Origin of the sequence: Rhodanobacter sp. Root561, assembly GCF_001427365.1 — a bacterium.
Classification (GTDB): domain Bacteria; phylum Pseudomonadota; class Gammaproteobacteria; order Xanthomonadales; family Rhodanobacteraceae; genus Rhodanobacter.
Map to the genome: position 1 here is coordinate 684881 of NZ_LMGH01000001.1, position 55396 is coordinate 740276.

General features: G+C 67.0%; 52 protein-coding genes and 1 pseudogene (2 of these 53 cut by a window edge). 34 read left to right on the forward strand and 19 right to left on the reverse strand.

Annotated elements, in window-relative coordinates:
• Positions 1 to 720, forward strand: partial view of a twin-arginine translocase subunit TatC gene (gene tatC, locus ASD55_RS02850; RefSeq protein WP_056717091.1) — the 3' portion only. The gene continues 39 nt to the left of window position 1, outside the view; only the last 720 of its 759 coding nucleotides appear in the window; its start codon lies beyond the left edge, outside the window; it ends in the stop codon at positions 718 to 720.
• 16 nt (positions 721 to 736) lie between these two features.
• Here tatC and ASD55_RS02855 read toward each other — a convergent pair whose 3' ends face one another.
• The gene (locus tag ASD55_RS02855) at positions 737 to 2911 is read right to left on the reverse strand and encodes a primosomal protein N' (protein WP_056763582.1); all 2175 of its coding nucleotides are present in this window, start codon (positions 2909 to 2911) and stop codon (positions 737 to 739) included.
• 387 nt (positions 2912 to 3298) lie between these two features.
• A complete protein-coding gene (locus ASD55_RS02860; protein WP_056763584.1) occupies positions 3299 to 4501 on the reverse strand; it encodes a DUF3667 domain-containing protein in 1203 nt (400 codons plus the stop codon).
• 107 nt (positions 4502 to 4608) lie between these two features.
• Here ASD55_RS02860 and ASD55_RS02865 point away from each other — a divergent pair, with 107 nt between their 5' ends.
• Positions 4609 to 5994: an MATE family efflux transporter gene (locus ASD55_RS02865; RefSeq protein WP_007809983.1), complete on the forward strand. Its 1386-nt coding sequence runs from the start codon at positions 4609 to 4611 to the stop codon at positions 5992 to 5994.
• Between the two features lie 46 nt (positions 5995 to 6040).
• On the forward strand, positions 6041 to 7900 hold the full coding sequence (sppA, locus tag ASD55_RS02870; protein ID WP_056763585.1) for a signal peptide peptidase SppA: 1860 nt from the start codon (positions 6041 to 6043) through the stop codon (positions 7898 to 7900).
• A gap of 17 nt (positions 7901 to 7917) precedes the next feature.
• On the opposite strand, the gene ASD55_RS02875 is transcribed toward sppA, so the two are convergent.
• Entirely contained in the window at positions 7918 to 8121 is a 204-nt protein-coding gene (locus ASD55_RS02875) for a hypothetical protein (protein ID WP_056763587.1), read from the reverse strand.
• A gap of 102 nt (positions 8122 to 8223) precedes the next feature.
• Between ASD55_RS02875 and ASD55_RS02880 the strand changes: the two genes are divergently transcribed.
• Positions 8224 to 9006, forward strand: a complete 783-nt coding sequence (locus tag ASD55_RS02880; protein WP_056763589.1) for an SDR family oxidoreductase — start codon at positions 8224 to 8226, stop codon at positions 9004 to 9006.
• A gap of 28 nt (positions 9007 to 9034) precedes the next feature.
• Here the strand turns inward: ASD55_RS02880 and ASD55_RS02885 are convergent, their stop codons facing one another.
• Positions 9035 to 9979: a DegV family protein gene (locus tag ASD55_RS02885; protein WP_200946052.1), complete on the reverse strand. Its 945-nt coding sequence runs from the start codon at positions 9977 to 9979 to the stop codon at positions 9035 to 9037.
• 194 nt (positions 9980 to 10173) lie between these two features.
• On the opposite strand from ASD55_RS02885, the gene ASD55_RS02890 reads away from it, so the two are divergent.
• Complete coding sequence (locus ASD55_RS02890; protein ID WP_056763591.1) at positions 10174 to 10965, forward strand: AMP nucleosidase; 792 nt, start codon at positions 10174 to 10176, stop codon at positions 10963 to 10965.
• Between the two features lie 80 nt (positions 10966 to 11045).
• On the opposite strand, the pseudogene grxD reads toward ASD55_RS02890, so the two are convergent.
• Positions 11046 to 11648 (reverse strand): annotated as a pseudogene (gene grxD / locus ASD55_RS02895) (Grx4 family monothiol glutaredoxin); the annotation flags it as partial.
• A gap of 113 nt (positions 11649 to 11761) precedes the next feature.
• Here grxD and ASD55_RS02900 point away from each other — a divergent pair.
• Entirely contained in the window at positions 11762 to 12460 is a 699-nt protein-coding gene (locus ASD55_RS02900) for a TetR family transcriptional regulator (protein WP_235577706.1), read from the forward strand.
• The gene (locus ASD55_RS02905) at positions 12444 to 13229 is read left to right on the forward strand and encodes an SDR family oxidoreductase (RefSeq protein ID WP_056763593.1); all 786 of its coding nucleotides are present in this window, start codon (positions 12444 to 12446) and stop codon (positions 13227 to 13229) included. Before ASD55_RS02900 ends, ASD55_RS02905 begins: the two co-directional genes overlap by 17 nt.
• Positions 13230 to 13245: 16 nt before the next feature.
• On the opposite strand, the gene ASD55_RS02910 is transcribed toward ASD55_RS02905, so the two are convergent.
• Together ASD55_RS02910 and ASD55_RS02915 are read right to left on the reverse strand one after the other, a co-directional pair.
• Entirely contained in the window at positions 13246 to 13854 is a 609-nt protein-coding gene (locus ASD55_RS02910; RefSeq protein ID WP_056763595.1) for an SGNH/GDSL hydrolase family protein, read from the reverse strand.
• Between the two features lie 5 nt (positions 13855 to 13859).
• Positions 13860 to 15101 carry an aminotransferase class I/II-fold pyridoxal phosphate-dependent enzyme gene (locus ASD55_RS02915; protein ID WP_056763597.1) on the reverse strand — a complete coding sequence of 414 codons (1242 nt, stop codon included), beginning with the start codon at positions 15099 to 15101 and terminating at the stop codon, positions 13860 to 13862.
• Positions 15102 to 15272: 171 nt separating this feature from the next.
• Here ASD55_RS02915 and rsgA point away from each other — a divergent pair, with 171 nt between their 5' ends.
• The 5 genes from rsgA (at position 15273) to ASD55_RS02940 (ending at position 24076) form a co-directional block, all read left to right on the forward strand.
• Positions 15273 to 16328, forward strand: a complete 1056-nt coding sequence (gene rsgA / locus ASD55_RS02920) for a ribosome small subunit-dependent GTPase A (RefSeq protein ID WP_056763598.1) — start codon at positions 15273 to 15275, stop codon at positions 16326 to 16328.
• A gap of 161 nt (positions 16329 to 16489) precedes the next feature.
• Positions 16490 to 17779, forward strand: a complete 1290-nt coding sequence (locus tag ASD55_RS02925) for a flavohemoglobin expression-modulating QEGLA motif protein (protein ID WP_056763600.1) — start codon at positions 16490 to 16492, stop codon at positions 17777 to 17779.
• A gap of 104 nt (positions 17780 to 17883) precedes the next feature.
• The gene (locus ASD55_RS02930) at positions 17884 to 20175 is read left to right on the forward strand and encodes an NADP-dependent malic enzyme (protein WP_056763601.1); all 2292 of its coding nucleotides are present in this window, start codon (positions 17884 to 17886) and stop codon (positions 20173 to 20175) included.
• 156 nt (positions 20176 to 20331) lie between these two features.
• On the forward strand, positions 20332 to 23031 hold the full coding sequence (aceE, locus tag ASD55_RS02935) for a pyruvate dehydrogenase (acetyl-transferring), homodimeric type (RefSeq protein ID WP_056763603.1): 2700 nt from the start codon (positions 20332 to 20334) through the stop codon (positions 23029 to 23031).
• Between the two features lie 202 nt (positions 23032 to 23233).
• Positions 23234 to 24076 carry an OmpA family protein gene (locus tag ASD55_RS02940; protein WP_056763605.1) on the forward strand — a complete coding sequence of 281 codons (843 nt, stop codon included), beginning with the start codon at positions 23234 to 23236 and terminating at the stop codon, positions 24074 to 24076.
• 110 nt (positions 24077 to 24186) lie between these two features.
• Here ASD55_RS02940 and ASD55_RS02945 read toward each other — a convergent pair whose 3' ends face one another.
• The 4 genes from ASD55_RS02945 to ASD55_RS02960 all read right to left on the reverse strand — a co-directional run bounded on the left by ASD55_RS02945 (position 24187) and on the right by ASD55_RS02960 (position 27551).
• Positions 24187 to 24516 carry a hypothetical protein gene (locus ASD55_RS02945; RefSeq protein ID WP_056714192.1) on the reverse strand — a complete coding sequence of 110 codons (330 nt, stop codon included), beginning with the start codon at positions 24514 to 24516 and terminating at the stop codon, positions 24187 to 24189.
• Between the two features lie 87 nt (positions 24517 to 24603).
• Complete coding sequence (locus ASD55_RS02950) at positions 24604 to 25272, reverse strand: glutathione S-transferase (protein WP_056763607.1); 669 nt, start codon at positions 25270 to 25272, stop codon at positions 24604 to 24606.
• 69 nt (positions 25273 to 25341) lie between these two features.
• Positions 25342 to 26259: an arginine deiminase-related protein gene (locus ASD55_RS02955; protein ID WP_056763608.1), complete on the reverse strand. Its 918-nt coding sequence runs from the start codon at positions 26257 to 26259 to the stop codon at positions 25342 to 25344.
• Positions 26260 to 26285: 26 nt separating this feature from the next.
• Complete coding sequence (locus ASD55_RS02960) at positions 26286 to 27551, reverse strand: MFS transporter (RefSeq protein ID WP_056763610.1); 1266 nt, start codon at positions 27549 to 27551, stop codon at positions 26286 to 26288.
• Positions 27552 to 27697: 146 nt separating this feature from the next.
• Between ASD55_RS02960 and ASD55_RS02965 the strand changes: the two genes are divergently transcribed.
• Positions 27698 to 28000, forward strand: coding sequence for a DUF3247 family protein (locus ASD55_RS02965; RefSeq protein ID WP_056714204.1), 303 nt, complete (start codon positions 27698 to 27700; stop codon positions 27998 to 28000).
• A gap of 3 nt (positions 28001 to 28003) precedes the next feature.
• On the opposite strand, the gene ASD55_RS02970 is transcribed toward ASD55_RS02965, so the two are convergent.
• The gene (locus ASD55_RS02970; protein ID WP_056763612.1) at positions 28004 to 29203 is read right to left on the reverse strand and encodes an acyltransferase family protein; all 1200 of its coding nucleotides are present in this window, start codon (positions 29201 to 29203) and stop codon (positions 28004 to 28006) included.
• A 144-nt stretch (positions 29204 to 29347) separates the two neighbouring features.
• Here ASD55_RS02970 and ASD55_RS02975 point away from each other — a divergent pair, with 144 nt between their 5' ends.
• The 3 genes from ASD55_RS02975 (at position 29348) to ASD55_RS02985 (ending at position 31562) form a co-directional block, all read left to right on the forward strand.
• A complete protein-coding gene (locus ASD55_RS02975) occupies positions 29348 to 30214 on the forward strand; it encodes a LytTR family DNA-binding domain-containing protein (protein ID WP_056763614.1) in 867 nt (288 codons plus the stop codon).
• Between the two features lie 81 nt (positions 30215 to 30295).
• Entirely contained in the window at positions 30296 to 31033 is a 738-nt protein-coding gene (locus ASD55_RS02980) for a hypothetical protein (RefSeq protein ID WP_056764452.1), read from the forward strand.
• A 70-nt stretch (positions 31034 to 31103) separates the two neighbouring features.
• Positions 31104 to 31562, forward strand: a complete 459-nt coding sequence (locus ASD55_RS02985; protein ID WP_056763616.1) for a DUF6491 family protein — start codon at positions 31104 to 31106, stop codon at positions 31560 to 31562.
• Between the two features lie 22 nt (positions 31563 to 31584).
• On the opposite strand, the gene ASD55_RS02990 is transcribed toward ASD55_RS02985, so the two are convergent.
• Positions 31585 to 32001, reverse strand: coding sequence for a universal stress protein (locus ASD55_RS02990; protein ID WP_056714247.1), 417 nt, complete (start codon positions 31999 to 32001; stop codon positions 31585 to 31587).
• A 268-nt stretch (positions 32002 to 32269) separates the two neighbouring features.
• Between ASD55_RS02990 and ASD55_RS02995 the strand changes: the two genes are divergently transcribed.
• From ASD55_RS02995 to ASD55_RS03040, 10 genes are all read left to right on the forward strand, one after another.
• Positions 32270 to 32728, forward strand: coding sequence for a hypothetical protein (locus ASD55_RS02995; protein WP_056714215.1), 459 nt, complete (start codon positions 32270 to 32272; stop codon positions 32726 to 32728).
• A gap of 115 nt (positions 32729 to 32843) precedes the next feature.
• Positions 32844 to 33374 (forward strand): peroxiredoxin, encoded by a 531-nt coding sequence (locus ASD55_RS03000; RefSeq protein ID WP_056763618.1) that lies wholly within the window; start codon positions 32844 to 32846, stop codon positions 33372 to 33374.
• A complete protein-coding gene (locus tag ASD55_RS03005; RefSeq protein ID WP_056763620.1) occupies positions 33374 to 33847 on the forward strand; it encodes a hypothetical protein in 474 nt (157 codons plus the stop codon). Before ASD55_RS03000 ends, ASD55_RS03005 begins: the two co-directional genes overlap by 1 nt.
• A 53-nt stretch (positions 33848 to 33900) precedes the next feature.
• Positions 33901 to 34755: an energy transducer TonB gene (locus ASD55_RS03010; protein WP_056763621.1), complete on the forward strand. Its 855-nt coding sequence runs from the start codon at positions 33901 to 33903 to the stop codon at positions 34753 to 34755.
• Between the two features lie 92 nt (positions 34756 to 34847).
• Entirely contained in the window at positions 34848 to 35690 is an 843-nt protein-coding gene (locus ASD55_RS03015; protein WP_056763623.1) for an energy transducer TonB, read from the forward strand.
• Between the two features lie 143 nt (positions 35691 to 35833).
• Positions 35834 to 36571, forward strand: coding sequence for a DUF2884 family protein (locus tag ASD55_RS03020; RefSeq protein WP_157598763.1), 738 nt, complete (start codon positions 35834 to 35836; stop codon positions 36569 to 36571).
• A gap of 84 nt (positions 36572 to 36655) precedes the next feature.
• On the forward strand, positions 36656 to 37231 hold the full coding sequence (locus ASD55_RS03025; RefSeq protein ID WP_056763627.1) for a DUF924 family protein: 576 nt from the start codon (positions 36656 to 36658) through the stop codon (positions 37229 to 37231).
• A 28-nt stretch (positions 37232 to 37259) separates the two neighbouring features.
• Complete coding sequence (locus tag ASD55_RS03030; protein WP_056764454.1) at positions 37260 to 37532, forward strand: DUF2845 domain-containing protein; 273 nt, start codon at positions 37260 to 37262, stop codon at positions 37530 to 37532.
• A gap of 38 nt (positions 37533 to 37570) precedes the next feature.
• Positions 37571 to 37879 (forward strand): DUF2845 domain-containing protein, encoded by a 309-nt coding sequence (locus ASD55_RS03035; protein WP_056763634.1) that lies wholly within the window; start codon positions 37571 to 37573, stop codon positions 37877 to 37879.
• Positions 37880 to 37992: 113 nt separating this feature from the next.
• Positions 37993 to 38844 (forward strand): mechanosensitive ion channel domain-containing protein, encoded by an 852-nt coding sequence (locus ASD55_RS03040; RefSeq protein ID WP_056763636.1) that lies wholly within the window; start codon positions 37993 to 37995, stop codon positions 38842 to 38844.
• A gap of 30 nt (positions 38845 to 38874) precedes the next feature.
• Here ASD55_RS03040 and ASD55_RS03045 read toward each other — a convergent pair whose 3' ends face one another.
• Positions 38875 to 42462 carry a M1 family aminopeptidase gene (locus ASD55_RS03045; protein ID WP_056763638.1) on the reverse strand — a complete coding sequence of 1196 codons (3588 nt, stop codon included), beginning with the start codon at positions 42460 to 42462 and terminating at the stop codon, positions 38875 to 38877.
• 99 nt (positions 42463 to 42561) lie between these two features.
• Positions 42562 to 43446: an ABC transporter ATP-binding protein gene (locus ASD55_RS03050; RefSeq protein WP_056763640.1), complete on the reverse strand. Its 885-nt coding sequence runs from the start codon at positions 43444 to 43446 to the stop codon at positions 42562 to 42564.
• A gap of 226 nt (positions 43447 to 43672) precedes the next feature.
• Here ASD55_RS03050 and aceF point away from each other — a divergent pair, with 226 nt between their 5' ends.
• The 3 genes from aceF (at position 43673) to ASD55_RS03065 (ending at position 47718) form a co-directional block, all read left to right on the forward strand.
• On the forward strand, positions 43673 to 45094 hold the full coding sequence (aceF, locus tag ASD55_RS03055; protein ID WP_056763642.1) for a dihydrolipoyllysine-residue acetyltransferase: 1422 nt from the start codon (positions 43673 to 43675) through the stop codon (positions 45092 to 45094).
• Positions 45095 to 45109: 15 nt separating this feature from the next.
• Positions 45110 to 46960, forward strand: a complete 1851-nt coding sequence (lpdA, locus tag ASD55_RS03060) for a dihydrolipoyl dehydrogenase (RefSeq protein WP_056764455.1) — start codon at positions 45110 to 45112, stop codon at positions 46958 to 46960.
• A 128-nt stretch (positions 46961 to 47088) separates the two neighbouring features.
• A complete protein-coding gene (locus ASD55_RS03065; RefSeq protein ID WP_157598765.1) occupies positions 47089 to 47718 on the forward strand; it encodes a DUF6624 domain-containing protein in 630 nt (209 codons plus the stop codon).
• Positions 47719 to 47798: 80 nt separating this feature from the next.
• On the opposite strand, the gene ASD55_RS03070 is transcribed toward ASD55_RS03065, so the two are convergent.
• Positions 47799 to 48302: a Spy/CpxP family protein refolding chaperone gene (locus ASD55_RS03070; protein ID WP_056763646.1), complete on the reverse strand. Its 504-nt coding sequence runs from the start codon at positions 48300 to 48302 to the stop codon at positions 47799 to 47801.
• A 131-nt stretch (positions 48303 to 48433) separates the two neighbouring features.
• Here ASD55_RS03070 and ASD55_RS03075 point away from each other — a divergent pair, with 131 nt between their 5' ends.
• The 4 genes from ASD55_RS03075 (at position 48434) to ASD55_RS03085 (ending at position 52528) form a co-directional block, all read left to right on the forward strand.
• The gene (locus ASD55_RS03075; RefSeq protein WP_056763648.1) at positions 48434 to 49135 is read left to right on the forward strand and encodes a response regulator transcription factor; all 702 of its coding nucleotides are present in this window, start codon (positions 48434 to 48436) and stop codon (positions 49133 to 49135) included.
• Positions 49132 to 50484, forward strand: coding sequence for a HAMP domain-containing sensor histidine kinase (locus tag ASD55_RS03080; protein ID WP_056763650.1), 1353 nt, complete (start codon positions 49132 to 49134; stop codon positions 50482 to 50484). The genes ASD55_RS03075 and ASD55_RS03080 overlap by 4 nt, the downstream gene beginning before the upstream one ends.
• A gap of 606 nt (positions 50485 to 51090) precedes the next feature.
• Entirely contained in the window at positions 51091 to 51720 is a 630-nt protein-coding gene (locus ASD55_RS18295; protein WP_157598767.1) for a hypothetical protein, read from the forward strand.
• Between the two features lie 97 nt (positions 51721 to 51817).
• Positions 51818 to 52528 carry a hypothetical protein gene (locus ASD55_RS03085; protein ID WP_157598769.1) on the forward strand — a complete coding sequence of 237 codons (711 nt, stop codon included), beginning with the start codon at positions 51818 to 51820 and terminating at the stop codon, positions 52526 to 52528.
• Between the two features lie 232 nt (positions 52529 to 52760).
• On the opposite strand, the gene ASD55_RS03090 is transcribed toward ASD55_RS03085, so the two are convergent.
• Together ASD55_RS03090 and ASD55_RS03095 are read right to left on the reverse strand one after the other, a co-directional pair.
• Positions 52761 to 53648, reverse strand: coding sequence for a hypothetical protein (locus ASD55_RS03090; RefSeq protein WP_056763654.1), 888 nt, complete (start codon positions 53646 to 53648; stop codon positions 52761 to 52763).
• Positions 53649 to 53709: 61 nt separating this feature from the next.
• Entirely contained in the window at positions 53710 to 54282 is a 573-nt protein-coding gene (locus ASD55_RS03095; RefSeq protein WP_056763656.1) for a LemA family protein, read from the reverse strand.
• 233 nt (positions 54283 to 54515) lie between these two features.
• Here ASD55_RS03095 and dapB point away from each other — a divergent pair, with 233 nt between their 5' ends.
• Positions 54516 to 55316 carry a 4-hydroxy-tetrahydrodipicolinate reductase gene (dapB, locus tag ASD55_RS03100; RefSeq protein WP_056763658.1) on the forward strand — a complete coding sequence of 267 codons (801 nt, stop codon included), beginning with the start codon at positions 54516 to 54518 and terminating at the stop codon, positions 55314 to 55316.
• 49 nt (positions 55317 to 55365) lie between these two features.
• Here the strand turns inward: dapB and ASD55_RS03105 are convergent, their stop codons facing one another.
• A protein-coding gene (locus tag ASD55_RS03105) for a hypothetical protein (RefSeq protein WP_056763659.1) crosses the window boundary here: on the reverse strand, positions 55366 to 55396 show its 3' portion. It continues 446 nt past the right edge of the window; 31 of the gene's 477 nt are visible here — the last part of the coding sequence; its start codon lies off the right edge, out of view — the gene reads right to left on this strand; its stop codon occupies positions 55366 to 55368.

Sequence of the window (55396 nt, forward strand, 5' to 3'; positions counted from 1 at the left end):
CTGTTCTCGCACCTGCTGGAGCTGCGCACGCGCCTGCTCAAGGCCTGCGCCACGGTGCTGCTGGTGCTGCTGGCGCTGGTGCCGTTCGCCAACCGCCTGTACACCGAACTGGCCGCGCCGCTGGTGGCGCGCCTGCCGCAGGGCGCGCACCTGATCGCCACCGAGGTGGCCAGCCCGTTCGTGACGCCGCTGAAGCTGGCGTTCTACGCGTCGCTGTTCATCAGCATGCCGATGATCCTGTACCAGCTGTGGGCCTTCGTCAGCCCCGGGCTGTACAAGCACGAGAAACGCCTGGCCCGCCCGCTGCTGGCCGCGGCGCTGGTGCTGTTCTACGTCGGCTGCGCGTTCGCCTATTTCCTGGTGCTGCCGGCGGCGTTCCGCTTCCTCACCGCGGTGACTCCGCAGGGCGTGGAGATGATGACCGACATCACCCACTACCTCGACTTCGTGATGCTGATGTTCTTCGCCTTCGGACTGTGCTTCGAAGTGCCGGTGGCCGTGGTGGTGCTGGCCGCGGTGGGCATCGTGGACGTGGACAAGCTGCGCAGCGGTCGTCGCTACGCGATCGTGGGCGCGTTCGCGATCGCCGCCTTCATCACCCCGCCGGACATCACCTCGATGATCATGCTGGCGGTGCCGATGTGCCTGCTCTACGAGCTGGGTGTGCTGGCGGTGCGCTGGCTGGTCAAGCCGGTGAAGCCGACTCCGGCCGGCAGCTGATCGCGCGCCAACGACGTCAGTACAAATCGATCGGATCGACATCCAGCGACCAGCGCAGCTTGCGCGCCAGCGGAAGTTTGGCCAGCGCCAGCTGCCACGAGCGCAGCATGCCGTGCAGGCTGCGCCGGCTGGCGGCTTCCAGCAGTAGTTGGGCGCGATGACGGCCGGCGCGCAGCGGCATCGGCGCGGGCATCGGGCCGGCGATCTGCAGCGAGTCGTCCTGCGGCAAGGCCGCACGTGCGGCGGCGAGGAAGCCGTCCACGTCCTCGCGCCGCACCGACTCGGCACGCAGCAGCACCTGGTGGCTGTATGGCGGCAACTGGATCAGCCGGCGTTCGGCCAGCAGCTCGCGCGCCGCCGCCGCATAGCCTTGCGCCAGCAGGCTGCGCAGCAGCGGGTGTGCCGGCTGGTGGGTCTGCAACACCACGCGGCCGGGCTTGCTGGCGCGGCCGGCGCGGCCGGCTACCTGCACCACCAACTGGGCCAGCCGTTCGCCCGCGCGGAAGTCGATGCTGTGCAGGCCTTCGTCGACACCGACGATGGCGACCAGGGTGAGGTTGGGCAGGTCGTGGCCCTTGGCCAGCATCTGGGTGCCGACCAGGATCGCCGGCTGGTCGTCGGCCAGCGTTTCCAGCAATTGCTCGAAGGCGTCCCGGCGCCGGGTGGTCTCGCGATCGACGCGCAGCACCGGCACCTGCGGAAACAGCGTGACCAGCGCCTCCTCCAGCCGCTCGGTGCCCTGGCCCTGCGGCTTGAGATCGCCGGCGCCGCAGGTGGGACAGGCGGCGGGCAGGCGCTGGCGATAATCGCAGTGGTGGCAGATCAACTGGCGCCGACCCGCGTGCAGGGTCAGCGGCCGCTCGCAGCGGGGACAGTCGGCGTGCCAGCCGCAGGCGTGGCACAACAACACCGGCGCGTAGCCGCGGCGGTTGCGGAACACCAGCGCCTGTTCGCCGCGCGCCACCGTGTCCGCCACCGCGGCCAGCAGGGCGGGCGACATGCCGTGCTCCAGCCGCTGCGCCCGCATGTCGATGATCTGCACCTGGGGCGGCCGTATCGCGCCGGGGCGTGCACGCAGGTGCAGGGTGCGATAGCGACCGGCCTCGGCGTTGGCCAGCGATTCCAGCGACGGCGTGCCCGAGCCCAGCAGCACCGGCACGCCCAGCGCCCGGGCGCGCACCACGGCCAGGTCGCGGGCGTGGTAGCGGAAGCCGTCCTGCTGCTTGTAGGAGCCGTCGTGTTCCTCGTCGACGATGATCAGCCCGGCCTGCGGCAGCGGGGTGAAGATCGCCGAGCGGGTGCCCAGGATCACCCGCGCCGTGCCGGCGCGTGCACGCAGCCAGGCGCGGGCGCGATCGCCCTCGGACAGGTTCGAATGCAGCACCTCGATCAGCACGCCGAGCCGCTGGCGCAGGCGCCGCACGGTCTGCGGCGCCAGGCCGATTTCCGGCACCAGCAGCAGGGCCTGCTTGCCCTGTGCCAGCACCTGTTCGATCAGCGCCAGGTAGACCTCGGTCTTGCCGCTGCCGGTGACGCCGTCGAGCAGGAAGGGCTGGAAGCTGCCGAGGCTGGCGCCCACCGTGGCCACCGCCTGCTGCTGCTCCTCGTTGAGTTGCGGTGCCGGCGATGCTGGCGGACGGTGATCTGCTGGCGGCCGTTCGCTGCGTTCGAGCAGGCCGGCCGCGGCCAGCCGCCGGGCCGCTTCGCGCCAGCCGGGCAGGCGTTCGGTCAGTTCCTGCGCGCTCAACGCTCCCGTGGCGAGCAGGGCCAGCAAGGCCTTGCTGCCGCCGCGCCGGTTGCCGGTATCGTGCGCGCTGCGCCCGCTTGCGGTGGTCGACCAGTACTCGTCGCCGATCGGCGGCAACGGCTTCGCTTCGCGCAAAGCCAGCGGCAAGGCGTTCGCGTATGCCTCGCCCGGCGCGCCGAGCCAGTAGTCGGCGGCCCAGGCCAGGGTCTGCATCAGTTCGGCGTCGAGCAGGGGCTCGTCGTCCAGCAGACGGGTCACCTGCTTCAGCCGGCCGCCCTCGACCGCGGCGGCGGCCTCGATCGCCACCACGACGCCGACGCGCTTGCCGCGGCCGAACGGCACCAGCACCCGACTGCCCACGCCAGCCTCTCCCGCGACCGGTGGCAGGTAATCGAACAGGGTAGGCAGGGGCACCGGCAGGGCGATGCGCAGGACGGCGGGCATGGGCAACCTCATGGGCGGGTCAGTGTAACCGCCGGCTCCGTCCGGCTCGCCGCGCCGTGTGCGGCCGCTCGCCCGGAGTTGCGTGAACTTGCTCCCCGTCTATCGAGGAGTCGGGGGTAAGTGGCTATCCCGGGGAAGGTTTTACGCTTATCCACAGCGACTGTGGATAAGTCTGTGGATGCAACGGGGAGGGCAGGCCGCAAAGGGCGTGGTGGCGCCCTTCATGACGGCTTGACGACGTTTTGGTCACGTAGAAAAATTGTTTTCAATCAAACACATGCAAAATGCGTTCGGGCATGGTTCACACAATTGACAAACCCGCGAGCAGTGCCTTGACAGTCAGTTGACGCTGTGCAAAACCGCTGGCGGAGCCACCGAAAAACGGCTCTAGTGAGCCATGCCCAGCAGCGCGGCGATCGTCAGCGCGAAGATCAGCAACCAGAAGTAGAACCAGCCGATGAACCAGAATTTCAGCACGGTCATCGGCCAGCCCTGGTGGTAGATCCGTTTCTGCATGATCAGCAGACAGGTCGGGATCCACAGGATCAGCAGGGTCTGCACCCAGCCCAGCACCTCGCCGGTCCAGGCCGCATGTGGATGCAGCCAGCTCGACAGCATGCCGACGAGGGTGATCAGCAGCAGGCTCATGAACATGAAGGCGTGGCTGTGCAGGGCCACGATCAGGTGTTCCATGTACAGCCGTCGGCGGAATATGTAGAACAGCTTGAGCAGGCCGGCGAACACCGGGATCAGCACGAACATGGTCATCGGCAACGCGCCGAAGACGCCATTGATCATGCGTTGCTTGGCTTCGGCGCGGGTGGCGGGATCACCGTCCTTGTAGGCCCGTACGTTGTCGCGGAAGCGCTGGCCCAGCGTGGTCAGGCGGGCGTTGACCACGTCCGGCAGCCAGCTGACGTGGATCGGTTCGGAGGCTTCCCTGGCCCTGCCGGAGCGGACTTTCGCCGGCTTGGCGCTGTCGGCGCTCCGTGCCGGTGCCGGCTCCGGCGATGCGGCGACGGAGCTGGCCGGCATCGGCGCGGCGCCCAGCGCAATCAGGCGTCGGTTGGCCTTCTGGCGAAGTTCATGGTCGGCGGCCTGGATGCGTTCCAGTGCCTTGGGCGGCAGCACGCCGGTTTCCCGCGCGCTCTGCAGGCCGTCAAGTTCCTCCTTCAGTGCCTTGCGCACGTCAGCCGGAGTGGCGGCGCCTTCGATCTCCGAACTGTCCACCTTCACCAGCGGCAGTCCGGTTGCGGGGAGCTTGTCGGCAAACTGGTCGATCGCCAGGTGAAACACGAAGAACGACAACAGGCACAGCACGAACATCAGCCGGAACGGCGCGATGTAGCGCACCCGCCGGCCGCCGAAATATTCCAGCGTGAGGAAACCGGGCTTCAGCAGCAGTGGCGGCAGCGTATGCACGATGCGACCGTCGATGTGCAGCACCGTCTCCACGGTCTCCTCGAACATGTGGTGCATCGGCTTGAGCACGCTGTGGATCGACTGCCCGCACTCGTGGCAGAACTCGCCCTGCATCGGGGCGCCGCAGTTGGCGCAATGCAGTCCTTCGTAGCTGGTGAGCTGCTTCATGGCAGTCCGTAGTTCGTCGCAGCGGGGAATAGTCGCACAGGTTGCCCGGGCGGCGGCCGTGACGAATGGCTCAGGTAGAATGGCCGGCTCTGGAGTCTGCTGTGTCGATGAAACCCTTCCGTCCCGAACGTGCCCGTCTGCAGCACGAGGTGCGCGCCACGGTGCGTCTTGCGCTGCCGTTGATCGCTGCCCAGCTGGCGGCGATCGGCAGCAACGTGATCGACACGGTGCTGGCCGGCCACGTCAATGAACACGTGCTGGGCGCGGTGGCGGTGGGCGCGAACATCTGGTCGCTGGCGATCGTCAGCGGCATCGGCATGATGATGGCGGTGCCGCCGTCGGTCGCCCAGCTCGATGGCGCCGGGCGCCGGCCGGAGGTGGGCGCGGTGTTCCACCAGGCGCTGTGGATGGCGCTGGGCATGGGCGTGCTGCTGTGGTTCGCGGTGCGCCACGCGGAGCCGCTGATCGATTTCATCGGGGTGACGCCGAGCCTGCGCCACGACGTGCAGCGTTTCCTGCTGGCGATCAGCTGGGGCGCGCCGGCGCTGACCTGTTACTTCGCGCTGCGCGGCCTGTCCGAAGGACTGTCGCTGACCCGGCCGTCGATGTATTTCAGCCTCGGCGGGCTGGTCCTGCTGATCCCGCTGGGCTACGTGCTGATGTTCGGCAAGCTGGGCATCCCGCCGCAGGGCGCGCACGGCTGCGGCGTGGCCACCGCGATCGTGCTGTGGCTGGAGATGCTGGCGTTCGGCATCTATGTGGTCTTCCGCCGCAACTACCGCGGGCTGGGACTGTTCGAGCGTTTCGAATGGCCGGACCTGCGCCGGATCGGCCAACTGCTGCACATCGGCCTGCCGATGACGGTGACCCTGCTGGCCGAGGCCGGGCTGTTCGTGGCCACCGCGCTGATCATCGCCACGCTGGGCGAGTCGGTGATCGCCAGCCATCAGATCGCGATCAACATCGCCTCGTTCTTCTTCATGATCCCGCTGGGGCTGGCGATGGCGATCACCGTGCGGGTGGGCAACGCGGTGGGGCGCGGCGACGAGCAGGGCGTGCGTTACGCGGGTTTCTGCGGGATCGGCCTGACCCTGGTGACCCAGCTGGTTTCGGCCGGTTTCATGCTGGGCCTGCCCCATTTCATCGCCACGCTGTACACGCGCGATCCGAAGGTGATCATGCTGGCCGCGCAACTGATCATGCTGGCCGGCGTGTTCCAGTTTTCCGACGGCATCCAGGTGGCCGCCAATGGCGCGCTGCGCGGCCTCAAGGACACCCGCGTGCCGATGGCGATCACCCTGTTCGCGTACTGGGTGGTCGGCATGCCGGTGGGCTGGTGGCTGGCGTTCCACCACGGCATGGGCGCGCGGGGCATGTGGATCGGCCTGATCGCCGGCTTGTCGGTGGCCGCGGTGATGCTGTTCACCCGCTTCTGGCGCAGCGCCTGGAAACAGCGCTGGCGCCGCCACCTGTCGATCACGGCAGCGGCCTGACCCTCGACCCGCTACGCTGGCCCATCAAACACGGACTACCCATCGCATGACCTCACCGCCACCGCTCCGCCGCAACGGCTTCTGGGCCTTTCTCTGCGCCGTGGGGCGTTTCATCAACGGCTGTCGGCTGATCATCATCAACGTGGTGTTCTTCGGCCTGCTGTTCGTCCTGCTGCTGGTGCTCGGCGCCGACGTGGATCGCACGGTGCAGTCCGACAGCGTGCTGGTGATCAAGCCGCGGGGGCAACTGGTCGAGCAGTCCAGCATCGATCCGCTGCAGCGCGCACTGGACGGCCTGTCCGGCGAAGAGCCCCGGCAGGTGCAACTGCGCGACCTGACCGGCGCGATCGATGCCGCGGCGAAGGATCCGCGGATCAGCCGCATCCTGCTGCTGCCCGACGAATTGCAGGGCGGCGGCTTTGCCGCGTTGCGCGAAGTCGGCGCGGCGCTGGACCGGTTCCGGGCGGCGGGCAAGCCGGTGATCGCCTGGGGCGTGAACCTGGACCAGGGCCAGTATTACCTGGCGGCCCACGCCGACCGGCTGCTGGTCGATCCGCAGGGCGGCGTGATGCTCACCGGCCTGGCCAATTACCGGCTGTTCTACAAGGACCTGCTGGACAAGCTCGGCGTGGACGTCCACCTGTTCCGGGTCGGCGAGTTCAAGAGCGCGGCCGAGCCGTACATCCTCGACCACGCCTCGACCGAGGCGAAGCAGGCCGACAGCTACTGGATGGGTGGCCTGTGGACGGGCTACCTGGCCGAGGTGGCGCAACTGCGCAAGCTGGACCCCGCCACGTTGCGCGACGACGTCGACAACCTGCCCGAGCATATCGCCAGCACCCAGGGCAACCTCGCCGAGCTGGCGCTGAACCAGCACCTGGTCGATGGGCTGGCCACGCGGGCCGACCTGATCGCGATGATGCGCAAGGAAGGCGTGCCGGCCGACCGCAAGGGCCACAACTTCCGCCAGATCGCGCTGGACCGCTATGCCTCCGCGGTGTCGAGCGATGGCGATCTGCCCGCCGCGGGCGTGGCGATCGTGGTGGCCGAGGGCGAGATTGCCGGCGGCAAGCGCGGTCCCGGTTCGATCGGTGGCGAATCGACGGCGGCGCTGATCCGCAGCGCCCGCGAGGATCGCAAGACCAGGGCGCTGGTGCTGCGGGTCAATTCGCCCGGCGGCGAGGTGTATGCCGCCGAGCAGATCCGCCGCGAGGTCGAGCTGACCCGCACGGCCGGCATTCCCGTGGTGGTCTCGATGGGTGACGTGGCGGCCAGCGGCGGCTACTGGATCTCGATGAATGCGAACCGCATCTTCGCCGAGCCCAACACGATCACCGGATCGATCGGCATCTTCGGCCTGTATTACACGGTGCCCGGCACGCTGGCCAGGCTCGGCGTGCAGAGCGACGGCGTCAGCACCGGGCCGATGGCCGGCGCGTTCGACATCACCCGCCCGCTCGATCCGAAGGTCGGCACGGTGATCCAGGCGATCATCGACAAGGGCTATCGCGATTTCGTGGGCAGCGTGGCCAAGGCCCGGGGCAAGAGCTACCAGGCGATCGACGCCATCGCGCAGGGACGGGTGTGGACCGGCGAGCAGGCGCTGCAGCGTGGCCTGGTCGACCAGCTCGGCGGGCTGGACGCGGCGGTGGCCGAGGCGGGTCGTCTGGCCCGGCTGGGCAAGGGCTATCCGGTGCGCTACGTGGAACCGCCGCAAGGCGGCTTCGAGCGCTTCCTGATGGGCCTCAGCCAGAGCGCCAGCGTGCATGTGCTGCAATCGTTCGGCGTGCGCCTGCCGGACTGGGTCGCCCAGCTGCCGGCGAAAGCCCCCGAACTGCAGTTGCTGCGCAATGCGAAGGCGGGCACGCCGAACATCTACGCTGACTGCCTGTGCCGTCCGCGTTGAGCTGAGGCCGCCAGCGGCTACTGCTCCGCGGCCTCGATCTGCTTGTCCTGCTCGGCGGATTTTTTCTCCAGCGCCTTGCTCACGTCCTTCGCGCGCTGCTCGTCGGCGCGCATCGCGTCGAACGGCGTGCTCACCGCGGCCGGTTTCGCCTGCGGTTCGGGCGGCTTGCGCGAGCATGCGCCCAGCGCGGCAAGGCAGAGCAGGAGCGGCAGCAGCTTCATGGCGATGTCCGTGCGTGATGGATGCGGCGAGTGTCCCGCCAGTGGCGGGCGCCAGGCAAGGAACGCGTTGGCAGCCTGCGTATGAGGCTTTAAGCTGACCGGATGAACAGCCGCCTCGATGCCTGGCAACTGCAAGGCCACAACGCCCTGATCACCGGCGCCAGCAAGGGCATCGGCCACGCCACGGCGCGCGAGCTGGCCGGGCTGGGCGCCAACCTGCTGCTGGTGGCGCGCGATGCGGACCACCTGGAGCAGGTCAGGGTCGAGCTGGCCGACGATTTCCCCGCCAGCGAGGTGATGGCGTTCGCGGCCGACGTCAGCGAAGCGGAGGACCGGCTGGCCGTGTTCGACTGGATCGCCGACCTGGGCACGCCGCTGTCGCTGCTGGTCAACAACGCCGGCGGCAACCAGCCCGGCGCCACGCTCGACTATCGCGTGGACGACTGGCGCCGGATCTTCGAGCAGAACCTTTTCAGCGCGTTCGAGATGTGCCGGCTGGCGCATCCGCAGCTGGTGCAGCACGCGCATGCGGCGATCGTCAACGTGGGCTCGGTATCCGGGATGACCCACGTGCGCACCGGTTCGCCCTACGGGATGAGCAAGGCCGCACTGCACCAGCTCACCCGCAACCTGGCCGCCGAATGGGCGGTGGACGGCATCCGGGTCAACGCCGTGGCGCCGTGGTACATCCGCACCCAGCGCTCCGAACCGGCGCTGGCCGATGCCGACTACCTCGACGAGGTGCTCGATCGCACGCCGCTGGACCGGATCGGCGAACCGGAGGAAGTCGCCGCGGCGATCGCCTTCCTGTGCCTGCCCGCAGCCAGCTACATCACCGGCCAGGTGCTGGCGGTGGATGGCGGCTTCCTGAACTACGGCTTCTGAGCCTTGCGCGCGCCGGCGCGCCGCGGCGTCAGAACTCGGCCACGTGATCCTCGGCGGCAAAGCCGATGGTGACCGCGCCTTCGCCGACGTTGACCATGCCGGTGATGCTCATCGGCGCTTCCATCAGCTCGACGCCGCATTCCTCGCAGGCCTGGCGCAGCTCGAGATAGCCGGGCAGGTGCTCCAGCACGGCAAGGTCGCCGCCGTAGCTGGCGCACACCATGGGCACGATCAGGCCGGCGCGGACCCGTTTGGTCACGTAGCCGAACAGCGCCTCGGCGCCCTGCTCGAAGCCGCGCACCTTGCCGACCGGGCCGGTTTCGCCCTGGAAACAGCGCAGGATCGGCTTGATGTCGAGTGCCGAGCCCAGCATGGCGCTGACCAGGCCCACGCTGCGGTCGTTCTTCTTCTTGGCGCGGGCGCGCAGGTAGTAAAGGTCACGCGGCAGCATGTAGCCATAGGTGTGATTGGCGACATGGGTGAGTCGCTCGCGGATCGCGGCGGGCGGTTCGTCGGCGGCGATCAGGCGGGTCGCCTCGTAGATCGCCGGCGCGGCGCCGGCGAAGATGTTGCGGGTGTCGACCACGCGCATCATGAACGGGCCGGGGACGCCGGCCTGGTCGCGCACCTGGCGATAGTTCTTGAGGATGCCGAAGCTGGCCTTGTTGACGTGCTCGTTGATCGGGCTGCGGGTGGCGGTGATGGTCAGGCAGAACACGCAGTCCTGTTCCAGCACCAGTTTTTCCAGGAACAGCTTCTGGACCTCTTCCACCGGGCACGGTTCGGTCTCGGCCGAATGGCTGCGGTTGCCCAGCCGGCGGTTGATGAAGCGCTGGATCTCCTCCGGCCGGCGATCATCCATGAAGACTTCGCGGTCGATCCGGACCGTGATCGGCATCACCGCGATGTCGTGCTTCTGAAGGAACTCCTGCGAAAGATCGCAGGCCGCATCGATTGCCAGACCCATCCGCATCAGGTAGTCCCCCGCAACATTGATGGCAGGCAAAACATAACATGAGGGCCGTGATTGTGGCGTCTGTCGCGACTTTGAACGAACGCCGCGATGATCCGGCTGGTCGGGGGGCGACGGCCCCCCTAAAATGAAACCACTGAACTGGCATCTCGCCGGCGTGGCGTCGCCGGTAACGTGATTCGGGCAATACCCAGATGAAAAGCAAACAGGAAATCGTCTCCAACTGGCTGCCGCGCTATACCGGCACCGCGCTGGAGCAATTCGGCGAACACATCCTGCTGACCAATTTCGGCAATTACGTGGAGCTGTTCGCCCAGTGGCATGGCGTGGAGGTGCAGGGCCGCGACCGGCCGATGCCGAACGCCACCGCCGACGGCATCACCCTGATCAACTTCGGCATGGGCAGCCCCAACGCGGCCACCGTGATGGACCTGCTCGGTGCGATCGAACCGCAGGCCGCGCTGTTCCTGGGCAAGTGCGGCGGGGTCAAGAAGAAGAACCAGCTGGGCGACCTGGTGTTGCCGATTGCGGCGATCCGTGGCGAAGGCACCAGCAACGACTACCTGCCGCCGGAGGTGCCGGCGTTGCCGGCGTTCCAGTTGCAGCGTGCCGTGTCCACCATGATCCGCGACCTTGGCCATGACTACTGGACCGGCACGGTCTATACCACCAACCGGCGCGTGTGGGAACACGACGACACGTTCAAGGATTACCTGCGGCGCACCCGCTGCATGGCGGTGGACATGGAGACGGCGACGATCTTCGCCGCCGGCTTCGCCAACCGGATTCCGTGCGGCGCGCTGCTGCTGGTATCGGATCAGCCGATGGTGCCCGAGGGCGTCAAGACCGAGGCCAGCGATCGCAACATCACCGCGAAGTATGTCGAGGCCCACATCAAGATCGGCATCGAGGCGCTCAAGCTGGTGCGTCGCAACGGTCGCAGCGTGAAGCACCTGCGCTTCGAGGAAGAGATCGAGTCGGAATGAGCCTGTAATGAAGAGCCCCGCCATGGCGGGGCTCTTCATGTCGCGAGTCGACCGGGTCGAATGCCCGGTCAGGCTTCCGGCGCGCCCGGGAATTTCAGGCTGAGGCCTTCGCCCTGCACGGTGGACACCCAATCGATCACGATGCCCCGGGCACGCTGTGCGCTGGCCGGATCAAAATGCACTTCCAGGCCGTTGGCCACCGCCACGATGTCGTGCTCGCTGGCCGGCGCCAGCTGGAAACCGGCGCTGTGGTCGGGGCCGATCTCCAGGTGCAGCGCCACGCCCTGGGCGTTCGCGGTGCCCTGGCGGATCGCCTCGGCGGCGGCGTCGGTGATGGTGATTTCCGGCGGCGTGCGGTCCGGCGCGGACACGCCGAACAGCTGGTGCAGTTCGCCGCTGCCGTACATCTGGCGAATGATGTCGGCGCCGCCGACCAGCTCGCCTTCCACGTACAGCTGCGGAATCGTCGGCCAGTCGCCAAAGGCCTTGATGCCTTCGCGGATCTCCGGGTCGTCCAGCACGTTGACCGTGTGATATTCCGGCAACAGCTCGTTGAGCGTATTGGTGGCGGCAGCAGAGAAGCCGCACATCGGCTGGCGGCGGTTGCCCTTCATGAACAGCACCACGCGGTGCTCCCTGAGCAGGGTTTCGATGCGTTCGCGGGTGCCGGGATCGAGCGACATGGCGTGATTTCCTGAAGATCGGGGGAGACCGTCCATGATACCGCGCCTGCGGGGCCGGCTGACTTGACCCGGATCAGCTTGAAAAATGACTCACGGTCATTTATAAATGACCGATGGTCAACAACGCTCCCGCCAAGATCGGTCCGGGTCGTCGCGCCGTCAGCGCCGACCTGAAGGATCGCCGCCGCAGCGAAATCCTTGCCGCCGCGCTGCGGCTGCTGTCGGAGCGGCCGTATGCGGCGATCACGATGAGCGACGTAGCGGCGGCGGCCGGCGTGGCCAAGGGCACCAGCTACTTGTACTTCCCCACCCGGGAGGCGCTGTTCCTGCAACTGCTGGCCGAGCATTACCTCGGCTGGTTCGATGCCTTCGATGCGCAGTTGCAGGCGTCCGCCGCCAGCGACCTCGACGGCTGGATCGACGGGCTGCTGCAGGATTTCGCCCGGCGTCCGCTGCTGTTGCAGCTGATGGGCGTGCTGCATGCCGTCCTGGAACACAACGTGCCGGTGGCCGAGGTGCTGGCGTTCAAGCGGCAACTGGCGCAGCGGGTGACCGCCAGCGGTGCCGCGCTGGAGCAGGTGCTGCAGCTGTCGCCCGGTGCGGGCAGCCGCCTGCTGCTGTGGCTGCAGGCGATCGTCCCCGGCCTGGCGCAGATGGCGGCGCCGCCGGCGCCGTTGCGGGCCGCGCTGCTGGCTGCGCCGGATCTGTCCGGCTTCGTGATCGACTTTTCCGCCGAACTGCGGCGACTTCTGCTGGCCCTGATTGCCGGCTTGCGTACCTGCCCGGAGACCTTGCATGACCCCCGAACCTGATCACCGCACCGCCCTGGTGACCGGCGCCTCCAGCGGGCTGGGCGTGGCCTTTGCCCGCGAGCTGGCGCGGCGTGGCTGGAACCTCGTGCTGGTGGCGCGCAGCGAGGCGCCGATGCAGCAACTGGCCGATGAATTGCGCGCCGACGGTGCGATGGTGCAGGTGCATCCGCTTGACCTTGCCGACGCGGCCGCGTGCGAAGCGCTGGTGGCGAACCTGGCCAGCGCCGGCGTGCAGATCGATGCGCTGGTCAACAACGCCGGCTTCGGCGTGTTCGGCGATTTTGCCGACACCGACTGGGCGCGCCTGGAAAACATGCTGATGGTGGACGTGATGGCGCTCACCCATCTGACCCGCCTGTTCCTGCCGGGCATGCGCCAGCGCGGCTACGGCCGCGTGCTGCAGGTGGCTTCGACCGGCGCGTTCCAGCCTACGCCGGGCTACGCCGCCTACGCGGCGGCGAAGAGCTACGTGCTGGCGTTTTCCCATGCGCTGGACGAGGAGCTGCGGGACAGCGGCGTGCATTGCACCGTGGTTTCCCCCGGGGTCACGGCTACCCGTTTCCTCGAAGTGTCCGGCCAGCGCGCCACCTGGTACCAGCGGCTGACCCGGATGGAGGCGCCGGCGGTGGCCAGGCGCGGCATCGACGCCATGCTGGCCGGGCGCGCCGGGGTGATCACGGGCTGGGTCAATGCCTTGATGGCCCACTCGATCCGGCTGACGCCGCGCGTGCTGTCGGCGCGGGTCGCGGGCAGGCTGATGCGCAACTGAGCCGGTGCGGCGGTGATCAGCCCTGCGTGCGCAAGGCGTCCGCCGCCACCGGGGCGATCGCGGCCAGCCAGCGCCGGTACTGGTCGGCGGCAGGATGCAGTCCGTCTGCGGCGACCAGCTGTGGATGCGCCCGCGAGATGCCGGTGATGTCGACGAAACCGGCGCCCGCGCGTGCACTCTCGTGGCGGGCGATCGCGTTGTAGACGTCCAGTTCCGCCGCGATCACCGAGCGGTCGCGGCCCTGTTCGCCGGCGAAGCGGGTGACGCCCCAGTCGGGAATCGACACCACCACCACGCGGGCGGCGCGGCCACCCGCCAGTGCCGTGGCGCGGGCCAGCAGCGCGGCGAACTGCGTGCGGTATTCGTCGGCCGGCCGGCCGCGATACTGGTTGTTCACGCCGATCTGCAGGCTGACCAGCGCGTAGGGCGGGTGCAGCGCGGCCTGGTCCATGCCCTGCGCCAGCTCGTCGGTGGTCCAGCCGGTGACCGCGATGATCTGCGGCTCGTCGATCGGCAAGCCATCCGCCCGCAACTGCCGCACCAGCAGGGCCGGCCAGCGTTCGTCGGCCGCCACGGCCTCGCCGATCGTGTACGAATCGCCGAGCGCGAGATAACCCGTCGGCACGGCGTTCAGGCCACCGCGGCGGCGGGCGACTGCTCGCGCGCCATCCCCGCCAGCACCCGTTCGATGCGCACGAACACTTCATGCAGCTGCGCCGGCGGCGGCAGCAGGGTCAGCCGGAAGTGGCGGCTGCGCGGCACGTTGAAGCTGCTGCCGGGCACCACCAACACCGACTCCTCTTCCAGCAGGCGCAGCGCGAACGCCTCGTCGTCGAAGCCGGGAATGCGGTCGGCGCGCACCTGGGGGAACGCGTAGAGCGCGCCATCGGGTGCGACCAGTTCCAGGTATTCGCTGGCGGCCACGCCGTCGAGCACGGCCCGCCGCGCCTCATGCAGGCGGCCGCCCGGCGCGGTCAGCGTGCCGATCGTGGGCGCGTCCTGCAGGGCGGGCAGCACCGCCCACTGCGCGGTGACGTTGGCGCACAGGCGCAACGCGGCCAGCAGCTGCAGTGCGTCGCGATAGGCGGCGCTGTGGGTCGGGTCGCCGGAAAGACTCATCCAGCCGACCCGGTAGCCGCAGGCACGATGGACCTTCGACAGGCCGCCGAAGCTGAGGCAGGGCAGCTCGCCGGCCACTTCGGCCAGCGGCTGGAACCGGGCGCCGTCGTAGAGGATCTCGTCGTAGATCTCGTCGGCCAGCAGCAGCAGCCGATGGCGCGCCGCGATCGTCACCAGCCGCTCCAGCATCGCGCGCGGGTAGGTGACGCCGGTGGGATTGTTCGGGTTGATCAGCACCAGGGCGCGGGTGCGCGGGCCGATCAGCGCCTCGATCTCGTCCGGATCGGGCAGGTGGCCGTTGCGCGCCAGGCAGCGGTAATAGCGTGGCTGGCCACCGTTGAGGATGGTGGCGGCGCTCCACAGCGGATAGTCCGGGCTGGGCAGCAGCACTTCGTCGCCGTCCTGCAGCAGCGCGCGCAGGGACAGGTCGATCAGCTCGCTGACGCCGTTGCCAATGAAGATGCGCTCGGCGTCCACGCCGCGGGCGCCGCGGGCGCGCTGCTGCGCGGCAATCGCCTCGCGGGCCAGCTCCAGTCCCTGCTCGTGGCCGTAGGCCTCGCTGTCGTGCAGGTGGCTGGCGATCGCCTCGCGCAGGTGCGCCGGCGCCTCGAAACCGTAGCGTCCGGGGTTGCCGATGTTGAGCTTGATGATGTCCCGCCCGGCCGCTTCCAGCTCGCGTGCGCGCCGGGTCAGCGCCCCGCGGATTTCATAGCGCACGTCCGCCAGGTGCGCACTGGGTGTGATCGAGACCAACGCCGGTATCCTTGTCGCAGGTTGATGACGGGCGGCGGTCGTGCCGCCGGCAGCCCGATGCTAGCAGCGTGATGCAGTGCAGCGCGAGGGCTGCACGGCCGTTTTGCGGTTCATCGTCGGGCAATCTTCGGGCAGGGCATAATCACCGAACCGTGCCGACTGATCTCCCCCATGAGTGATCCCGAAACGATCGAACGCCTGCGCAGCATCGGCTGGCGTGGTGACCGGCTGCCCGACGGCGGCCTGCGGCTGGCGCGGGTGGTTGCCCAGCACCGGGCCGGCTACGAATTGCACGACGGCCAGACGCTGTTCGGCGCGCAGCCGGACGGGCGCTACCTCAAGCGCGGCATCGATGCGGGCGAGCGGCCGGTGGTCGGCGATTTCGTCGAAGTGAGCGACGGCAAGCCGCCGCACATCATCAACGTGCTGCCGCGGCGCACGGTGCTGTCACGCGCCGCCGCGGGCGAGCGCTACGAGCGCCAGCTGATCGCCACCAATATCGACTACGTGCTGGTGCTGACCGGCCTGGACGGCGATTTCAATCCGGCGCGGATCGAGCGCTACCTGTCGCTGACCGAGGACTCCGGCGCGCAGCCGGTGGTCCTGCTCAGCAAGCTGGACACCCGCGACGACGCGGACGCGCAGATCGCGGCCTTGCGCGCACGGCTGCCCGCCGATGTGCCGATCCATCCCTTGAACGGCAAGGACCCGGCCAGCGTGGCCTTGCTGGCCCGCTATCTCGGGCCGGGCGACAGCGCGGTGCTGGTCGGTTCGTCCGGCGCCGGCAAGTCGACCCTGACCAACACCTTGCTCGGCACCGCCACGATGGCCACCGCCGAGGTGCGCAGCCACGACAGCCGCGGCCGCCACACCACCACCCATCGCGCCCTGCTGCAGCTGCCCAGCGGCGGCTGCATGATCGACACGCCGGGCATGCGCGAACTGAAGCTCACCGGCGAGGAAAACCTCGACCTGTTCGCCGACATCGAGGCGCTGGCCGAAGCTTGCCGGTTCGCCGACTGCGGCCACGGCAGCGAGCCGGGCTGCGCGGTGCAGGTGGCGCTGGACAATGGCGAACTGGCGCCCGGCCGCTGGCGCAACTACCTCAAGCTGCACGACGAGCGCGAGGAGCAGGCGGCCACGCTGGAAGCACGTCTGCGCAAGCAGCGCGGCGGACGTCCGATCGAACGGCCGCACGGCCATCGCGGGCAGCGCGAGCGCGACTGAACCCTGGCGGCTCCCACGCTGGCGGGCGAAGCGTCTAGTATCGCGGCAACGCCATGGGTGCGCCGGCACGCAATGACCCGGCTGCAGAAGTTGCTGCCTGCCACCCACCGCTGCGCGCCCGGATGGTGCGCCGATGTCGCCACCTGCGCTGGACTGCCACCATGAACGCCCCGGACCATCACGTCGCGCCCGAGCTGCAGCGTTATGCCGCCCTCGACCAGCGCCTGCTGGCGGCCGTGCGCGGCATCCACATCCTGCCCACGGTGGCGTGGCCGGCGTCGCTGGAAAACCGCATGATCGACGCCTACAGCCGGGGCCGGTTCAGCCTGCCGGAAGTGACGTACGCGCGGCCGGAACTGAGTGCCGTGCGGGCCGAGCTGGCGGCGATCGAGGCCGCCGCCGGCGGCAGCGATCCGCTCGACATCGATCCGCTGGGCGACTACCTGCGGCGCACCGCCGAGTCCTGGCGCATCGCCGCCGAAATGCTGGAGTCGGTCGGCAGCGCGGGCGTCACCGCGCCGTCGATCGCCCTGTATGGACGTCCGGACGACATGATCCCCGGCAGCCAGCGCAGCAACCTGGACGCCGCCCATTACTTCGTCGCCCTGTCCGACGAGCTGGGCGCGGACCTGCTCGCCGACGACAGCATCGTGAACATGCCGGCCGACGCGCTGCGCGCCGACCTGTCCGCCACCCTCGACGACTTCTTCGGCGCCGGCACGATCAGCGTGGAAGTGGACCCCGAACTGACCGCCAAGGCCGCTGCCGGCGCCACCCGCATCCGCCTGCGCGGTGGCGACTGCTTCAGCGATTACGATCGCCACCAGTTGCTGGCGCACGAGGCCTTCGTGCATTCGCTGACCGCCCTGAACGGCCGCCGGCAGCCGTTGCTGGCGTCGCTGGCGCGCACCTCGCCGCGGGTCACTGCCACCCAGGAAGGCCTGGCGGTGTTCGCCGAGCTGATGTCCGGTGCCATCGACATCACCCGGCTCAAGCGCATCAGCCTGCGCATCCTGGCCATCGACATGGCGTTGAACGGCGCGGATTTCGTCGAGGTGTACAAGTATTTCAGCCTGTGCGGGCAGAGCACGGCGGACAGCTTCCACTCGGCCCAGCGGGTGTTCCGCGGCGTGCCGCCGGGCGGCGGTGCGGTGTTCGCCAAGGACAACGTCTACCTGTCCGGGCTGCTCACCGTGCACACCTTTTTCCGCTGGGCGCTGCGGCAGCGGCGGATGGATCTGCTGCGCCACCTGTTCGCCGGCAAGCTGACCCTGCACGACGTGATCGCGCTGCAGCCGCATTTCGAATCCGGCGCGATCCTGCCGCCGCGCTGGCTGCCGCCGTGGATGCAGCACGTGCATGGACTGGCCGGCAAGCTGGCCTTCTCGGTCTTCATCAACGGCATCCAGTTGAGCCAGGTGCAGGGCGAGGACTGGCTGGCCGGCGTCTGAATCCGCGCCGTGGTCGAAACCGGGGCAGGCCGCGCCGGTGTTAACATCACGGCACGTCGACTGCACTGCCGGCCGACGCTCCTTCAAGGACAACAACGCATCCCATGAGCCTCCCCGAAGAACTGCGCCTCGCCGCGCTCGAATATCACCGCCTGCCCCGGCCGGGCAAGATCAAGGTCACCCCGACCACCTCGCTGCTGACCCAACGCGACCTGTCGCTGGCGTATTCGCCCGGTGTGGCCGCGGCCTGCGACGCGATCGTCGAGGACCCGACCACCGCCGCCGAATACACCGCGCGCTCGAACCTGGTGGCGGTGATCAGCAACGGCACCGCGGTGCTCGGCCTGGGCAACATCGGCCCGCTGGCCAGCAAGCCGGTGATGGAAGGCAAGGGCGTGCTGTTCCAGAAGTTCGCCGGCATCGACGTGTTCGACATCGAGATCGACGAGAACGACCCGGACAAGCTGGTCGACATCATCGCCAGCCTGGAGCCGACCTTCGGCGGCATCAACCTGGAAGACATCAAGGCGCCGGAGTGCTTCATCGTCGAGCGCAAGCTGCGCGAGCGGATGAAGATCCCGGTGTTCCACGACGACCAGCACGGCACCTCGATCATCGTCGGCGCGGCGCTGATCAATGCGCTGGTGGTGGTCGGCAAGAAGATCGAGGACATCCGCGTGGCCACCACCGGCGCCGGCGCGGCGGGCATCTCCTGCCTGGACATGCTGGTGGCGCTGGGCGTGAAGCCGCAGAACATCCTGGCGTTCGATCGCGACGGCGTGATCCACACCGGGCGCACCAACCTCGACCCCGACAAGCAGCGCTACGCGCGTGACACGAAAGCACGCACGCTGGCCGAGATCGTCGATGGCGCGGACGTGTTCCTGGGCCTGTCCGCCGGCGGCATCCTGAAGCCGGAGATGGTCGCCACGATGGCCGAGCGGCCGATCATCTTCGCACTGGCCAACCCGAACCCGGAGATCACCCCGGAGGACGCCAAGGCGGTGCGCCCGGACTGCATCATGGCCACTGGCCGGTCGGATTATCCGAACCAGGTCAACAACGCGCTGTGCTTCCCCTACCTGTTCCGCGGCGCGCTGGACGTGGGCGCCACGGTGATCAACGAGCCGATGAAGATCGCCTGCGTCAAGGCGATCGCGGCGCTGGCGCGGCGCGAGTCGTCCGACGTCAGTGCGCGCGCCTACGGCGGCAAGCCGCCCAGCTTCGGCCCGAACTACCTGATCCCGCAGCCGTTCGACCCGCGCCTGCTGCTGCAGCTGCCGCCCGCGGTGGCGCAGGCGGCGATGGATTCGGGCGTGGCCACGCGGCCGATGGCCGATTTCGCCGAATACACCGATCGCCTCACCAGCTTCGTGTTCCGCACCGGCCTGCTGATGAAGCCGGTGTTCGAGCGGGCCAAGTCCGCGCCCGCGCGGCTGGTCTACGCCGAGGGCGAGGAAGAGACCGTGCTGCGCGCGGTGCAGGTGGTGGTCGACGAAGGCCTGGGCAAGCCGATCCTGATCGGTCGCCCCGAAGTGATCGACAAGCGCATCAAGCGCGCCGGCCTGCGCATCAAGCCCGGCGTCGACATCGAGATCTGCAACATCAACTCTGACCCGCGCTTCGACGACTACTGGCAGCACTACCACCGGCTGATGGAGCGCCGCGGGGTCACGCCGTCGATGGCCAAGGCGGTGATCCGCTCGCGGCCCACCGCGATCGCGGCGCTGATGGTCGAGCGCGGCGAGGCGGACGCGATGATCTGCGGCCTGGTCGGCCAGTATCAGAGCAAGCTGCGCTACATCCGCGACATCATCGGCCTGGACGAGGGCGTGGTGGAACCGTCGGCGATGGCCGCGGTGTCCACCGACAAGGGCACCTTCTTCTACCTCGACACCCACGTGCAGGACGATCCCTGCCCCGAGCAGATCGCCGAGGCAACGCTGCAGGCATCGATCCGGCTGAAGCTGTTCGGCATCCAGCCGAAGATCGCGCTGCTCTCCGGCGGCAACTTCGGCAGCCGCGACACCTGCGGTTCGAAGAAGATGCGCAAGGCGCTGGAGCTGATCCGCGCCCGCGCGCCGCGGCTGGAAGTGGAAGGCGAGATGCAGGCCGACGTGGCGCTGGTGCCGGCGTTGCGCGAAAAGCTGTTCCCGCATTCGCGGCTGGAAGGCAAGGCAAACGTGTTCGTGTTCCCTAACCTGGACGCGGCCAACATCGCCTACAACATGACCCGCATGCTGTCGGACGGCGTGGTGATCGGCCCGATCCTGATGGGCGTGGCCAAGCCGGCGCACATCCTGATGCCGCAGTCGACCGTGCGTCGCGTGGTCAACATGAGCGCGGTGGCGTGCGTCGAGGCGCAGATCCGCGCGGCAAATCGTTCGCAGGGCTGAAGTTTTGCGACGCCTGCCATGCGCCGGCGCATGGCAGGCGGATTGGCTAGCCTCAGGCCCAGCGGCTAGACTTGGACGTTGATTCCCGCCGCACTCCCCGGCGGCGGGCATTCCCCCTCAAGCATGAGCGCTGCAACGGCGCTGCGGAGAATCTTCATGGATCAGCTCGACGATATCCTCAACCAGGACATCGACCCCACCGAAACCCGCGAGTGGATCGATTCGCTCGACGCGGTGATCCATCACGACGGTACCGAGCGCGCGCACTTCCTGCTGGAGAAGATGGTCGACACCACCCGCCGTTCGGGTGGCCATCTGCCGTTCAATCCCACCACCGAATACGTCAACACGATCCCGCCCAGCCAGGAGGCGAAGAGCCCCGGCGACGCCGCGATGGAATGGCGCATCCGCTCGCTGATCCGCTGGAACGCGATGGCGATGGTGGTGCGCGCGAACCGGAAGCCCGGCGAGCTGGGCGGCCACATCGCCAGCTTCGCCTCCAGCGCTACGCTGTATGACGTGGGCTTCAACCATTTCTGGCGCGCGCCCAGCGCCGATCATCCGGGCGATCTGGTACTCCACCAGGGCCATTCCAGTCCAGGCGTCTACGCGCGTTCGTTCCTCGAAGGCCGCCTGGCCGAGGACCAGCTCGACCTGTTCCGCATGGAAGTGGTCGGCAAGGGCCGCGCGCTGTCGTCGTACCCGCATCCGTGGCTGATGCCGGATTACTGGCAGGTGCCGACGGTGTCGATGGGCCTGGGCCCGATCCAGGCGATCTACCAGGCGCAGTTCTTCAAGTACCTGGAGAACCGCGGCCTGGTGCCGAAGAGCGACCGCAAGATCTGGTGCTTCCTGGGCGACGGCGAGTGCGACGAGCCGGAGTCGCTCGGCGCGATCTCGCTGGCCGGGCGCGAAGGCCTGGACAACCTGATCTTCGTGATCAACTGCAACCTGCAGCGCCTGGACGGCCCGGTGCGCGGCAACGGCAAGATCATCCAGGAACTGGAAGGCGTGTTCCGCGGCGGTGGCTGGAACGCGATCAAGCTGGCCTGGGGCAGCTACTGGGACCCGCTCCTGGCGCGCGACGACAAGGGCGTGCTGCGCAAGCTGATGATGGAAACCGTCGACGGCGAGTACCAGGCCTGCAAGGCGTTCGGCGGCGCGTACACGCGCGAGCATTTCTTCGGCAAGTATCCGGAGACGCGCGAGATGGTCGCCAACCTCAGCGACGACGACATCTGGCGGCTGAACCGCGGCGGCCATGATCCGCACAAGGTCTATGCGGCCTACCACGCGGCGTCGAACACCAAGGGCATGCCGACGGTGATCCTGGCCAAGACGGTCAAGGGCTACGGCATGGGCCTGGGTTCGGGTGAGTCGCAGAACCCCACCCACCAGCAGAAGAAGCTGGACGACGAATCGGTGCGCCACTTCCGCGACCGTTTCCAGATCCCGATCGCCGACGACAAGCTGCACGACGAAGTGCCGTACTACCACCCGGGCATGGATTCGCCGGAAGTGCAGTACATGCTGGAGCGCCGCCGGGCGCTGGGCGGCTTCCTGCCGCAGCGCCGGCGCAAGGCCGAGGCCAAGCTGAAGGCGCCGGAGCTGGCCGCGTTCGAGCAGATCACCAAGGGCACCGGCGAGCGTGAAATCTCCACCACGATGGCGCTGGTGCGCGGCATCAACCTGTTGCTGCGCGACAAGCAGCTGGGCGAGCGGATCGTGCCGATCGTCGCCGACGAGGCGCGCACCTTCGGCATGGAAGGCATGTTCCGCCAGATCGGCATCTACGCGCCGTTCGGCCAGAAGTACAAGCCGCAGGACTCCGACCAGCTCCTGTATTACCGCGAAGACCAGAAGGGTCAGGTGCTGCAGCAGGGCATCAGCGAGGCCGGCGGCATGGCCTCGTGGATGGCGGCGGCGACCAGCTACTCGGTCAGCAACCAGGCGATGCTGCCGTTCTTCATCTACTACTCGATGTTCGGCTTCCAGCGCATCGGCGACCTGTGCTGGGCCGCCGGCGACATGCGCGCGCGCGGCTTCCTGGTCGGCGGCACCGCCGGCCGCACCACGCTGAACGGCGAAGGCCTGCAACACGAGGACGGCCATTCGCACCTGCTGGCCGGCGCGATCCCGAACGTGAAGGCGTATGACCCCACGTTCTCCTACGAGGTCGCGGTGATCCTGCAGGACGGCGTGCGCAGCATGCTGCAGGAGCAGGAAGACCACTACTACTACATCACCGTGATGAACGAGAACTACAGCCATCCGGACCTGCCCAAGGGCAGCGAGGAAGGCATCATCAAGGGCATGTACCTGTTCCAGGATGGCGGCAAGCCGAAGAAGGGCGAGCCGCGCGTGCAGCTGCTGGGCTCGGGCACGATCCTGCGCGAGGTGATCGCGGCGGCCGAGCTGCTGGAGAAGGATTTCGGCGTGAAGTCCGACATCTGGTCCTGCCCCAGCTTCGTCGAATTGCGTCGTGACGGCTTCGACGCCGAGCGCTGGAATCGCCTGCATCCGGAAGCGGAGCAGCGCGTGCCGTACGTCACCAGCCTGCTCGACGGGCGTTCCGGCCCGGCGATCGCCGCCACCGACTACGTGCGCGAGTTCGCCGACCAGATCCGCGCCTTCATGCCCGACGGCATGCGCTACACCGTGCTCGGCACCGACGGTTATGGCCGCTCGGACACCCGCGCGCACCTGCGTGACTTCTTCGAGGTCGACCGTTACTGGATCGCCCACGCGGCGCTGGCCGCGCTGGCGAAGGACGGCAAGGTCAACGCCAAGGACGTCAGCCGGGCGATCAAGGAATACAAGCTCGACCCGGAGCGGCCCAATCCGCTGGGTCAGTAAGCACCGCGCTCACGAAAGCCCCGCTTCGGCGGGGTTTTTTTCGCCCGAACGGTTTTCTTCACCTGCGCTGCACCCGGCGCGACACTCGGCCGCTATATCCTGCATGGCATGGGGAAGCCGGTGATGGGCGGCGACGATGTCGGCGATACCGCGGCGATACCGGGTATGGTCCGACAGTCACTCGACACATGAGGGGTGAGCCATGCAAACCATACGTCCGTACGTTTACCTGCTTGGCGGCGCCGTTGCACTGGTGCTGGCCGGTTGCCGCAAGGAGGCTGTCCAGCCAACGCCGCTGCCGGCACCGGAGCCGCAGGCCGCCATGCCTGCGCAGCAGAATCTGTCGGCCGACGCGCTGTTCGCGTTCGGCAAGGCGTCGCTGCGGTCCGCCGACAATGCCGAGCTCGACGCACTGGCCGACAAGATGAAGGCGGCATCGCAGATCGACTCGGTGCAGGTGCTGGGCTACACCGACCGGATCGGCAGCGAGCAGGCCAACCAGAAACTTTCCGAGCAACGCGCCGAGACGGTGAGTGACTATCTGGTGGCGCATGGCGTGCCGGCCGGGGCGATCCGGGCCGAAGGCCGGGGCGAGGCTGACCCGCTGGTGGCCTGCCCGGATCAGAAGGGTCAGAAGCTGATCGCCTGCCTGGCGCCGAACCGCCGCGTCGTGATCAATACCATCGTAAGTGATGCGGGCGCCGCCATGCCGGTGGTCATCCCGCCGGGCAGTCACGGCGTGACCCAAACGGTGTGGATCGGTCCGCACACGGTGCCCTGCGACGGCGACAGTGCCGGCTACTGCTATCGCGTGCGCGAAAGCGAGAACGGGCCGTGGAAACTGTGGCACGGTCGCATCCAGGGCTTCGACTACGTCGAGGGCAACGACTATGAGCTGGTGGTCAAGGCGTACCGCTCGGATGTGAAACTGGAGAACGAGTCCAGGGACTCGGCCTCCCGCTACGTGTTCTCCAACGACAACGGCCCGTTCGTGGTCTGGGTGCTCGACCATGTGGTGAGCGAGCAGCCGCACGCCGGTCGCTGAGTCGTCGTATTGCAGTGCACAGCCTGGCGATCCCACGGAGCTGTTTCGCCAGTGCAAACGGAAAGGGCCGGACGAGTGATCGTCCGGCCCTTCTGCCTGATGCGTGATGTCTACTCGTCGTCGTCGCGGAACGCGCGGCGCAGCAGCAGAAACGCGCCGATGGTGCCGGCGACGATCGCCACGGTGGCCGCCGGGTGGCGATTCACCTTGCGGCGCAGGCGGCGATACTGGTAGTTCGCCTCATCGGCGAAATCCTCGGCGGCGCGGCTCAGCTGGCGGCGGTAATCGCCACGCTTGTCGAAACGTTCGCGGATCGTGCGGCGGCCCCGTTCCAGCAGGTTCTGCGCACCATTGCTGGCGTCATCGGCGTAGTGGCGGGCCCGCTCGCCGGCACGCTCGGCGGTGTCCTGGAGCTGGCGTCCGATATCGTGTTTACGCATGGTCGTCTCCTCGGCGTCTGAGCTCTCAGGCTGGCAGCGCCACCGTGAGCGAGGCGTAAACAGGGCCGCGCAACCCGCGGCCAGCATTCAGCCAAGCCGGTACTCGCCACCTTTTTCCAGCGCGCGCGCGTAGGCCGGGCGAGCGTGGATGCGCTGCAGGAAGGCGGCCAGATTCGGGTGGCTTGCGTCGAGTCCGCCACGGGCAGCGAAGGCTTCCAGCGGAAAGCTCAGCTGGATGTCCGCCGCGCCGAAGGCGTCATCGACGAACCACGTCCTGCCGGCCAGTTCATTTTCCAGATAGTCCAGATGCAGGCGCAGCTGCGGATCGACGAACGTGCGCATCACCTTGCGCGCGATGCTCCGGGCGACGGGCTTGACGAAGAACGGCGCCGGCGCGGCCTCCACTTTCCGGAACACCAGCTTCAGCAGCAACGGCGGCATCGCCGAGCCTTCGGCGTAGTGCAGCCAGTAATTGCAGCGCAGCCGCGCCGGCGTGCCGTGGGCGGGAATCAGCACGCCGGCGCCGTAGCGGTCGGCCAGGTACTCGATGATCGCGCCGGACTCGGCCAGGGTCAGTTCGCCATCGGTGATTACCGGCGATTTGCCCAGCGGATGCACGGCGCGCAGTTCGGGCGGCGCCAGCATGGTCTTCGGGTCGCGCTGGTAGCGCCTGATCTCGTAGGGCAGGCCCAGTTCTTCCAGCAGCCACAGGATGCGCTGCGAGCGCGAATTGTTGAGGTGGTGGACGGTGATCATGACCGGCTCCGCAGTATGAGGTGACACGACGACATGCATGGCCGCGGAACGGCATACGCAGATCGGCGCTCAGTAGATCTCGCCCACGCAGCAACGCAGGCTGCCGCCGGCCTTCTCGATCTCGTCCAGTTCCACCGCGCCGACGGCGAAGCCATAGTCGGCCAGCGTCGCCACCTGCGCGTCGGTCAGGGACGCCGAGGCGCAGGCGCTCATCCACACCCGTTCGTCGGACAGGGTGATCGCATTGCCGGCGAAGGCCTGCTTCTGTGCCGGACTGATCCAGATCGCACGACTGCCGTAAGCGCCGGCGATCGCCTGCGCAGCGGCGGGATCGCGGAAACCGTCGGCGGCGATGATCGCGGCTCGGCTGGCCAGCAGGGTCAGCACCACGTTGGTGTGATATTCGCCTTCGGCCAGTTCGAAGCAGAACATCAGGCGCAGCTTGAACGCCTTCAGCATCGCCTGTGCGCCTGCCATGTCGCAGCGCTCGCTGAGGCCGCAGTAACCGACGCCGCGGGCGCGGTCGATGATCAGCGAGCCGGTCAGCTCGGCGACCAGGCCGTCGCAACCGGACAGGTCGATTTCGTCATAGCCCAGCACGTCGCCGAAGAACGCGCGGATGTCGGCGCGTTCGGCCTCGCGTTGGCGCACCGGGTGGCGCATGCGACCGATCACCAGCCGCCCCGGCGCGGTGCCGAACACGTTGTTGGGAAACACCGCATCGGGCGTGGCGGGATCGCCGGGGAAGGTGATCACCGGCACGTCCGCACGCAGGGCCTGCGCCAGCGCGCCGTGCTGGGCCAGCGCCTTGAGCGGATCGACCGCCAGGCTCATGTCCATGTAGCGGTTGTCGCGCGCCGATTCCGCCGCCAGCGCGAACTCGGCCGGCGCCACCAGATAGGCGGCGCGTGCCGTCGCGGCGGCGCCAGGCAGCGGCGCCAGCGCGGCAAACGCCTCGAGGAATTCGGTGGGCGAGGTGGTGATCACGGTGCGGTTCCAGACGCGAAGAGACGTCAGAGAATATCCGCTGCCGGTTCTTCCCGCGCGGCGGCTTCCACGTGCAGCTGCTGGCGCCGGCGCAGGCTCGGGAACATGCCCATCCACAGGACGACCACCACCAGCGTGCCGACGCCGCCGAGCACGGTGGCGTTCACCGCGCCCAGCCATGCCGCCAGCATGCCGGACTCGAACTCGCCGAGCTGGTTCGAGGTGTTGATGAAGATCGCGTTCACCGCGCTGACCCGGCCGCGCATGTCGTCCGGTGTATCCAGCTGCACCAGGGCGCCGCGGATCACCATGCTGACCATGTCGAACGCCCCCAGCGCGAACAGCGCCAGCAGCGACAGCCACAGCGCGGTCGATACGGCGAACACCAGGGTCGCCACGCCGAAGCCGGCCACCGAGGCGAACATGATCATGCCGACCCGCCGCTGCATGTCATGCCGCGCCAGCCACACCGACATCAGCAGCGCCCCCACCGCTGGGGCCGCCCGCAACAGACCCAGGCCCCAGGAGCCGGTGTGCAGGATGTCCCTGGCGAAGATCGGCAGCAGGGCGGTGGCGCCGCCGAGCAGCACGGCGAACAGGTCCAGCGAGATCACGCCCAGCACGTCGGGGCGGCGACGGATGAAATGCACACCGGCAAACAGGGTCTTCAGCGTGGCCGGTTCGCGTTTCGGCGGCGCCTGTTCATAGCGCAATCGCGCCATCAGTACGATCGACACCAGGTACAGCACCGCGCAGGTCGTGTACACCACGCCGGGCCCGGCCACGTACAGGAAGCCGCCGACTGCCGGGCCCATGATCATCGCCGCCTGGCCGGCCGAACCGTTCACTGCCATCGCGCGGGGCAGCACCGTGGCCGGCACCAGCGCCGGCAGCATCGATTGCAGTGCGGGAAATTCGAAAGCCTTGGCGATGCCGATCACGAACACCAGCAGCAGGATGCCCGCCTCGTGGATGCCGTGTGCCAGGCTCATGCCGGCCAGCGCGGCAATGGCGATCCACTCCACCACCTGGCCGAGCAGCACGATGCGGCGCCGCTCGAACTGGTCGGCGACATGGCCGGCCGGCAAGGCCAGCAACACCGATGGCACGAACTGCACCAGGCCGATCAGGCCGAGGTCGAAGGCGCGGCCGGTGATCGCGTAGATCTGCCAGCCTACCGCCACCGACAGCATCTGGAAGCCGAAGCCCGAGGCGATCCGGGCGAACCAGAACGCGACGAAGGCGGGATGTCGAAGCAGCGAATCCGTGGCCGTGGAACGAGGCGGAAGCATGGGGTGTCCTTGCGGGGGCGCCATTATCCCGCGGGCGTGCCCGGCCGAAAGCGTTGGCGGTTCAGCTGGCAGACGGCTGATTTGACGCGGCCTTGCCATATTCCCGCCTAGCGTCCTGTCCAAATACCGAGCCGAAGGACACTCCCATGGGCCGCCAGGCAAAACATGTCTACACCGACCATGCCAGCATCCACCAGCTGGAATCGCTGGTGGATGAGTTGCCCGCGAACGGCCACGTGGTGCTGCTGCTGAAGGACGGCAGCAGCTGCGACGGCGTCGTCAGCACGCGGCCGAACGTGCAGGTGTTCCGTGATGCCGAGGAGCGCGAAGGCATCAATGCCACCGTGCAGCTCGAACGGCCGGACGTGCCGGAGTGGACGCGTCGGATCTGGCTCGACCAGATCGTGCGGGTCGAGCACCTCGACTCGATCATGGCCAGCGAGAACTGAAGCTCAGGCAAGGTCGTCGGCCACGCTGGCCGGGACGGCCCGCGGTGATGCCGCGCGCGCCGGCGCATCCAGGCCGAACAGGGGCCGCAGCCAGCGGCTCCGGCGGATCACGAACTCGTGCAGCAGCGCGCAACCGCCCACCGTGGCCAGCACGATCAGGGTGGGTTCGATCACCGGTCCCAGCCCCAGCGGCATCAGCTGCCAAGCGAACAGCAACAGCAGGCTCTGGTGCAGCACGTACCACGGATACACCGCCTCGCGCGCATACGGCAGCCAGCGGAACGGGCGGTTGAGATATGCGTGACCCCAGCCCAGCACCGCCACGATCGCGCTCCACAGGTACAGGTAATGCAGCGCCCGCACCGCCAGCACCAGGGGCAGGGCGGCATCGTCCGGCAGGGTCTCGATGCCCAGCAGGTAGAACGCGAAGCAGCCCAGCGCCAGCGGCAGCGAGGCCCGGCGCAGCCGCGCCAGCTCGGCCCAGATGCCGGTATCGGTGCCCAGCAGGTAGCCGTACAGGAACACCGTGGCGTAGATCGCATGGGCGTACCAGTCGCCCCACAGCGCGCCGGTCACCGGGTAGCGGTTGGCCAGCAGGCAACCCCACAACAGTAGGGGCAGGGCAGGCAACAGCAGCAAGCGCACACCGCGCAACTTCAGGCAGGCGTTGCGCAGGCGCTGGCCCGGGCGCGATTCCAGCAACGGCAGCAGGGCCAGCAGCAGCATCGTGTACACCCACAGGTAGGGCAGGTACCACAGGTGGTTCCAGGTGAAGCCGTACTGCCAGCCGGTGAACGCGCCCGCGGGCCAAGGGCCGCCGCTCCAGTAGCGCAGCAGGAAGTGGCCGAAGCCGGGCTCGACCAGATGGTTCGACAGTCCCTGCACATACGGCTGGATCGGCACCACCACCAGCACGCCGAAGACCAGTGGCAGCAACAGGCGCAGGCTGCGCTTGCCGGCCAGCCGGCCGATGCTGCCGCGCCGGCGCATGAAGTTCACCGCCAGCCCGGAGACCAGGAACAGCAGCTCCATCCGCCAGCGGTTGAGGAACAGCATCGGGTACTGCAGCCATTCGGCGGTATGGCTGCTCTTGAGGTGGAAGTCCCAGCCGTCCCCGGCCACGTACAACATCGCGGCGTGGTACAGGATCAGCAGGCCGAAGGCGAGGACGCGCAGTGCATCGATATCGTGGCGGCGGTTCATGGCGGCATTCCCGTGTGAAAGTGGCCTCAGCCTGTCCCGCCGCGCGCCGCCTGTCCCGCCCGAAGTGACCGCCTGACGGGCCTTGGGGACGAATGGCGGCCGGCAGGGACGAGTAGTGGGGACGAGTTGGGTAAACTCCGGTCGATGGGCACGACTTCCGGCTTCGACATCTACCAGCGCTGGCGGCGACCGTTCGAGGTCGGGGTCTGGCTGGTGTTCTTCGCCATCAACGGCGTCTTCAACAGCATCAACTCGGGCATCGACCACGCCGGCGCGGCGGCGTGGGAACCCTGGCTGTGGGAGTGGAGCAGCGTGCTGGTGCTGCTGGCGCTGTTGCCGGGGGTGATCGCGCTGGAGCGGCGCTGGCCGATCCGCTTCGACACCTGGCGCCGCAACCTGCCGTTGCATCTGCTGTTCAGCGTGCCGTTCAGCCTGATCCACGTGGGCGGGATGCACGTGTTGCGGAAGCTGGGCTACGCCCTCGCCGGTGCCCATTACGACGCGTTCGGCGCCTCATGGTGGATGAATGCCGGCTACGAATACCTCAAGGACGTGCGCACCTATTTCGTGATCGTCGGCACGCTGGTGCTGTACCGGCTGTGGCTGCTGCGCCAGCAGGGCGAAGCGCGACTGCTGGCCGCGCCGGATGAAGGCGCGCCGGTGGAGCCGGTCGAGCGCCCCGAACGTTTCCTGGTGCGCAAGCTGGGCAAGGAATTCCTGCTCAACGCCAGCGAGATCGAATGGCTGCAGGCTTCGGGCAACTACGTGAACCTGCACGTACGCGGTCGCGACTACCCGCTGCGGGCCACCATGGCGGGGATCGAGGAGCGGCTGGATCCGGCCCGCTTCGTGCGGGTGCATCGCGGCTACTTCGTCAACCTCGACTATCTTGTCGAGATCGAGCCGCTGGAAACCGGCGACGCACGCCTGCAGATGCGCGACGGCACGAAAATTTCCTGCAGCCGGCGTTACCGCGCCGCACTGCGCGAACGTTTCGGGCAGCCCGATTGACCCCCGGACTGCGTGGGCCGGTTGCGCGGCAACGGCGGATCGTTACAAGCTAGCCGTCTGTTCCCGCCAGGTATGCCGCTGATGAATGTCGCCTTCCCCTGTCGCGCCGTGATGGCGTGCGGTTTCGCCGTGCTGCTGGCCGCCTGTTCGCAGGGCGGGGCTCCGGCGCCGGACGCCGCACAGCAGCAGGCGCAAGCCGCGAATGCGGACGCCGTGCGCAACCTCGACGCGTATCGTCAGCTGCTGCGCATCCACAACGACGAGATGGCGGTGACGATGGGCAAGGAGATCGTCAGGCGCTTCCCGGACAGCGACGCCGCGAAGGAAGTGCAGCGGACCCTGCCGGCGATCGAGAAGCGCTACACCGAAGCCAGCGAAAAGAGCCGGCTCGAACGCCTGTGGCTGTACCAGGTGGCGCCGATGGCCGGTGGCACGCAATCCACCGCGACCATCGAAAACAGCCAGCCCGCCAGCGGTGACCGCGTGCGACTGGTGCTGCGCCGGCACACCAGCTGGGGCCAGAGCGTGTTCCTGTATGGCAGCAAGCCCGGTTTCGTCTGCCGCGGCAACTGCAGCATCGCCACCCACGTCGACGGACGCACGGTGTCGGTAAAGGCATTTGCGCCGTCCACCGGCGAGCCGGCGCTGATGATCCGCGACGACAAGGCGTTCATCGCCATGCTCGGCAAGGCGAAGAAGATCAGCATGGACGTCACCCTGGTCGATGGCGAGAAGAAGCAGACCCTGGTCTATGAAGTGGCCGGCTTCGATCCGGCAAAGTGGACCGCGCTGGGCAAGAGCAAGCCCGCCGGGAAATAGCCGGCGGTGTCATCCGCGACACCGCTGCTGCGTTCCTGGCAGTAGGCATTCCCCACATGAGGATGGCGTCATGGACAAGTCATGGCTGATCCCCGCCGGCGCGCTGGCGCTGGCCGCGTTGACTGCTGGATGCTCCAGCGTGCCGTACGCGCAGCGCGTGCAGCAGCGGCAGGCGGCGTACGCTGCGGCGGCCGGCGCGCCGGTGCGCAGCTTCAGCTACTTCAGCCTGTACTCGTGGGAGCCGCTGAGCGACACCGAGCTGGCGGTGTATACCCGGCCGAACCAGGCGTACCTGCTCGACCTCGGTGGCTGCCAGGACCTGATGTTTGCGAACGCGATCGGACTCACCTCGAACATCAACCAGGTGACGGTGGGCTTCGACAAGGTGCTCACCGGCCGCCACAACTTTCCCTGCACCATCACCGGCATCCGTCCGGTCGACGTGAAGAGCCTGAAGATCGCCCAGGAAAAGCAGCGCAGGATCGAGGCGGCCACGCGCAGCGCCGCGTCGCCAGCAGCGAAAAATTAGCGAGGTTGCCGGAGACCTGCCGTCAGCGCACCACGGTGACCGGCACGTGGGCGCGTGCCAGCACGTTGCCGGAGACCGAGCCCAGCAGCCATCGCGCCAGTGCGCCGCGTTCGGTGTGTCCGATCACGATGTGATCGATGCCGTGCTGTTCGACCTGGCTGAGCAGCACGTCGCCCGGGCTGCCATAGACCAGCTCCACGTCGACCATGTCGCTTGCATCGGGAACCACGGCGGCCAGTTCCTGCAGCAGCTCCTGCGCCCGTCGGGTGCCGGAGTCGGCCATCATCAGCGCCGACACGTCGGTGCCGCCTTCGGTCACCTGCAGCACCGACACCACGCGAACCCGGCCACCGGAGCAGCGCGCCAGATCGATCGCGAACTGGAACGCGCGTTGTGACACTTCCGAACCGTCGTAACCCACCAGCGAGTGCTTGACCATCATTTCCCTTCGCGACTGCGCGGCCATCAGGCCGTTGCCTTCGAGTCTAGGAGCGTGTGGAGTGGAAACCAAGCGACGCATGCCGCCGCTTGTGCCTGGCCGTCTACGCACGCCGCCGAAAGCTGAACGGCCGGTCATTCGTCTGCACGTCTCTGTCACGCCGCCCTGCACAGGATTCGTTCCACCCGCATCCACGACGGCCGTGCTGTCCAGGTTGGCCGCGGGAAGCGCATCAACCGTTGTTCCGCACACTCGAAGGAGAGACATCATGATCAAGCGTACTTTTGGAATGGCTGCCCTGGTAATGGCCTGCGCGGGTGCGATGACCGTGCTGCCGACGAGCTCCGCGCAGGCTGCCGAGGCGAGTGTGAAGTGCGATCTGGTCTACAACCTGTCGGGCTGGTCGCTGATCTACAAGCACGCCGAAGGCACCGGCATGGTCACCTGCAGCAACGGCCAGAGCGCCAAGGTCAAAATCGCCGTAGTCGGCGGCGGCCTGACCGCCGGCAAGTACCACATCGACAACGGCAAGGGCGAGATCACCAAGGTGCACGGCATCGCCGATGTCTTCGGCGACTATGCACAGGCCGGCGCCGAAGCGGGCGTGGTCAAGAGCTCGACGGCGCAGGTGCTGACCAAGGGCACCACGTCGCTGGCCCTGGCCGGCACCGGCGAGGGCGTGAACCTGGGCATTTCGGTGGGCAAGTTCACCATCAGCCAGCTCTGATCAGGGCAGCTCTGATCACGGCCACGGCCTGATCCGGAAGGGCGCCATGGGCGCCCTTCCTTTTTCCGTGCGCGTAAACTGCAGCGATTGCGCACACCCGATCGGAGGCCCTGTCATGCGTCGTCTTGCTGCCCTGTTTGCGTTGACCCTGATGCTCGCCATGAGCGGAGCGGCTTTCGCCGCCACGCCCCAGGTGGGCGAGGCTGCACCGGCGTTCCGTTTGCAGGATCAGAACGGCCACTGGCTCGCGCCGGATGATTTTCGCGGTGGCTGGCTGGTCATGTACTTCTACCCGAAGGACTTCACCCCCGGCTGCACCACCGAGGTCTGCATGTTCCGCGACGACATCGCCAAGCTGCGCCAGGCCGGCGCCAAGGTCGTCGGCGTGAGCCTGGACGATGTGAAATCGCATGCGGCCTTCGCCGAGAAGTACCACGTGCCCTTCCCGCTGCTGGCCGACGAGGATCGCCAGGTCGCCACGCGTTACGGCGTGCTCACCTCGCGCATGGGTCTGCACTATGCGAAGCGGACCACCTTCCTGATCGATCCGCAGGGGCGCATCGCCAGGGTCTATGTCGATGTCGATCCGGAGAAGAACTCGGCCCAGGTGCTGGCCGACCTGGCCAGCCTGAAGGCGACGCGCTGATGGCGCTGGCACCGAACCCCGCCAGCGCGGCGAACCGGCGTTTCGCGCCCTGGGCGATCGGCCCCTGGGTCCTGCTGTTGCTGGCCGCGATCGGCTTCGTGCAATACCTGCGGCATGCCGAGTACCTCTATCTCGGCGTGGCCGTCGCGGTCATCGTGGTCTGCGCCGGCTGCATCCTGCGCCAGGCCTGGTCGCGGTCGGCGATGCAGGTGCTGGCGCTGCTGCTGGCGACGTGGTCGCTGGTGACCGCGGTGCTGATGCTGCAGCAATCAGGCGACTTCGAGATCGCCCGCCAGCACGCCCGGGCGCAACCGCAGCTCGGCGAGATGGCGCTGTGGATGATCGCGCGGGCGCAACGCACCTGGCAGGTCGGCATCGCGCTGAAGCTGGCGGCCATTCCCGCGCTGCTGTGGCTGGCCTGGCAACTGGGGCGGCCAGCCGTGCGCGCGCAATTCCGCTCGCGTCGGCCCTGACGGTCGGTGATACTGCAGCCGGGCACTTGCGCGGATTCGCTTCGGGGGAAGGGATGAAAAACTGGCTGGCGGGATGGTGCTGTCTGTTGCTCGCGGGCGCCGCCCTGGCTACCGGCCCTGCCGGCGTGCGCAAGCGGGTCCAGGCGAGCATGCTGCTCACCGGGACGATCGTGGTGGCGCCTGACGGCAGCGTGCGCAGCTATGCCATCGATCATGTCGAAAAGGTGGTCCCGGCGGCGATGACGCTGATCAACCGCGATGTTCCTTCGTGGAGGTTTCAGCCGGTGCTGCACGATGGCAAACCGGCGGAAGTAAAAGCGTGGATGAGCCTGCGCGTCGTTGCACACCCGATTGGTGACGAGAAATTCGCGCTCGACATCAACGGCAGTTACTTCGTCGTGGACGCCCCGGGCGAGCAGTTCAGCTCCGGTGAAAACGAGCCGCCACGCTACCCGGAGGCGGCGGTCCGCACCCGGATGCCCGGGACGGTCTACCTGGTATTGCGCGTGGACCAGCAGGGCCGGGTCGAGGATGCCGCGGTCGAGCAGGTCAATCTGGGGGCACTGGCCAGTGATCGGGTGCTGACAAAGCGGCGCGGGGAGTTCGCCAGGTCGGCGCTCGTCGCGGCGCGCAAATGGACGTTCCATGTTCCCGCCGCCGGCAACGACCGCGGTGATGTCGAGTGGCTTGTGCGGGTGCCGGTGGTCTATCGCCTGCTGGAGGTCGGCGAACCCGAAGTGGACCAGTACGGCAAATGGCAGATGTATGTGCCTGGTCCGAAGGAAGCGGTGCCGTGGCTCGACGACCAGGGCCTGCTTTCCGACAGTGCGGACGCGCTTCCGGGCGACGGTGTCTATCACCTCGATCCGGGCGGTCTGCACCGCATTGCACCGCCAAGCGGCGCCTGACTCCGTCGGGCAGATTTCCGACGAATCGGGCAGGTCAGTTGCCTGGCACGGTTTGCGGCACCGGTATTCCAAGGGCTCACAGGGGAACACGGATGAAGCGATTTCTGATCGGGCTGTCCTGCGCTTTGCTGTCGGTCGCCGCGCTGGCTACCGGCCCGACCGCGCTGCGCAAGCGGATGCAGGCCAGCATGCTGCTCACCGGGACGATCGTGGTGGCGCCGGATGGCAGCGTCCGCAGCCATATCATCGATCAGGTGGAGAAAGTGCCGCCGGATGTCATCAGCCTGGTCGAGGGAAACGTGCGGCAGTGGAAGTTCGAACCCGTTCTGGTGAACGGCGCGCCGGTGGCGGCCGAGGCGAAGATGAGTTTTCGCGTCGTTGCCAGGCCGGTGGGTGACGACAAATTCTCCATCGGCATCAATGGCGCCCAGTTTGGCCAGGGCAATCCGGGTGAGTCGATCAGCTTCAGGAACAGGGTCAATCCGATCTATCCGACTGTGGCGGCCCAGGCTCGCGTGTCAGGAACGGTCTATCTGCTCCTGCGCGTAGGGCGGCAGGGGCAAGTTCTGGACGTCGTTGCCGAGCAGGTCAACATGGGCGTGCTGGACAGCGAGTTTCAGCTGCAAAGATGGCGACCAGTCCTTGCGAAGGCCGCCACCAGCGCCGCCAAACGATGGACCTTCAACCTGCCGACATCCGGGGCGGCGGTCGATGACGATGAATGGTTTGCCAGGGTGCCGGTCAACTTCGGCAGCGGCCCACCCACCGCCGATGACTATGGCAAATGGGAGACCTACATACCGGGGCCGCGGCAACCGATCTCCTGGTTTGACAAGGAGCAGCGGATCTCGTCCAGCGCGGATGCCGCCCCGGATGGCGCCATCACCCAGGCCGATCGGGGGCTGCATCTGCTGACTCCGCTGGACGGCGCCTGAGGGTAGTGAGGGATGAGTGAAGCGAGCCGTGAGCGTCACGCTTCACTTCCGGACGCCATGTTCAGCGAGGGTTGCTGCGCGGGCAGCTATCGCTTGACGCACTGTTCTCCGGAAATCCGCCGATGCCTACGCGCACGCTTCGCATGTTTGCCGTTTTTTTGTTCCTGTCGGGAGCGTGTTCGCTGCACGCGCAGGACCTGGCGGCGACCTGCCATGCCAGCAGCAGTTACGACGTCACCCTGAAGCCGGACAGCCTGTTGTTCGACCGGCCCGCGCCGGCGCCGTTCCATGTCGAGTTGCAGCAGGGCGCCCTGCGCACCGATGGCGTCAGCGTGAGCTTGAATGCGGAGAACCAGGACCGGCTGACCCTGTTCGAGCGCGAGCTGCGCGAGCTGGCGCCGCGGGTGCGCACGGTGGCCCGCAACGGCGTGGACATCGCGGCGCAGGCCCTGCGCAGCGAAGCCGACGGCATGGGTCTGGGCGCCGATACCCGGGCCGAGTTCCAGCGTCGGCTGGACGCCCATGCGGCGGAGCTGAAACGGCGCATCTCGATCAGCCAGAGCACGCGCGACTGGCAAGGCGATGCCGCCAACCAGGCGATGAACCAGATCGCCGGCGACCTGCTGCCGCTGCTGGCGGCCGACCTGGGTCAGCAGGCGATCAACGCGGCGCTGTCCGGCGACCTGCAAGCCGCCGCCACGCTGCGCGATCGCGCGGCCGACCTGGCTACCGACCTGCAGCCGCGATTGCAGGCGCGGTTGCAGGTATTGCGTCCGCAGGTCGAGGCGCTGTGTCCGGCGATCCGCCGGCTTGCCTCGCTGCAGCAGGGCGTGCGCGGCAGCAATGGCCAGCCGCTGAACCTGCTGCAGGTCGGGCCATGACACCCCCGCACCGGGCGCGTGTTTGCATGGCCTGCGTGCAGGCGGGCATAGTCGGAAGCTCCGCCACTGCCTGATGGATGAATCATGCCGGCCAGCGCCAGCGATGTCCTCGAATTCTGGTTCGCCGAAGCGCACGCCGTGCACTGGTTTGCCGCCAGCGCCGCCTTCGACGGGCAGATCCGCGAGCAATTCGGCGGCGCCGTGCAGGATGCCGCGAACGGACGGCTGGACGGCTGGGCGGCCACGCCGTCCGGCTGGCTCGCGCTGCTGATCCTGCTCGACCAGTTTCCCCGCAACCTGTATCGCCATGACCCGCGCGCCTGGGCGACCGATCCGGCGGCGCAGCGCGTCGCGTTGTCGGGACTGTCCCGAGGTGATGACCGCCAACTTCCCGCCATCCGGCGCGTGTTCGCCTACCTGCCGCTGGAACACGCGGAAGATCCCGCATTGCAGCGGCGTTCGGTCGAATTGTTCGAGGCGCTGAGGGCCGATGCACCGCCCGGCGAGGTCTCCCGCTTCGATGATTTTCTGGACTATGCTCGACGCCATCGCGACGTGATCGAGCGCTTCGGCCGCTTTCCCCATCGCAACGCCGTGCTTGGCCGAGCCGATACACCGGAGGAAGCGATCTACCTGGCGCAGCCCGGCGCCGGATTCTGAAACCCGGGTTCCTCATGGAGGCATGACCATGCGCACACTCATCCTTTCCCTGCTGCTCGCGTTCAGCGTGGCTGCGCAAGCCGGACAAACCCTGCGCATCGGCCAGCGCGTATTGACGGTCGGTGACACCACTACCCGCGCGATAACCCTGCTCGGCACGCCCGGCTACAAGGAGCCGGTGGAGAACAAGTTCGGCGCCCGCGTGGGCGAGCGCTGGCAATACGCCCGCGACGATGGCCATGTGGTCGTGCTGACCATCGTCGACGGCAAGGTCGGCGATATCGACGATCGCCGCGAATAGGTACCCGGAAATCCATTCAACCGACCAGGGAGCAGGTCATGCGTATTCGTCTAGTCATTGCGTTGTTCGCCTTCAGTGCCGCGGTGCAGGCATCCAGCACCTTGCGCGTCGGCAACCAGGTGCTGGTTGCCGGCGACAGCCGCGAGCGGGTGGTGGATTTGCTGGGCAAGCCCAGTTCGAAGTCGCATGCGCACAAGTCGCGCAGTCACGGCAGTCGTCGCGGCGGCGTGCGAGTGGTGGACCGCAACGAAGGTGGCGAGCAATGGCGCTACCGGCGCGACGGGCATGCCACCGTGGTGACCCTTGTTGACGGCAAGGTCACCGACATTCAGGACGACCGGCTCTGACATCGTCGGGCACGGCGTTCGGGAAATATCGACCATCACTTCGCCGCGTGCGTGTCACGCAGTTTTTTCGGCGGTTTGCTAGGCTGGCGAGGTTTCCCGCCTGAGCCGAAGCGATGCACGATTTCCTCGACAACCTGCTGGGCCAGGCGTTGTCCGCCAGCGTGATCCATGCCGGACTGAACCTGCTGTTCGCCTTGCTGATCCTGCTGGTCGGCACCTGGGTGGCGGCGCGCATGGCCAACTTCAGCCGCCGCGCGCTGCAGCGGGCGAATGTGGACGACACGCTCAGCGGCTTCCTGCGCAACGTGATCTACGGCGTGCTGGTGGCGATGCTGATCGTGATGGCGCTGACCCGCGCCGGCGTGCCGTCGGCCCCGCTGGTCGCGGCGCTGGGCGCGGGCGGACTGGCGATCGGGCTGGCCTTGCAGGGTTCGCTGAGCAACCTCGCCTGGGGCGTCTTGCTGGTGATCTTCCGGCCGTTCCGGGTCGGCGATTTCGTCACTGCCGGCGGGCTGGACGGCACGGTGCAGAGCATCAACCTGATGCACACCCTGCTGCTGTTGCCGGACGGGCGCGAGGCGGTGGTGCCGAACGGCAAGGTCGGCGGCGATGCCATCGTCAACCATAACCGGCGCGGCACGCGGCGGTTCGAGTTGAAGCTGGGCATTGGCTACAAGGACGACATCGGCGTGGCGATGGCCGAGATCCGCCGCCTGTTCGCAGCCGACGCGCGCATCCTCAAGGACCCCGCGCCCGGCGTGTGGACGGTCGGCCTGGGCGAGAACGTGGTCGACCTGGTGATCCGCGCCTGGACCAGCTCGGCCGACTCGTGGGACGTGCAGACCGACCTGCTGCGCGCGATCCGCGAGCATTTCGAGGCGGCCGGCATCAGCCTTCCCGCACCGCGCCGCGAACTGGTCATCACCCACGGTGACGTATCGGATGCGGCGCCGCGCCAGCCATGACGCGGCCGGGCCGATGCGTGGCGCGGGCGGCTATTCCAGCGTGATGCCCCGCCGGTTGTCGGTGGACACCTTGTCGATCAGTTCGTTGTAGGGATCGACGCCGGCCAGCGCGGGCTTGCCGTCGACCACCACGGTGATCGTGCTGTCGCCGTCCTTCAGCAGGCGCTTCTCCAGGTACAGCGGCTTGCCGTCCCGGCCGCCGCCGGGCGAGGCCGCGAATACGCCGATCTCGATCGGGATGTCCGGCTTCGCCGCGGTTTCCTTGCCGCTGCCGTCCAGGTAGACCTTGCCGGCGTGCAGCTTCAGGGTCACTTCGTATTTCCCGTCCGGCAGCTTCTTCGCACGGGCATCGGTGAGCCGGTTGTCGAACAGGGTGATCTTCCAGAAGAAGTCGTCCAGCAGCGATTTCCACTGCGGCCCGGCGGTCTTGTCCAGCGCGTCCATGAACTCCTGCGAGGTGGTGTAGGGCGGCTGCTGGAAGCCCTTGTCGAGCAGGAACTGCTTCAGCATGCCGTTGAGCTTCGCTTCGCCCAGGTAGTCCTGCAGCGCGTAGAAGATCAGCGAGCCCTTGCGGTAGTGGATGTACGGCTGGTTCTCCACCTTCGCCAGCGGTTCTTCGGCCAGCTTCTCGGTGGCGCGGCCGACCAGGTAGGCATCCAGTTCGTACTTCAGGAACTTGTGCATCTGGTCGGCGCCGTACTTGTGCTTCATCACCATCAGCGACGAGTACTGCGCCAGCGACTCGCTGAGCATGGTCGAGCCCTGCATGTTCGCGCCGATCACCCGGTGCGCCCACCACTGGTGGGCCACTTCGTGGGCAGTGACGTCGTAGACGTAGTCGATCTTCGACTTGTCGCGCAGGTCGGCGATGAAGCCGATCGATTCGGAGAACGGGATGGTGTTGGCGAACGACTGGGCGAACGCGGCGTAGCCGGGGAACTCCAGGATGCGCAGCTGCTTGAACTGGTACGGCGTGTAGTTGGCGTCGTAGTAGTCCAGCGAGTCCTTCGCGCTCTCGATCATCCGGTCCACGTTCCAGGCGTGCGCCGGGTTGTAGTAGACCGAGATGTCCACGCCCTTCCACTGTACGTGTTTCACCGAGTAGCGCGCCGACAGGTAGGCGAAGAAGTTCAGCATCGGCCGCTGCATGGTGTAGTGGAAGTAGTGCCGGCCGTTGGCCGTCCATTCCTTCTGCAGCGTGCCCGGCGCCAGCGCGATCTGGTCGGCGGCGGTGGAGACGGTGGTGTCGAAGTCGATCCAGTCCGCGTCGTTGTTGATGTAGTTGTTGGCGCGGGCCTTCTCGTCACCCAGCTTCGGCATCCGCGGCACCTCGGCGGACAGGCCGTACTTGCGTCGGTCGTTGCGATCGGAGAGCTGGTACTGGGTCTGGTAGCCGAACTGCGGCAGCATGCCGCTGTTGAAGAAGCTGCCGTTGTGCACCAGGAAGGTGGCGCCGGTGTCGTTGGTGAAGCCCTTCGGCGCGTATGCCAGGCTGAAGTCGAAATCCATCGACGCGCCCGGCGCCAGCGGCGTCTTCAGCCGGTACACGGTGAAGCCCAGGTCCTTGTCCTCGCTGACCGTGTCGTGCGGGGCGAACTGCAGCGACTTCACGGTGAACTCGTCGGTGAAGTTCACGTACAGCTCGCTGATCGGCGCGGTGGATTTGTTGACCAGGGTGTAGTGGGCGCGGATGTCCAGCCTGCGCTGGTAGGGATGGATGTCCACCTCGGCCTTCACCGCGGTGATGCGGGGCTGCGGAGCGTCCTTGTACTTCGCGTACTTCTTCTCGTAGTCCGCGCGCTGCACCGTCTTAGCGGTGCTGTTGCGGTAGGTGTTGAGCACGTTGGTGTTGTAGTAGATCCACGCGCCACTGCCGATGAAGCCGAGCGACGCGACGACCAGCACGAGCAGCGCCGGGGCGTGCAGTCGTGCCCGTGCCTCGCGCAGGCGGTCGCGCCACGCGTCGTCGGTGCCACGCGCCCAGAACAGCGCGGCCACTACCAGCATGACTACCGCCAGGCAGGCCCAGTAGCCGTCGAACCACAGCGCGCCGGTGAGGAAGTGGCCGAAGCCGTTCATGTCCGAATACGGCACGGTGGGACCGCTGCCGTAGTTGTATAGGTTGTGGTCCCAGTGCAGCAGGCCGAAGCCGATCGAGCTGGCCGCCACCCACAGGATGGTCAGCAGGTAGCCTAGGAACTTGTTGTTGGACATCACCTGCAGGAACAGCGCCAGCACCGCGATCAGCACGAACGGGATCGCGTTCAGCGCCAGCATGCCCAGGTACAGGCCCGGCTCCAGGTGCGTGTAGCCATGCGCCAGCTGCCAACCGATACCCACCACGGCGCCGATCAGCAGCATCAACAGGATGATGGTCAGCAGCGCGCCGAACTTCGCCAGCAGCGGTACCCAGTCCGGCACCGGGAAGGCGTCGGTGACTTCGGCGGAGTGCTGGCTGCGCTCGCGCCAGACCAGCTCACCGGCATAGAAGATCACGATGATGATCAGGGGCAGGCTGAAGCTGCCGTTGATCGCGGTGAGCACCTGATGCGTCACCGGCCACACCGGCGTGCCGTAGATCAGCCCCGACGAAACCAGCGACACCAGCATCAGCACCAGCGACAGCGCCAGCAGCACCAGCAGGGCCACGCCGCGCACCACGCCAAGCGTGTCGAACAGGAACTGGGCGCGCAGCTGCTGCAGGTGGATACGCCAGCCGTGGCCAATGCTCACCCGGGGCAGGGTCAGCGCGGCGCCGCTGGCTGGCGGGCGCAGCATCGGCGGTTCGGCGCGCTTCTTGCGGCGCGGCAGCTGCAGGCCCTCGCGGTTCGGGCGGAACAGCCAGTAGGCCGCCACGAACAGCACGGCCGCCACGCCGATCCACAGCAGACGGTTGAACAGCAGCACCCCGTCCAGCGGGGGCAGCAGGTGGTTGCTCTGCTCCGATGACCAGTAGCGGGTGACGATGCCCAGCGTGCGGCCGCCGAACGGGTCCAGCATCGCGGCGATGGTGTGGCTGTCGATGTCCCGGCTGAGGTAGCCGGTGACGCCCGACAGCACGAAATACGCGATCACCCCGATATACGTGGCCAGCAGCGAACGGGTGGTGGTCGCCAGCAGGAACAGCAGGGCGGCGATGAACAGCATGTTCGGGATCACCATCACGCCCAGCGACCAGGCGTAGCCGTACCAGCTGGCCGGGCCCAGACGCGCCGCGTCGATCCACGGCATCGCTGCGCCCAGTGCCAGCCCCAGCGCGCACACCAGCATGATCGCCAGCGCCGCCAGGTAGCCCGCGGCGAAGCGGCCGCCCAGGTAGGCGCCGCGGCTCATCGGCGTGCTGAAGATCAGTTCCGAGGTGCGATGGTCGAAGTCACGCAGGGCCGCACCGGCCACGAAGATGGTGACCAGCAAAATGCTGAACAGGGTGAGCGCGCCCAGCAGGCGCACGATCACCAGCGGCGCGTTGCGCAGCACATTGCCGCTGGCACCGCCGATGATCACCATGTCGGTGCTGGCAAAAGCGAACGCCAGCGCGCCGAACGCGGCGGCGACGATCCAGAACAGCGGCGCCTTCAACTGCTGGCGCAACTCGAAGCGGAGTATCTCGAAGAACATGGGTGATCCTGGCTGCTGCAGGAGCGCCGTGTGCGCGATGTCTTCCATCGGAAGAACGGACATCGCGCGCGGGTGCGCCCCTGCGGATTCGAGGCGCCTTCAGGCGGCCTTGGCGGTGGCCTGCGCCCGCAGGCGGCCGAAGTAGACGTCCTCCAGGTCCGGTGCGACCGCCTCGAAGCCTTCCTCCGGCTTCGCGTCGGCCAGCACGTGCAGCAGGGTGCGGCCGCCGGCGAGGCGGGTGGACAGGATGTTCATGCGGGCGCGATAGCCGTCCAGTTCGGCCTTGTCGATGCTGCGCCGCCAGACCCGGCCATCCAGCGAGCGGATCGCCTCGCCCGGTTCGCCGGTCAGCAGCACCTGGCCCTGGCCGATGATCGCCATGCGCGAGCACAGGTCGGTGACGTCCTCCACGATGTGGGTGGACAGGATCACCACCATCCGCTCGCCCAGTTCGGCCAGCAGGTTGAGGAAGCGGTTGCGCTCCTCCGGGTCCAGTCCGGCGGTGGGTTCGTCGACGATGATCAGGCGCGGCTCGCCGATCAGCGCCTGGGCGATGCCGAAGCGCTGGCGCATGCCGCCGGAGTAGGTGCCCAGCTTGCGCTTGCGCACGTCCCACAAGTTGACCTGGCGCAGCAGCGCCTCGACCAGCTCGCGCCGCTCGCCCTTCACGGTGACGCCCTTGAGCACGGCGAAGTGGTCCAGCATCGCCTCGGCCGAGACCTTGGGATACACGCCGAACTCCTGCGGCAGATAGCCCAGCAGGCGCCGCGTGGCCTGCTTGTCGGCCAGCAGGTCCATCTCGTCCAGCCTGATCGTGCCCTCGTCCGGGTCCTGCAGCGTGGCGATCGTGCGCATCAGCGACGACTTGCCGGCGCCATTGGGGCCAAGCAGGCCGAACATGCCGCCGGGAATGTCGAGCGACACCCCGCGCAGCGCCCGGACGCCGTTGGCATAGGTCTTGGACAGGTCACGTATCGTCAGCATGGGTTCCTTCCGGTGCCGCGTTGTGCGGCGTGGACATGGGCTCAGGTTAGGCTACGCAACCGCACGGCGCGTCCGCTCAAGGTCATGGATACGCGGGCGCATGGTGGGGTGCGAAGGCCCGAAGTTACACGATTCGGCATACGCAAGGCATGACCCTTCGCTATGATTGACGTCTTGTATGCAGCCGCCATCCCCGAGCGGCGCGCCATCGCCAGCAGGAGTCAACATGGCCGACCTCAAAGAAGCCCGCGTTCCCGACATCGGCCATGCCGACGTCCCCGTCATCGAAGTGCTGGTGAAGGTCGGCGACCGGGTCGAGAAGGAACAAAGCCTGATCACGCTGGAGTCGGACAAGGCCACGATGGAAGTTCCCTCGCCGTTTGCCGGCGTGGTGAAGGAGATGGAGCTCAAGGTGGGCGACGAGGTTTCCGAGGGCGCGGTGATTGCCTTGATTGAAGCCGACGGCGCAGCCGTCTCGCCGTCCCCCTCTCCCGTATCGGGAGACGACCGCAAGGATGCGGGAGGTAGAGCAATGCAGGGAGCGATTGCCGAGGGCAGGGGTGAGGGAGCCCAGGCCCCTTCAAATTCCCCAGCGCCCGCTCCGGCTCCCGCCCCCGCTCAGCCGACCCCCGCGCCAGTGGCCGGCCAGGGCGTGCAGCCGGGCATCGCGCCCGAGGGCGACGTGGCGCCGCAGGTGCGCCCGCCGGTCGATGCGCGCGTGGTGATGCCTGGCGATGCGCCGTATGCCAGCCCGGCGATCCGTGCGTTCGCCCGCGAGCTGGGCGTGGACATCCAGCAGGTCAAGGGCAGCGGCCGTGGCGGGCGCATCCAGCGCGACGACGTCAGCGCCTACGTCAAGCACGCGCTGGCCTCCGGCGCCCGTCCGTCGACGGGCGCCTCGGCTTCGGTCGGCGGCCTCAGCCTGCTGCCGTGGCCCAAGGTCGACTTCGCCAAGTTCGGCGAGATCGAGGAGAAGCCGCTCACCCGCATCCAGAAGATCTCCGGCGCGAACCTGGCGCGCAACTGGGCGATGATCCCGCACGTCACCCAGCACGAGGACGCCGACATCACCGAGATGGAGGCGTTCCGCAAGCAGCTCGGCGCCGAGAACAAGGATCTCAAGGTCAGCCCGCTGGTGTTCCAGATCAAGGCCGTGGTGGCCGCGCTGAAGGCGTTCCCGCAGTTCAACGCCTCGCTCGACGAGTCGGGCGAGAAGCTGATCCTCAAGAAGTATTTCCACATCGGCATCGCGGTGGACACGCCTGACGGCCTGGTGGTGCCGGTGATCCGCGACTGCGACAAAAAGGGCCTGCTCGACCTGGCCCGCGAACTGGGCGAGATCTCGAAGAAGGCGCGCGACAAGAAGCTTGGCCCGGCCGAGATGTCCGGCGGCTGCTTCTCGATCAGCTCGCTCGGCGGCATCGGCGGCACCTATTTCACGCCGATCGTCAACGCGCCGGAGGTGGCCATCCTGGGCGTCTCCAAGTCGGCGGTGAAGCCGGTGTGGAACGGCAAGGAATTCGCGCCGCGCACGATGCTGCCGCTGTCGCTCTCGTACGACCACCGGGTGATCGACGGCGCGCTCGCCGCGCGTTTCGCATCGTTCCTGGCCAACCAGCTCGGCGACATCCGCCGGCTGCTGCTCTGACCGGAGGCGATGACCATGGCGAACACGATCGAGATCAAGGTTCCCGACATCGGCGGCCACGACAACGTGCCGGTGATCGAGGTGCTGGTGAAGGCCGGCGACACGGTGGCGAAGGAACAGAGCCTGATCACGCTGGAGTCGGACAAGGCGACCATGGAGATTCCCTCCAGCGCCGCCGGCGTGATCAAGGAAGTGAAGTTGAAGGTGGGGGATGAGGTTTCCGAAGGGGCGGTGATTGCCGTATTGGAAACCGACGGCGCAGCCGTCTCGCCGTCCCCCTCTCCCGCTCCGGGAGAGGGCAGGGGTGAGGGTACGGGATCGCCGGGCAGCTCCAACGAAGAAGCGACCAGGAGCAGCCAGCCCCCCGCAAGCCCCGTCCCCTCACCTCAATCCTCTCCCCGGGGGGGAGAGGAGGCGAAGGTGCCGCAAGCGGCAGCTTTATCTGGAAAGAAGCCGGACATCGAATGCAAGCTGGTCGTGCTCGGCTCCGGTCCCGGCGGCTACTCGGCCGCGTTCCGCGCTGCCGACCTCGGCGTCGACACCGTGCTGGTCGAACGCTACGACAGCCTGGGCGGCGTCTGCCTCAACGTGGGCTGCATCCCCTCCAAGGCATTGCTGCATGCCGCGGCGGTGATCGATGAAGCCGCGGCGATGGCCGCGCACGGCGTCAGCTTCGGTGCGCCGAAGATCGACCTCGACAAGCTGCGCAGCTTCAAGACCAAGGTGGTCGGCCAGCTCACCGGCGGCCTCGCCGGCATGGCCAAGGCGCGCAAGGTGCGCACCGTGGTGGGCACCGGCATGTTTGTCTCGCCGAACGAAATGGAAGTCCAGACGGCCGAAGGCACGAAGCTGATCCGCTTCGAGAACGCGATCATCGCCGCCGGTTCGCAGTCGGTGAAGCTGCCGGCGTTCCCGTGGGACGACGAGCGCGTGGTGGACTCCACCGGTGCGCTGGAACTGAAGGACGTGCCGAAGAACCTGCTGGTCGTCGGCGGCGGCATCATCGGGCTGGAGATGGCCACCGTGTATTCGGCGCTGGGCAGCGCGGTAACCGTGGTCGAGTTCATGGACCAGCTGATCCCCGGCGCCGACGCCGACCTGATCAAGCCGCTGGCCAAGCGCCTGGGCGGCAAGCTCAAGGGCGTGCACCTGAAGACCAAGGTGGTCAGCGCCAAGGCCACCAAGAAGGGCATCGAGGTCGGCTACGAAGGCGACAGCATTCCCGAGACCACGCTGTTCGACCGCGTGCTGGTCGCGGTGGGCCGCTCGCCGAACGGCGGCAAGATCGGCGCGGACAAGGCCGGCGTGGCGGTGACCGAACGCGGCTTCATCAACGTCGACACGCAGATGCGCACCAACGTGCCGCACATCTACGCCATCGGCGACCTGGTCGGCCAGCCGATGCTGGCGCACAAGGCCACCCACGAAGCGCACGTCGCAGCGCAAGTGGTAGCGGGTCAGAAAAGTCATTTCGACGCGCGGGTGATCCCGTCGGTCGCCTATACCGATCCGGAAATTGCCTGGGTCGGCGTGACCGAGCGCGAGGCGAAGGAGAAGGGACTGAAGGTCGGCGTGGGCAAGTTCCCGTGGGCGGCCTCGGGCCGCGCCATCGGCATCGACCGCACCGAGGGTTTCACCAAGCTGATCTTCGACGAGGAAACCCATCGCATCGTCGGCGCCGGCATCGTCGGCGTACACGCGGGCGACCTGATTTCCGAATTGGCGCTGGCGATCGAGATGGGCAGTGAAGCGGCCGACATCGCCCTCACCATCCACCCGCATCCGACCCTGGGTGAATCGGTGGGCATGGCCGCGGAAGTCTACGAAGGCACCATCACCGACCTGTACCTGCCGAAGAAGAAATGAGGTTGCTCATGTCAAGGATGACGCTGTCTTGCCTTATGGTTGCGGCCTTGCTGTTGCCCGCCACTGGGCGTGCCGATGATGATGCAGACCTGTTGAAGGCTTGTCCGGGCCTGGCTGGCTGGGCGGCCATGCATCCGCACGTCGACGAAGCGAATGCGCGGGAGGATGCCGGTCGTCGCGTCACCGATCCGGCACTGCGTCGGGAGCTGGCAGCGCGGGGCGAGGCCGACCAGCGTGCGCGTGATACGGCGCTGGCGGCCGGCATGCGTGACCCGGTGGCGAACAAGGCGATGCTTGTGGTGGATGCGGACAACCTCGCATGGTTGAAAGCTGTCGTGGCAAGACAAGGTTTTCCGACACCGGAGGCCGTGGGTGCGCAAGGTGTCGCCAACGCCTGGTTGCTGGTGCAGCATGCCGACCGCGATCCGGCCTTCCAGGCGGCGGTGCTGAAAACGCTGGAGTCGCGCCTGGCGGGAAGCGGTGTGCGCAAGGCCGACGTGGCCATGCTCACGGACCGCGTATTGCTTGCGCAGGGAAAGCTCCAGCGTTACGGCTCGCAGTTCAAGCCGTCGCAGGACGGCAGTCCGGTATCCGAGCCCACCGAGGACATGGCGCATGTCGATCAACGCCGCGCCAGCATGGACCTGATGCCACTGGCCGACTATCGATGCATGCTGCACTTCTCCTACGCACCCGCGCAGGCGACGGACGCTCGTGCGCAGCAGGCGCGGGATGTCGGCACGGATCGGCAGCGCTGATTGGCACGGGGCGCGGTGGAAATAGATGCAGAAGAGCCCGGGCATGCCCGGGCTCTTTATCTTTTACGACCGCGGATCGCTTAATTGGCCGACGGCTGCGGATGCTCCGTCCGGAACTGCTTCCACTGGGCGCGGCGGGCCTGTGCCTGGGCCTTGAACGTGGCTGCCTGCGCCTGTTGCGCCGGGGTCAGCACCGCGTAGATCTGCGCCCGCAGGTTGGCCATCTGCTGCACCCGCTGCTGGGTGGCTTGGCCTTCGGCCTGGGCCAGCCGGGAAGCGGCGGCCTGGTAGCCGACCTGGTTCGGCGTCATCGATTCGAAGGCGCTGCGCTGTTGCCGCAGGGCGTCGCGCGAGGACTTGTTCTGCTCGCGGCTGCTGCGGATGATCTGCTTGACGCTGGCCTTCTGCGCGTCGCTGAGATTCAGCTTGCCCAGCATCATCATCTGGCCGTGGCCGCGATGATGGTGGCGCCCATGGCCGAAGTCGCCATGTCCTGCGCCGCCAGCGGGCGCGGCCAGTGCGACGGAGCTGCCGATGGCCAGTGCCGAGGCCAGGGCCAGGCCGAGGAGGGTGTTCTTGCGCATGACGTGTACCTCTGTGGTGGGGAGTTTGTACGCCATCATTTGACGACACCGCTGCGTATATGTTCTTTGCGGACAGGTAAAGATCGGTAAAGAACGTGGTGTCCGGCCCGGGCCACCGTATTGAATGAGCCATGCAGACTCCGAACCCCTCCCGCATCCTGATTGTCGACGACGACCGCGCGCTGTGCCGGCTGCTGGCCGAATACCTGCAGCGCGAGGGCTTCGTGGTGGACGTCGCGCACGACGGCGACGCCGCGCTGGCCCGCCTGCGCAATACCGCCGAGCGGCCCGACCTGTTGATCCTCGACGTGATGATGCCCGGCCGCGACGGCCTGGAAACCCTGCGCGAGCTGCGCATGCAGCACCGCCTGCCGGTGATCATGCTGTCCGCGCGGGGAGAGCCGGTGGACCGGGTGATCGGGCTGGAGCTGGGCGCCGACGATTACCTGGCCAAGCCCTGCCTGCCGCGCGAGCTGCTGGCGCGCGTGCGCGCGCAACTGCGCCGCAACGCGCCGCCGGTGTCCGGCACGGTGCAGGTCGGCAACCTGCAGCTGTTTCCGGGCGAGCGCCGGGCCCAGGTCGGCGAGCAGGACCTGGTGCTTACCGGCGCCGAATTCCTGTTGCTGCTGGGGCTGGCGCAGCGCGCCGGCGAACTGGTCGACAAGGCCAGCCTGACCCGCCAGGCGCTGGGCCGCGAGATCGAGCGCTTCGACCGCAGCATCGATGTCCACGTCAGCCGCCTGCGGCACAAACTGGCCGATGCATCGACGGATGCGCCGCGGATCGATTCGGTGCGCGGCTCCGGCTACGTGCTGGTGGCGGCCGCGCCATGAAGCCGCTGCGCACCTCGCTGTACTGGCGATTGCTGGTCTGGTTCTGCGTGGCCAACCTGCTGGTACTGGCGCTGGGCGGCCTGTTCGCCCGCCGCTTCATCGAGTTCACCACCAGCATCGAAATCAACTGGGCGGCGCTCGCGCAGGACGCCGACCAGGCTTACGAAAGCGGTGGTCGCGATGCACTCGCTGCGTGGGTGGCGCAGCAGCGTCAGCAGGGCGTGGAGGCCACCCTGTTCGAGCACGGCGAAATGCTCTACCCGATCCGCCTGGGCGCATCGGTGCGTTCACAGCTGCCCGCGTTATTGTCGTCCGATCGCAGCGTGGTGATGCAGCCGCGGCCTAGTTTCTACGTCGCCGTCCAGCAGGTCGTCGGCGACGACGGCCACGCCCGCCAGCTGCTGGCGATGAGCCGCTCGCACGTGCGCCTGCGGCCGCAGACCCGCGAGAAGATCTATCTGGCCATGCAGCTGGCGCTGTCGCTGCTGTTCATCGGCCTGGTCGGCTGGTGGGTGGCGCGCAGCGTGGCGCGTCCGGTCGAGGCCTTGCGCCGGGCGACCCGACGCATGGCCGAAGGCGAACTGTCGGCGCGGGTCGGCCGCCAGGGTGGGCTGGCACACGACGAACTGGCCCAGTTGGCCGGCGACTTCGACGTGATGGCCGGACGGATCGAGGCGCTGGTCGCGCAAGACCGCGGCGTGCTGCAGGATCTGTCGCACGAACTGCGCTCGCCGCTGGCGCGATTGCAGCTGATCCTCGACCTGGCCCGCCGCGGCGGCGACAGCGAGGAGGGCGCCGCCTACTTCGCCCAGGCCGAACAGGAGATCGCCCGGCTCGACCGGATGCTGGGCGAGATGCTGGCGTTGTCGCGGATGGAAGGCGGCCTGCCCGGCATGGAACGCGAGCCGCTGGAGCTCGCCGAGGTGGTGCATGAGGGCGTGGAGCAGTCGCGCCTGGAAGCGGATGCGCAGCAGGTCGAACTGCAGCTGTCCCACGTCGACTCCGCGCAAGTTTCCGGCAACGCCATGCTGCTGGAGCGGGCGCTGGCCAACCTGCTCGCCAACGCGATCAAGTTCAGCCCGGCAGGTGGCCGGGTCGAGGTGACCCTGCGTGTTGACTCGTCGTTTGCCGAGATCAGCGTGCGCGATCACGGGCCGGGTGTGCCGGCGGACGAACTGGCGCTGCTGTTTCGGCCGTTCTTCCGTGGCAGCAATGCGGCGCGGGCGGAGGGGCATGGCCTTGGATTGGCCATCGTGCAGCGGGTGGTGCAGGTGCATGGGGGCACGATCGAGGTGGGCAACGCCGAGGGTGGTGGGTTGGAGGTGAGGTTGCGGTTGCCGCTTGCGTGATGGGGTTTGTCTTGGTCGGCTGAAAGGCATCGGCATCCATGCCGATGCCCGCTACGCGGCCTGTCGCCCCCGCCCCGCCGTTGCAGAGGGGCCCCGGGTAGAGCAGCGTGCCATCGTGGCCCGCACTTGGTACGCAACCGCTGCGCGGTTGCGAAAGCCGAAGGGCGAAAACCGAAGCGAAGAGCGAAGAGAAGAGCGAAGAGAAGAGCGAAGAGAAGAGCGAAGAGAAGAGCGAAGAGAAGAGCGAAGAGAAGAGCGAAGAGCCGAGGCAAAAGGCCCACTGTCGGTGGGAATAGCGACGGACGTGAGCGTGCAACAGCACAAGTCGATCGTCCGATGCTTGCAGCGCAGCTCCCGGCCTTTCTCCCTCCCCTGCTTGCAGGGGAGGGCTGGGGTGGGGTTCGCTCCTGATCTTTCTCTTTGACTCCTCGCCCCTTGCCGACGCTTCATATGCAAGGTCACCCCCGGCCGTCTGAGCCGCTCAAGTCACCCTGCAAGCCCCTGTCAAACCGAACGAATGCTCGCTTGACGGGGTCACTCCGAAAGCTGAACATCGAATGCATATGCCCGATATGGGGTCTGCCAAGCGTTACACCGCGGATACACATGATCGACTCCTCTCACAATTACATCGAATGGATCAGGGTTGGCATCAGCGCATTGACCTTCGTATCCATCATTATCGCGCTCCTTGCGTATATGGCTAACCGAAAAAAAATCGACGAGGACAGAGAGCGTGAACGTGATAAGGAGTATGCGTCCCAGTTCCAGAAATCATTGGAGTGGTCGTATAACGCACTAACCGACAGCGGCCAGCACATTCCGCCTGCGGCCGACCGTCTAAATTGGCTGACTGCGGCAAGGCATATCCTTCGCGCCAAAAAAATCCAAGCTCAGATTGCGTATCCAACCTACAGAACGATATCGGACGAAATAGAGGAGCACTGGCGCCATAAGTTCTATTTGGCGCTATCTGACGGTTCACTCAGAGATTGGCACTATTTTATCAACAGAGACAATCCGGCTTGGCCAGAGAACATTGAAATATCATCAGCTCTTGTTGTCGTTGACTTTTCAAACTGGAAAGATGGAACGCCTGACCCAACAGATGCGGTAGATCGCGAGCACTTGATAGCCCATGGAGCCGGTATTAAGGGCGGCAACATTGGCCGTGGACTCAGAAACTATATCCAGTATCTCGATAGTCTGCGGGCATCTAGAGATGCAGGTTCCTAGGTCGCGGCCTATCAATTCGTTCGAGGCGAACGGCTAGCCGCCGCTCAATTCCAGCGTTAGATATCATTCGGATTTGTGGTACGTAAGGAGCGAGCTCGTGGCGACTGTTGAGAACTTGGCCGACGTGGAAGACAACTCTGATGGGTGGAAGACCTACTACATCAGAATCGTCGTTCTAGGGCGAGTCTTCTACAAGATTGGAAGATGTAAAGGTTCTATAAAGAACCGATTCCACCAAGAACCCAGAGACACGTTGATACAGATCATCCGGATCTGGCCGCACAAGAGCGAAGCCCTTTCTTGTAAGCATGAGGCGAAGTTGGAGAAGGATGGCAACGGCCTCAGGCCCTACATCGGCAGATGTGGCCCGCTCGTCCACGGTGGCAATACCGAGGTTTATCCCTACGATCTCATGGGTGGTGAATCACCGCCTATAAACTACATCGCCATAATGTACTCCAAGAGATATGGCGGATTACACACAAGAGCTCTGGCCGATTCCGAGTGTATTGACTGCTATCGGTATTTAGAAGGAGAAGTTAGATATATGGACTACGCGTTCGGGCCAAAGGACGTGGGGGAAGGAAGCTATCTACAGGTCCCGCTCGTCAGTAACGAAAAAATCGTCACGGTCGCAACAGAAGAGCAGCTTGAGCAGTACGCATCTTCGTCTGGGCGATCAAAAGAGAGACGGTGGGCAGAGGACGCTCTTGATCGATACATCATCGTCTCCAGTTGGTCTGACTACCACGACTTCTCGCTCAAGGGGCCGGAAAGTAAAGTTCCTCGGTACGCAGAGTGGGTGTGAGATCCAATTGATAGTTTCCAGGTTTTAGTGGATACCCTGAACCTCCTTTTCAGGAGTCCACGACATGTTAAAAAAAAGAGCCAGGCCCACCAATCACCTGTCGCCATACCGATCAAACGCACGCCTCGGGTCAGAGCGTACTTATCTGAACCGCTCGTTTCGGCCGGAAGGAATCATTCAAGAATGCGCCCATCCCGAGGGTTCGATTCTGCAAACGTCAACGCGAATCGACTCAATGCAGTTGCAGGCTCAGCATCTTTCCGGCGAGCCACAGCGCGGCCAGGGAGAAGCCGATGAACAGTGCCAGCTTGCCGTAGCCGGACAGTTTCAGTTGCCTCACCAGTTCCTCTGTCGGCTGGGACGAGAGAATGAACGGCCGGTGGCCGGGCGGGCACGAGATGATTCCGGTTTCCGGGGTGACCGTCGGCTGGACGGCGTTCGCCGCTGCCTGGATCTGTGCCGCGTCGCGCGCACGGTTCCACTCGTTCATGTCGATGACGCCGTCGCCGTTCGCATCGAACCGTGTCAGCAGTGACGCCTGGTTGTTCTTCCATTCGGCGAGGATCGCCGCGGTGTCGACTTCCACGGCCGAAGGCAGGCTTTGTGCCGAACGGTTGGTGTGCAGGCCGGCGACGTAAAGCGGTTCACCTTCGGTCATGCGCGTTTCGGTGTGGCGGTACTGGCCGCCAGGCATGTCCATCTCGGGTGGACAGTCGATCCGGTAATCCGTGCCTTGCCAGCGATCGCGCTTGACGGCGTGCACTTTTGCGCCGGCCGGGTCGATCATCATCTGGCCGGTACCGTCGTCGAGCAACAAGGGCGTGCGGCTGGTTCTTCTCGCGATGACGACCCACTGCCAGTTGTCGCGCTTCTCGACGGTATGACACCACCAGGTGCACGAACGCCCGGTCATGGGGGCGATCAGCGGATGGCCCGGCACCGCCATTTGCCGACCGGCAAGCGCGACATAGCCCTGGGCGACGGAGCGACATCGTGATATCGCGAGGCCTTCGATCAGTCGACGTGCCGACAGCGAGCGGTACCAGCCGATGAAGCCGTAGCCAGCGGGGGCGACGAATACGGCAAGGCCAGTGAGGAGCAGCGGAATTTTCGTCACCATCGACGGAAGGTCTCTTGTCTGCGCATCGAAGAAGCAACCGGGTCGGGTCGATGCAAGCCGGTCAGCCGAGCAGCACTCGCAGCTCGGGCATCGTGCGTTTGGCTTCGCGGAAATGCAGCAGTTTTCCCGGTTTGAACTTGAACAGGGACGCGATGAAGCGATCCGGGAATTGATCGATGCGCACGTTGAGGCTGTTGACGCAGTCGTTGTAGAACTCGCGGCGGTCGGCGATGGCGTCTTCGAGCCGGCTGATGCGCGCCTGGAGATTCCGGAACGTCCGGTTGGCTTTCAGGTCGGGGTACTTCTCGGCCACCGCGAAGAGGTCACCCAGACCGTTGCGCAGCTGCTGCTCGGCGGGCCCGAGCTCATCGATGCTGGCGTGTTCGCGTGCATCGGAGACGGCGGCGCGCGCCTGCGTCACCTTCAGCAGGGTCTGTTGTTCGTAGAGCATGTACTGCTTGCACGTTTCCACCAGGTTCGGCAGCTCGTCATGCCGCTGCATCAGCAGCACGTCGATGTTCGCCCAGGCCTTGGCGACATTGTTCTTGAGCTGCACCAGGTTGTTGTAGATCACGACCACGTAGACCGCGACCACGATGAAAGCCAGCAGAAACAGGTGTCCCTTGATGCTCATCGGATATCCGTGAATTTTCCCCGCGACGATCATACCCGACGCGAAAAGCCCGGCCGGACTCGCCGGAAGGGCACCAGGCTGATGTGTGCAACACCGGCATGCCCAGGGAATTGAAGCATTCACGCGTAGCTTGCGCGATGTACTGCGTGCTGGGGCCAGGCTCTCTCTTGCTCTGAAATCGACATGAGGTCGCCAGCGACTATGCTTATCCATCCCCAAGCAGCGAGGTTCCCATGTCGATCAAGGTCTGTGTCGCCGGTGCCACCGGTTGGGCGGGTTCGGAATTGTCGCGTGGCATTGCCGCGACGGATGACCTCGACATGGTTGCCGCGGTGGCACGGCGACATGCCGGTGAAACGCTCGGCGCGGTGCTTGGCGAGGCAGGCCTGCAGGCACCGATCTTCGCCAGCGTGGACGCGGCGCTGGCGCAGCCGTGCGACGTGTTCGTCGAGTACACGCGGCCGTCCAGCGCGAAGGCGAACATTCTCGCGGCGCTGGAGCATGGCGCGCACGTGGTGGTCGGCACCTCGGGGCTGACGGACGAGGACTATGCGCAGATCGATGCGCTGGCACGGCAGCGGCAGCGTGGCGTATTGGCCTGCGGCAATTTCGCCTTGACCGCGGTGCTGCTGATCAAGTTTGCCGAGATGGCGGCGAAGCTGATCCCGCAGTGGGAGCTGATCGACTACGCCAGCGCGACCAAGCCCGACGCGCCCAGCGGCACGGTGCGCGAGCTGGCCGGGCGGCTGGGCAAGGTGCGCCAGCCGCTGCTGGCGGTGCCGCTGGAGCAGACCGCGGGTGTTCGCGAGACGCGTGGCGGCACGCTGGCGGGCAGCCAGGTGCATGCGGTGCGGCTGCCGGGCTTCGTGCTGGGGGCGGAGGCGATCTTCGGCATGCCGGACCAGACCTTGACGATCCGCCACAACGCGGGAAGCAGCGCGAAGCCGTATGTCGATGGCGCGCTATTGGCGATACGCAAGGTGTCCGGCCTGGTCGGCCTGCATCGCGGGCTGGATGCAGTGATCGAGTGGTGAGGCGGGTGCGGACTGGCGCCGCACCCGAAGCGGGAGTGCGCTCCTGCGCTCAGTGGCTGCGCTGCTGCCAGAAGCCCAGC

What these genes read in the sequence shown, in the direction of transcription:
- ASD55_RS02855 (WP_056763582.1), bottom strand. Translation starts at nt 2,911, where the DNA reads ATGCCCGCCGTCCTGCGCATCGCCCTGCCGGTGCCCCTGCCTACCCTG.
- ASD55_RS02860 (WP_056763584.1), bottom strand. Translation starts at nt 4,501, where the DNA reads ATGAAGCAGCTCACCAGCTACGAAGGACTGCATTGCGCCAACTGCGGC.
- ASD55_RS02865 (WP_007809983.1), top strand. Translation starts at nt 4,609, where the DNA reads ATGAAACCCTTCCGTCCCGAACGTGCCCGTCTGCAGCACGAGGTGCGC.
- sppA (WP_056763585.1), top strand. Translation starts at nt 6,041, where the DNA reads ATGACCTCACCGCCACCGCTCCGCCGCAACGGCTTCTGGGCCTTTCTC.
- ASD55_RS02875 (WP_056763587.1), bottom strand. Translation starts at nt 8,121, where the DNA reads ATGAAGCTGCTGCCGCTCCTGCTCTGCCTTGCCGCGCTGGGCGCATGC.
- ASD55_RS02880 (WP_056763589.1), top strand. Translation starts at nt 8,224, where the DNA reads ATGAACAGCCGCCTCGATGCCTGGCAACTGCAAGGCCACAACGCCCTG.
- ASD55_RS02885 (WP_200946052.1), bottom strand. Translation starts at nt 9,979, where the DNA reads ATGCGGATGGGTCTGGCAATCGATGCGGCCTGCGATCTTTCGCAGGAG.
- ASD55_RS02890 (WP_056763591.1), top strand. Translation starts at nt 10,174, where the DNA reads ATGAAAAGCAAACAGGAAATCGTCTCCAACTGGCTGCCGCGCTATACC.
- ASD55_RS02900 (WP_235577706.1), top strand. Translation starts at nt 11,762, where the DNA reads ATGGTCAACAACGCTCCCGCCAAGATCGGTCCGGGTCGTCGCGCCGTC.
- ASD55_RS02905 (WP_056763593.1), top strand. Translation starts at nt 12,444, where the DNA reads ATGACCCCCGAACCTGATCACCGCACCGCCCTGGTGACCGGCGCCTCC.
- rsgA (WP_056763598.1), top strand. Translation starts at nt 15,273, where the DNA reads ATGAGTGATCCCGAAACGATCGAACGCCTGCGCAGCATCGGCTGGCGT.
- ASD55_RS02925 (WP_056763600.1), top strand. Translation starts at nt 16,490, where the DNA reads ATGAACGCCCCGGACCATCACGTCGCGCCCGAGCTGCAGCGTTATGCC.
- ASD55_RS02930 (WP_056763601.1), top strand. Translation starts at nt 17,884, where the DNA reads ATGAGCCTCCCCGAAGAACTGCGCCTCGCCGCGCTCGAATATCACCGC.
- aceE (WP_056763603.1), top strand. Translation starts at nt 20,332, where the DNA reads ATGGATCAGCTCGACGATATCCTCAACCAGGACATCGACCCCACCGAA.
- ASD55_RS02940 (WP_056763605.1), top strand. Translation starts at nt 23,234, where the DNA reads ATGCAAACCATACGTCCGTACGTTTACCTGCTTGGCGGCGCCGTTGCA.
- ASD55_RS02945 (WP_056714192.1), bottom strand. Translation starts at nt 24,516, where the DNA reads ATGCGTAAACACGATATCGGACGCCAGCTCCAGGACACCGCCGAGCGT.
- ASD55_RS02950 (WP_056763607.1), bottom strand. Translation starts at nt 25,272, where the DNA reads ATGATCACCGTCCACCACCTCAACAATTCGCGCTCGCAGCGCATCCTG.
- ASD55_RS02960 (WP_056763610.1), bottom strand. Translation starts at nt 27,551, where the DNA reads ATGCTTCCGCCTCGTTCCACGGCCACGGATTCGCTGCTTCGACATCCC.
- ASD55_RS02965 (WP_056714204.1), top strand. Translation starts at nt 27,698, where the DNA reads ATGGGCCGCCAGGCAAAACATGTCTACACCGACCATGCCAGCATCCAC.
- ASD55_RS02970 (WP_056763612.1), bottom strand. Translation starts at nt 29,203, where the DNA reads ATGAACCGCCGCCACGATATCGATGCACTGCGCGTCCTCGCCTTCGGC.
- ASD55_RS02975 (WP_056763614.1), top strand. Translation starts at nt 29,348, where the DNA reads ATGGGCACGACTTCCGGCTTCGACATCTACCAGCGCTGGCGGCGACCG.
- ASD55_RS02980 (WP_056764452.1), top strand. Translation starts at nt 30,296, where the DNA reads ATGAATGTCGCCTTCCCCTGTCGCGCCGTGATGGCGTGCGGTTTCGCC.
- ASD55_RS02985 (WP_056763616.1), top strand. Translation starts at nt 31,104, where the DNA reads ATGGACAAGTCATGGCTGATCCCCGCCGGCGCGCTGGCGCTGGCCGCG.
- ASD55_RS02990 (WP_056714247.1), bottom strand. Translation starts at nt 32,001, where the DNA reads ATGGTCAAGCACTCGCTGGTGGGTTACGACGGTTCGGAAGTGTCACAA.
- ASD55_RS02995 (WP_056714215.1), top strand. Translation starts at nt 32,270, where the DNA reads ATGATCAAGCGTACTTTTGGAATGGCTGCCCTGGTAATGGCCTGCGCG.
- ASD55_RS03000 (WP_056763618.1), top strand. Translation starts at nt 32,844, where the DNA reads ATGCGTCGTCTTGCTGCCCTGTTTGCGTTGACCCTGATGCTCGCCATG.
- ASD55_RS03005 (WP_056763620.1), top strand. Translation starts at nt 33,374, where the DNA reads ATGGCGCTGGCACCGAACCCCGCCAGCGCGGCGAACCGGCGTTTCGCG.
- ASD55_RS03010 (WP_056763621.1), top strand. Translation starts at nt 33,901, where the DNA reads ATGAAAAACTGGCTGGCGGGATGGTGCTGTCTGTTGCTCGCGGGCGCC.
- ASD55_RS03015 (WP_056763623.1), top strand. Translation starts at nt 34,848, where the DNA reads ATGAAGCGATTTCTGATCGGGCTGTCCTGCGCTTTGCTGTCGGTCGCC.
- ASD55_RS03020 (WP_157598763.1), top strand. Translation starts at nt 35,834, where the DNA reads ATGTTTGCCGTTTTTTTGTTCCTGTCGGGAGCGTGTTCGCTGCACGCG.
- ASD55_RS03025 (WP_056763627.1), top strand. Translation starts at nt 36,656, where the DNA reads ATGCCGGCCAGCGCCAGCGATGTCCTCGAATTCTGGTTCGCCGAAGCG.
- ASD55_RS03030 (WP_056764454.1), top strand. Translation starts at nt 37,260, where the DNA reads ATGCGCACACTCATCCTTTCCCTGCTGCTCGCGTTCAGCGTGGCTGCG.
- ASD55_RS03035 (WP_056763634.1), top strand. Translation starts at nt 37,571, where the DNA reads ATGCGTATTCGTCTAGTCATTGCGTTGTTCGCCTTCAGTGCCGCGGTG.
- ASD55_RS03040 (WP_056763636.1), top strand. Translation starts at nt 37,993, where the DNA reads ATGCACGATTTCCTCGACAACCTGCTGGGCCAGGCGTTGTCCGCCAGC.
- ASD55_RS03045 (WP_056763638.1), bottom strand. Translation starts at nt 42,462, where the DNA reads ATGTTCTTCGAGATACTCCGCTTCGAGTTGCGCCAGCAGTTGAAGGCG.
- ASD55_RS03050 (WP_056763640.1), bottom strand. Translation starts at nt 43,446, where the DNA reads ATGCTGACGATACGTGACCTGTCCAAGACCTATGCCAACGGCGTCCGG.
- aceF (WP_056763642.1), top strand. Translation starts at nt 43,673, where the DNA reads ATGGCCGACCTCAAAGAAGCCCGCGTTCCCGACATCGGCCATGCCGAC.
- lpdA (WP_056764455.1), top strand. Translation starts at nt 45,110, where the DNA reads ATGGCGAACACGATCGAGATCAAGGTTCCCGACATCGGCGGCCACGAC.
- ASD55_RS03065 (WP_157598765.1), top strand. Translation starts at nt 47,089, where the DNA reads ATGCATCCGCACGTCGACGAAGCGAATGCGCGGGAGGATGCCGGTCGT.
- ASD55_RS03070 (WP_056763646.1), bottom strand. Translation starts at nt 48,302, where the DNA reads ATGCGCAAGAACACCCTCCTCGGCCTGGCCCTGGCCTCGGCACTGGCC.
- ASD55_RS03075 (WP_056763648.1), top strand. Translation starts at nt 48,434, where the DNA reads ATGCAGACTCCGAACCCCTCCCGCATCCTGATTGTCGACGACGACCGC.
- ASD55_RS03080 (WP_056763650.1), top strand. Translation starts at nt 49,132, where the DNA reads ATGAAGCCGCTGCGCACCTCGCTGTACTGGCGATTGCTGGTCTGGTTC.
- ASD55_RS18295 (WP_157598767.1), top strand. Translation starts at nt 51,091, where the DNA reads ATGATCGACTCCTCTCACAATTACATCGAATGGATCAGGGTTGGCATC.
- ASD55_RS03090 (WP_056763654.1), bottom strand. Translation starts at nt 53,648, where the DNA reads ATGGTGACGAAAATTCCGCTGCTCCTCACTGGCCTTGCCGTATTCGTC.
- ASD55_RS03095 (WP_056763656.1), bottom strand. Translation starts at nt 54,282, where the DNA reads ATGAGCATCAAGGGACACCTGTTTCTGCTGGCTTTCATCGTGGTCGCG.
- dapB (WP_056763658.1), top strand. Translation starts at nt 54,516, where the DNA reads ATGTCGATCAAGGTCTGTGTCGCCGGTGCCACCGGTTGGGCGGGTTCG.